Annotated in this window: 47 protein-coding genes (2 of these 47 cut by a window edge); 24 read left to right on the top strand and 23 right to left on the bottom strand. The window is 67.9% G+C overall.

What is annotated here, in order from left to right; translation table 11 throughout:
• From FMP39_RS08615 to opgC, 3 genes are all read right to left on the bottom strand, one after another.
• Window positions 1-545, bottom strand: partial view of an efflux RND transporter periplasmic adaptor subunit gene (locus tag FMP39_RS08615; protein WP_141589479.1) — the 5' end (the start) only. Its footprint begins 565 nt before the window's first position; 545 of the gene's 1,110 nt are visible here — the first part of the coding sequence; it begins with the start codon at window positions 543-545; its stop codon lies beyond the left edge, outside the window.
• Window positions 542-1,750: a TolC family protein gene (locus tag FMP39_RS08620; protein ID WP_228557806.1), complete on the bottom strand. Its 1,209-nt coding sequence runs from the start codon at window positions 1,748-1,750 to the stop codon at window positions 542-544. Before FMP39_RS08620 ends, FMP39_RS08615 begins: the two co-directional genes overlap by 4 nt.
• Window positions 1,751-1,818: 68 nt before the next feature.
• On the bottom strand, window positions 1,819-2,931 hold the full coding sequence (gene opgC / locus FMP39_RS08625; protein WP_228557807.1) for an OpgC domain-containing protein: 1,113 nt from the start codon (window positions 2,929-2,931) through the stop codon (window positions 1,819-1,821).
• A 354-nt stretch (window positions 2,932-3,285) separates the two neighbouring features.
• Here opgC and FMP39_RS08630 point away from each other — a divergent pair, with 354 nt between their 5' ends.
• A complete protein-coding gene (locus FMP39_RS08630) occupies window positions 3,286-4,644 on the top strand; it encodes a hypothetical protein (protein ID WP_228557808.1) in 1,359 nt (452 codons plus the stop codon).
• Window positions 4,645-4,656: 12 nt separating this feature from the next.
• On the opposite strand, the gene FMP39_RS08635 is transcribed toward FMP39_RS08630, so the two are convergent.
• The 4 genes from FMP39_RS08635 to FMP39_RS08650 form a co-directional block, all read right to left on the bottom strand.
• Entirely contained in the window at window positions 4,657-5,871 is a 1,215-nt protein-coding gene (locus FMP39_RS08635; RefSeq protein ID WP_141589482.1) for an MFS transporter, read from the bottom strand.
• A gap of 176 nt (window positions 5,872-6,047) precedes the next feature.
• Window positions 6,048-6,698, bottom strand: coding sequence for a TetR/AcrR family transcriptional regulator (locus FMP39_RS08640; protein WP_141589483.1), 651 nt, complete (start codon window positions 6,696-6,698; stop codon window positions 6,048-6,050).
• A 17-nt stretch (window positions 6,699-6,715) separates the two neighbouring features.
• The gene (locus FMP39_RS08645; protein ID WP_141589484.1) at window positions 6,716-7,708 is read right to left on the bottom strand and encodes an aromatic ring-hydroxylating dioxygenase subunit alpha; all 993 of its coding nucleotides are present in this window, start codon (window positions 7,706-7,708) and stop codon (window positions 6,716-6,718) included.
• Window positions 7,709-7,810: 102 nt separating this feature from the next.
• Window positions 7,811-8,416, bottom strand: coding sequence for a DUF4136 domain-containing protein (locus FMP39_RS08650; protein ID WP_090491373.1), 606 nt, complete (start codon window positions 8,414-8,416; stop codon window positions 7,811-7,813).
• Window positions 8,417-8,661: 245 nt separating this feature from the next.
• On the opposite strand from FMP39_RS08650, the gene FMP39_RS08655 reads away from it, so the two are divergent.
• From FMP39_RS08655 to FMP39_RS08665, 3 genes are all read left to right on the top strand, one after another.
• Complete coding sequence (locus FMP39_RS08655; RefSeq protein ID WP_141589485.1) at window positions 8,662-10,806, top strand: M13 family metallopeptidase; 2,145 nt, start codon at window positions 8,662-8,664, stop codon at window positions 10,804-10,806.
• Between the two features lie 75 nt (window positions 10,807-10,881).
• Window positions 10,882-11,457 (top strand): GNAT family N-acetyltransferase, encoded by a 576-nt coding sequence (locus FMP39_RS08660; RefSeq protein WP_141589486.1) that lies wholly within the window; start codon window positions 10,882-10,884, stop codon window positions 11,455-11,457.
• Between the two features lie 164 nt (window positions 11,458-11,621).
• Entirely contained in the window at window positions 11,622-16,700 is a 5,079-nt protein-coding gene (locus tag FMP39_RS08665) for a tetratricopeptide repeat protein (RefSeq protein ID WP_141589487.1), read from the top strand.
• Between the two features lie 25 nt (window positions 16,701-16,725).
• Here FMP39_RS08665 and FMP39_RS08670 read toward each other — a convergent pair whose 3' ends face one another.
• Window positions 16,726-17,466 carry a molybdopterin-binding protein gene (locus FMP39_RS08670; protein ID WP_141589488.1) on the bottom strand — a complete coding sequence of 247 codons (741 nt, stop codon included), beginning with the start codon at window positions 17,464-17,466 and terminating at the stop codon, window positions 16,726-16,728.
• A 544-nt stretch (window positions 17,467-18,010) separates the two neighbouring features.
• On the opposite strand from FMP39_RS08670, the gene FMP39_RS37850 reads away from it, so the two are divergent.
• Together FMP39_RS37850 and FMP39_RS08685 are read left to right on the top strand one after the other, a co-directional pair.
• On the top strand, window positions 18,011-18,553 hold the full coding sequence (locus FMP39_RS37850; RefSeq protein ID WP_228557809.1) for a thrombospondin type 3 repeat-containing protein: 543 nt from the start codon (window positions 18,011-18,013) through the stop codon (window positions 18,551-18,553).
• Window positions 18,554-19,013: 460 nt separating this feature from the next.
• Window positions 19,014-19,925: a hypothetical protein gene (locus tag FMP39_RS08685; protein ID WP_141589489.1), complete on the top strand. Its 912-nt coding sequence runs from the start codon at window positions 19,014-19,016 to the stop codon at window positions 19,923-19,925.
• A 74-nt stretch (window positions 19,926-19,999) separates the two neighbouring features.
• On the opposite strand, the gene FMP39_RS08690 is transcribed toward FMP39_RS08685, so the two are convergent.
• Entirely contained in the window at window positions 20,000-20,833 is an 834-nt protein-coding gene (locus tag FMP39_RS08690) for a hypothetical protein (RefSeq protein ID WP_228557810.1), read from the bottom strand.
• A 135-nt stretch (window positions 20,834-20,968) separates the two neighbouring features.
• The gene (locus FMP39_RS08695) at window positions 20,969-22,582 is read right to left on the bottom strand and encodes a M20/M25/M40 family metallo-hydrolase (protein ID WP_194858301.1); all 1,614 of its coding nucleotides are present in this window, start codon (window positions 22,580-22,582) and stop codon (window positions 20,969-20,971) included.
• A gap of 783 nt (window positions 22,583-23,365) precedes the next feature.
• On the opposite strand from FMP39_RS08695, the gene FMP39_RS08700 reads away from it, so the two are divergent.
• Window positions 23,366-23,902: an AAA family ATPase gene (locus FMP39_RS08700; protein ID WP_141589491.1), complete on the top strand. Its 537-nt coding sequence runs from the start codon at window positions 23,366-23,368 to the stop codon at window positions 23,900-23,902.
• Window positions 23,903-24,012: 110 nt separating this feature from the next.
• Window positions 24,013-24,429: a hypothetical protein gene (locus FMP39_RS08705; RefSeq protein ID WP_141589492.1), complete on the top strand. Its 417-nt coding sequence runs from the start codon at window positions 24,013-24,015 to the stop codon at window positions 24,427-24,429.
• Between the two features lie 42 nt (window positions 24,430-24,471).
• Here the strand turns inward: FMP39_RS08705 and FMP39_RS08710 are convergent, their stop codons facing one another.
• The 4 genes from FMP39_RS08710 to FMP39_RS08720 form a co-directional block, all read right to left on the bottom strand.
• Window positions 24,472-25,947, bottom strand: coding sequence for a multicopper oxidase family protein (locus FMP39_RS08710; RefSeq protein WP_141589493.1), 1,476 nt, complete (start codon window positions 25,945-25,947; stop codon window positions 24,472-24,474).
• Window positions 25,928-27,436 (bottom strand): TolC family protein, encoded by a 1,509-nt coding sequence (locus tag FMP39_RS08715; protein WP_141589494.1) that lies wholly within the window; start codon window positions 27,434-27,436, stop codon window positions 25,928-25,930. Before FMP39_RS08715 ends, FMP39_RS08710 begins: the two co-directional genes overlap by 20 nt.
• Window positions 27,433-27,843, bottom strand: coding sequence for a heavy metal-binding domain-containing protein (locus tag FMP39_RS38665; protein ID WP_368667059.1), 411 nt, complete (start codon window positions 27,841-27,843; stop codon window positions 27,433-27,435). Before FMP39_RS38665 ends, FMP39_RS08715 begins: the two co-directional genes overlap by 4 nt.
• A 462-nt stretch (window positions 27,844-28,305) precedes the next feature.
• On the bottom strand, window positions 28,306-28,764 hold the full coding sequence (locus tag FMP39_RS08720) for a hypothetical protein (protein WP_228557812.1): 459 nt from the start codon (window positions 28,762-28,764) through the stop codon (window positions 28,306-28,308).
• Between the two features lie 426 nt (window positions 28,765-29,190).
• Between FMP39_RS08720 and FMP39_RS08725 the strand changes: the two genes are divergently transcribed.
• The 5 genes from FMP39_RS08725 (at window position 29,191) to FMP39_RS08745 (ending at window position 33,187) form a co-directional block, all read left to right on the top strand.
• Complete coding sequence (locus FMP39_RS08725) at window positions 29,191-29,373, top strand: SDR family NAD(P)-dependent oxidoreductase (protein ID WP_255508468.1); 183 nt, start codon at window positions 29,191-29,193, stop codon at window positions 29,371-29,373.
• A 206-nt stretch (window positions 29,374-29,579) separates the two neighbouring features.
• On the top strand, window positions 29,580-30,515 hold the full coding sequence (locus tag FMP39_RS08730) for a LysR family transcriptional regulator (protein ID WP_228557813.1): 936 nt from the start codon (window positions 29,580-29,582) through the stop codon (window positions 30,513-30,515).
• 234 nt (window positions 30,516-30,749) lie between these two features.
• Window positions 30,750-31,910: an NAD(P)-dependent alcohol dehydrogenase gene (locus FMP39_RS08735; RefSeq protein WP_368667060.1), complete on the top strand. Its 1,161-nt coding sequence runs from the start codon at window positions 30,750-30,752 to the stop codon at window positions 31,908-31,910.
• Between the two features lie 16 nt (window positions 31,911-31,926).
• Complete coding sequence (locus FMP39_RS08740; protein WP_141589498.1) at window positions 31,927-32,694, top strand: glucose 1-dehydrogenase; 768 nt, start codon at window positions 31,927-31,929, stop codon at window positions 32,692-32,694.
• A gap of 148 nt (window positions 32,695-32,842) precedes the next feature.
• A complete protein-coding gene (locus tag FMP39_RS08745; RefSeq protein ID WP_141589499.1) occupies window positions 32,843-33,187 on the top strand; it encodes a cyclophilin-like fold protein in 345 nt (114 codons plus the stop codon).
• A 9-nt stretch (window positions 33,188-33,196) separates the two neighbouring features.
• On the opposite strand, the gene FMP39_RS08750 is transcribed toward FMP39_RS08745, so the two are convergent.
• On the bottom strand, window positions 33,197-35,659 hold the full coding sequence (locus FMP39_RS08750) for an arylsulfatase (protein ID WP_141589500.1): 2,463 nt from the start codon (window positions 35,657-35,659) through the stop codon (window positions 33,197-33,199).
• Between the two features lie 263 nt (window positions 35,660-35,922).
• Here FMP39_RS08750 and FMP39_RS08755 point away from each other — a divergent pair, with 263 nt between their 5' ends.
• A complete protein-coding gene (locus FMP39_RS08755; protein WP_141589501.1) occupies window positions 35,923-36,147 on the top strand; it encodes a heavy-metal-associated domain-containing protein in 225 nt (74 codons plus the stop codon).
• 199 nt (window positions 36,148-36,346) lie between these two features.
• On the opposite strand, the gene FMP39_RS08760 is transcribed toward FMP39_RS08755, so the two are convergent.
• The 5 genes from FMP39_RS08760 to FMP39_RS08780 form a co-directional block, all read right to left on the bottom strand.
• Window positions 36,347-36,982 (bottom strand): RNA polymerase sigma factor, encoded by a 636-nt coding sequence (locus FMP39_RS08760; protein ID WP_141589502.1) that lies wholly within the window; start codon window positions 36,980-36,982, stop codon window positions 36,347-36,349.
• A gap of 59 nt (window positions 36,983-37,041) precedes the next feature.
• Window positions 37,042-38,364 carry a multicopper oxidase family protein gene (locus FMP39_RS08765; RefSeq protein ID WP_141589503.1) on the bottom strand — a complete coding sequence of 441 codons (1,323 nt, stop codon included), beginning with the start codon at window positions 38,362-38,364 and terminating at the stop codon, window positions 37,042-37,044.
• A gap of 43 nt (window positions 38,365-38,407) precedes the next feature.
• Window positions 38,408-39,868 (bottom strand): TolC family protein, encoded by a 1,461-nt coding sequence (locus FMP39_RS08770; protein ID WP_141589504.1) that lies wholly within the window; start codon window positions 39,866-39,868, stop codon window positions 38,408-38,410.
• A gap of 542 nt (window positions 39,869-40,410) precedes the next feature.
• Window positions 40,411-40,791 carry a cupredoxin domain-containing protein gene (locus FMP39_RS08775; protein ID WP_011553456.1) on the bottom strand — a complete coding sequence of 127 codons (381 nt, stop codon included), beginning with the start codon at window positions 40,789-40,791 and terminating at the stop codon, window positions 40,411-40,413.
• A gap of 187 nt (window positions 40,792-40,978) precedes the next feature.
• Window positions 40,979-43,264, bottom strand: coding sequence for a cation-translocating P-type ATPase (locus FMP39_RS08780; RefSeq protein WP_141589505.1), 2,286 nt, complete (start codon window positions 43,262-43,264; stop codon window positions 40,979-40,981).
• A 353-nt stretch (window positions 43,265-43,617) separates the two neighbouring features.
• On the opposite strand from FMP39_RS08780, the gene FMP39_RS08785 reads away from it, so the two are divergent.
• The 9 genes from FMP39_RS08785 (at window position 43,618) to FMP39_RS08825 (ending at window position 54,453) form a co-directional block, all read left to right on the top strand.
• Window positions 43,618-44,073 (top strand): cupredoxin domain-containing protein, encoded by a 456-nt coding sequence (locus FMP39_RS08785; RefSeq protein WP_141589506.1) that lies wholly within the window; start codon window positions 43,618-43,620, stop codon window positions 44,071-44,073.
• A 211-nt stretch (window positions 44,074-44,284) separates the two neighbouring features.
• Window positions 44,285-45,637: a multicopper oxidase family protein gene (locus FMP39_RS08790; protein ID WP_228557814.1), complete on the top strand. Its 1,353-nt coding sequence runs from the start codon at window positions 44,285-44,287 to the stop codon at window positions 45,635-45,637.
• 207 nt (window positions 45,638-45,844) lie between these two features.
• Window positions 45,845-47,272, top strand: coding sequence for a sensor histidine kinase (locus tag FMP39_RS08795; protein WP_141589508.1), 1,428 nt, complete (start codon window positions 45,845-45,847; stop codon window positions 47,270-47,272).
• Window positions 47,269-48,669, top strand: coding sequence for a sigma-54 dependent transcriptional regulator (locus FMP39_RS08800; RefSeq protein ID WP_141589509.1), 1,401 nt, complete (start codon window positions 47,269-47,271; stop codon window positions 48,667-48,669). Before FMP39_RS08795 ends, FMP39_RS08800 begins: the two co-directional genes overlap by 4 nt.
• Window positions 48,670-48,764: 95 nt before the next feature.
• Complete coding sequence (locus tag FMP39_RS08805) at window positions 48,765-49,793, top strand: PQQ-binding-like beta-propeller repeat protein (RefSeq protein WP_228557815.1); 1,029 nt, start codon at window positions 48,765-48,767, stop codon at window positions 49,791-49,793.
• 183 nt (window positions 49,794-49,976) lie between these two features.
• Window positions 49,977-50,558 carry a DUF305 domain-containing protein gene (locus FMP39_RS08810; protein ID WP_141589543.1) on the top strand — a complete coding sequence of 194 codons (582 nt, stop codon included), beginning with the start codon at window positions 49,977-49,979 and terminating at the stop codon, window positions 50,556-50,558.
• A 338-nt stretch (window positions 50,559-50,896) separates the two neighbouring features.
• Window positions 50,897-53,362, top strand: coding sequence for a heavy metal translocating P-type ATPase (locus FMP39_RS08815; protein ID WP_141589511.1), 2,466 nt, complete (start codon window positions 50,897-50,899; stop codon window positions 53,360-53,362).
• 34 nt (window positions 53,363-53,396) lie between these two features.
• Complete coding sequence (locus tag FMP39_RS08820; RefSeq protein ID WP_141589512.1) at window positions 53,397-53,999, top strand: c-type cytochrome; 603 nt, start codon at window positions 53,397-53,399, stop codon at window positions 53,997-53,999.
• 136 nt (window positions 54,000-54,135) lie between these two features.
• Window positions 54,136-54,453: a hypothetical protein gene (locus tag FMP39_RS08825; protein ID WP_228557816.1), complete on the top strand. Its 318-nt coding sequence runs from the start codon at window positions 54,136-54,138 to the stop codon at window positions 54,451-54,453.
• A gap of 72 nt (window positions 54,454-54,525) precedes the next feature.
• On the opposite strand, the gene tmk is transcribed toward FMP39_RS08825, so the two are convergent.
• Both tmk and FMP39_RS08835 read right to left on the bottom strand, forming a co-directional pair.
• The gene (gene tmk, locus FMP39_RS08830; protein WP_141589514.1) at window positions 54,526-55,191 is read right to left on the bottom strand and encodes a dTMP kinase; all 666 of its coding nucleotides are present in this window, start codon (window positions 55,189-55,191) and stop codon (window positions 54,526-54,528) included.
• A complete protein-coding gene (locus tag FMP39_RS08835; RefSeq protein WP_228557822.1) occupies window positions 55,188-55,526 on the bottom strand; it encodes a hypothetical protein in 339 nt (112 codons plus the stop codon). Before FMP39_RS08835 ends, tmk begins: the two co-directional genes overlap by 4 nt.
• A gap of 177 nt (window positions 55,527-55,703) precedes the next feature.
• Here FMP39_RS08835 and ribB point away from each other — a divergent pair, with 177 nt between their 5' ends.
• A complete protein-coding gene (gene ribB / locus FMP39_RS08840) occupies window positions 55,704-56,855 on the top strand; it encodes a 3,4-dihydroxy-2-butanone-4-phosphate synthase (protein WP_141589516.1) in 1,152 nt (383 codons plus the stop codon).
• Between the two features lie 33 nt (window positions 56,856-56,888).
• Here ribB and thrC read toward each other — a convergent pair whose 3' ends face one another.
• Window positions 56,889-57,671, bottom strand: the 3' portion of a protein-coding gene (gene thrC, locus FMP39_RS08845; protein ID WP_141589517.1) for a threonine synthase. Its footprint extends 558 nt past the window's final position; 783 of the gene's 1,341 nt are visible here — the last part of the coding sequence; the start codon falls outside the window, past its right edge; its stop codon occupies window positions 56,889-56,891.

Consider the following 57,671-nt stretch of genomic DNA (forward strand, 5'->3'; position numbering starts at 1 on the left):
GTGCCGCGCTCCGCCACGCCCCGGGCTTCCCCGGGAGCGATGCCCGCCACGCGCAACACCGCGTGCGCCGCGACCAGGGCGGCGCGGGCCTCGGCCTGTTGCGTCTGGGCGTCGGCCAGGTCGGGCAACTTCGCCAGCCCCTGGGCATGAAGCGCCTCCAGGCGCTCCACCTGCCGCGAATAGGCCTCCAGCCGCAGCGAGGCGGCGCTGGCGGCCCCTGCCGCCTCCACCACCTCCGGCATCAGCACCTCCACCAGCGGGTCTCCCACCTTGACCTGCTGACCCGGCCGCGCGCGCACCTGCTGCACTCGGGCGCGGAACGGCGCGGAGAGCGCGGCGACGGCGTCCGGGCTGGACAGCACCAGCGCGGGGGCCTCCGCCAGGGCCACGCGAGACGCCGCGCGCACGGGCACCCACGCCGAAGCCGCGGAGGCGCGCGCGGGGGGCGGCGCGGGAGGAACCTCCGCGGTGGAGGAACCGGACGTGCACGCCCCGGACAGGACGAGCATCGGCACAGCGACGAAACGACGGACGAAGGGCGTCATGGCAGAGCGGAGAGCAGGAGGTGGAGCCGCGCGGCGGCGAGCGAGGCTTCGCCACGGGCGAGCGCGAGCCGGATGTTGGCGGCGGCCCGGGCGCGGCGGGCGCGAAGGACGTCAGGCAGCGTGCTCTGGCCCGCGCGCAGCAACACGTCGGCCAGCCGCGCGGCCTCTTCGGCCTTGGGCGCCAGGGACTTCTCGACGACGGAAAGCTGCGCCGCGGTCTGCTCGCGCTCACGGAACGCCAGGGCCAGCTCCGCGGCGGCGCGCAGCGCGGCTTCCTGGGCCTCGCCCTCCAGACGTTCAGCGGCGGCGAGGAGCGCGCCACGCTCGCGCTGACCCGTGTCGAACATCGGCGGCGTCACGCCCACCATCAGCAGGCCACTGAGCCCGCCGTAGTACTCACGCACGCCCTGCGCGCCCACCGTCACCTGCCAGCCCCGCGCGGCCCGGACCTCCGCCGCGCGGGCCCGCTCCGCCACACCCAGCAGGCGCCGGGCCTCCGCCTCTGGAAGCTCGGAGGCGCGCGCCAGCCACCGCGCTTCTTCGGAAGGCGGCGGCAATGCCACTTCCGGCAGTGCCTCCGCGACCACCAGGTGCGCATCGGGCTGACGGCCCACCAGTGCCGCCAACGACAGCCGCGCGTGGGTCACCTCCGCCTCGCGCGCCAGGAGCGCCAACTGGGCCTCGGCCTCGAACCCTTCCGCTTCGGCCAGCTCCAACCGGGTGGCGCCGCCCAGCGCCAGCGCGTCCGCGACGGAGGTGCGCAGCGCACCCGCCAACGTCGCTTCCTGCTCGGCCGACGCAGCGGCCTGCTGGGCCGACCAGAGCGTCAGCCAGGCCCGCGCCACCTCCAGCCGGCGGTTCAGCAGCGCGGCCACGGCCTCCCGCTCCAGCGCCCGGGTCTCCGCGCTCGCCGCGTCGCGCTGAGCCCCCGCCAGATTCGACAGGAAGAGCGGTTGCTCCACCGACACCGTCAGCTCGAAGCCTGGACCCTCGGGCTGGGCGCGCCGCCCCGGCACCACGCTGAGCGTGGGGTTGGCGGCGAGCCACGGCAGCCGCGCGTCCCACACACGCCGCGTTTCCACGGCGCGCGCCAGGCTCGCGGGCAGCGCGGCTTTCGCGGCCAGCGACTGGGACTCGGCGAAGGTGAGTGGAGGGGACTCTCGCGCCGGAGCCGCGGCGAGGAGTGTGACGAGAAGGACCCACATGCCGCGCACCCTAGGGAGGGCGCGCTCATGCCGTTTGAGGGCATCCTGAGAGAATTCTCAGAGAAGCCCTATGGGGTCCGACTGCTGCGCAGCGCGGCCGCCTGTCTGCACGCCACCAGCAGCATCACGGTGAACGTGGCCACCAGCACGACGACCTCTTCCCAGTCGGCCAGCGGGTCCTCGTTCTCATTGAGCAGCGCCAGGCTGAGCAGGCACAGCACCAGGTGCACGGAGAACACGGGCAGGGACGCACGGCCCAGCGCCTCCAGCACGCGGGGGCGCAGCCAGCGGAACACCTTGGGACTCAGCCAGCTCGCCAGCAGCGCCACGGCCAGGAAGTTCACCAGCCGCACGGGCGCCAGGGTCCACTTGTCGATGAGGGCGCCATACAGGTCCAGGTCGATGCTGAAGATGCCCACCTGGTAGCGCATCAGCAGCAACGCCACGCTCACCACCAGCGCCCCGCTGAGCAGCACGGGCGAAACGACCTCGCGCTTCTCCGGCGCCGTGGCACGGCCCACACCCAGCCACACGCCCAGCACCCACAGGAACTGCCAGGCGAATACGTCGAAGGCCCCCGACAGCTCGATGCGCAGCGGTGGCCACGGCAGCACCGGGATGAACACCAGCACATCGTAAAGGGCGCGCTTCAAGCCCAACTGCGCCGACAACCACACCAACCCGCTCAGACACAGGATGCGCGTCCACCCCCCCTTGCGCGCACCCAGCAGGATGAAGGGCGTCAGCAACAGCAGCACGACGTAGAGCGGGAGGATGTCGAGCAGCGGTGGACAGTAGAGCAGGAACAAGCTGCTCCACAGCGCGGTGATGGGGTCCTCGTGGAAGAAGCCCAGCAGGTTGTGGATGGCGGGACGGTGCGTCGCCATGCCCAACGTCCCGATGACCGCGAACGCGAAGGCCAGCAACGCCACGTGGTAGCCGTAGACCTTGAGCGCCCGCTGCCAGAGGCTGCGCCACAGCACGTTCGGATCCGCCGCTTCAATCTTGTTGGCGTACACCACGCCCACGAGAAACGCGGACAGGAAGACGAAGCCCTCGGCCGCGGAGACGAATCCGAATGGCTGGTTGCTGATCGTGTTCAGGCGCGTCGGCAGGTGCGTCAGCGTCATCAACACGAGCAGGATTCCGCGCAGGCTGTCGAGCTCGGGTCTGCGATTCATGTGGACGAAGGTCGGCTTGAAGGGTTCTCGGGTCAGGTGGGCCGTTGAGGATGCCCTCAATGGAGGATTCCACACTGTCCATAACCCATTCCGACAGATCGGTCCCATCGCCCACACGTAGGGTTCCACCCTCCCAGGAATCTCCACGGCCCCATCGACGTCACCACACACCCAGTCTGTGTCACAGCGAGCACAGCGCACACACACGCTCCGTAACTGACTAGGCTGCGAGCGCCTCGGGCCCACCTGGATGCGCCGCCAGTGGCAGCGCATCCAGATCAGGCCCCGCGGCTGCACTGCGGGCCGGTCATGGCCCTCTCACTGCCCGGTCTCGCCGGGTACAGGAGAACCTGGATGCTCACATCGAAGAATCCCCAGCGCTTTCTGCACGCGGCACTCCTCTGCGCCCTGTCCTGGAGCGGCCAGGCGATGGCCTCCGGCGCGGAGGAGCGTGCCCCCACCGACGCGAAGGCGCGGATCCATCCCCAGAACGCGAAGGCCCTGTTGCGCGCGGAGCGCCTCCTCGCGTCCGAGCCCCACTTCCTCCCTCCGCCCCTGCCTGACTGTCCCGGGATGATCGACCACGGCGTCGTCCGGCTCGGTGTCGCGCCCGCGGGGCACCTGAACCTCCCCTGCCCCACCAACACGGTCTCCAGCGGCACCTTCGGCACCCGCACGATTGGCTTGCGCTACCTGCCCACCAACGGCGAGGCCGCCGCGCCCGGGAGCGCGTGTGAGGGCTGGGGCGTCGCGAGCGCCGACCTGGGCATCTCCGGCTACAGCTCCGCGGACTGCGGCGCGTCCTCCAACCTCACGGTGGAGATCAACGCGCCATCGCCCATCTCCACCATGTCGGTGGTGCGCGTGGGGAACACGTTCCGGGTGACGCACATCTACACGCCGTCGCCGGTGACGAACCATCTGTACCAGGTGGATGTCCTCATCGAGAACATCGGCACGGCCTTCATCTCCGACCTGCGCTACACGCGCGGCATCGACTACGACATCCTGCCCAACACCTTCTCCGAATACGTCACCGTCGCGGGCACCGCGGGCAACCCCTGGGTGGTGAGCGCGGTTGACAACAACTTCGTGTCACTGGACCCGCTGGCCATCAACTACTCGCTCATGGGCGGCACGGGTGACTTCACCAACGTGGGCCCTGGTGACCTGGGCGCGCAGCTCGACTTCCGGCTGGGCTCGCTCGCCGTCGGACAGGTCCGCTCCTTCCGGACGTTCTACGGCGCCGCGGGCAACCAGGCTGACGCGCTCAATGCCCTGTCGGCCGTGGGCGCGAGCACGTACTCGCTGGCCAAGGGAAACTGGAACGGCACCGGAGATCCGCTGAGCCCCACCGGCGCACCTGCGGGGACGTTCGGCGCGACCACCGGCCAGCCGAACACCTTCATGTATGGCTTCCGCCCGCCGGAGTCGCCGACGAGCTGCACGGTGGAGTGCCCCGGCTTCCTGTCCCACGGCGTCTACACCGTGGACCACTCGGGCGACCTGGACCGCTGCGTCGTCAACGGCCAATACGCGAACAACACCGTGGCCGTCACCTACCTGTTCGGCGAACGCGTCGAGTTCACCTGCAGCGACTACGGCAGCCCGCACGGCAATCCGTGCAACGTCGGTCCCGGCGCCGACACCTGCAACCTGGCGGCCTTCCAGAGCCTGTGCAGCAGCCCGACGTTCGCGCAGTACTGCCTGTAAGCGGCCGCGCGCTCAGACCTTCAAGCCCGACTGCGGCGGCGCGTCCGGTACGCGCCGCCGCAGGAGCGAAGCCCCCACCAACAGCGCGACGCCCGCCGCCACCGCCCCACTGGTGAAGGGCGCACCAGGCCCCAGCCGTGAGTAGAGGAAGCCGCTCCACACCGGCCCCACCACGCGCGCGAGCCCACCCGCCGACTGCACCACGCCCAGCACCCCGCCGCGCAGCTCGCGCCCCGCGAACCCGGAGGCCAGGCTGGCCATCAGCGGCTGCAACAGGCCCGTCCCCGAGCCCACCAGCACCATGGCCAGCACCAGCATGGCACCGTGGCCCGCGGCGGCGATGCACGTGAGCCCGGCCCCCATGCACGCGGCGCCCACCAGCACCAATGTCGTGTCCCGGACCCGGCGCGTCAGCCAGCCGATGACGAAGGCCTGAAGCACGAAGGTAACCAGGCCCATCAACGCGAAGAGCCGCCCGATCTCCTGTTCGCCCCAGCCGAAGCGCGCCTGGGCCAGCAGCCCCAGTGACACCTGGAGGTTCGTCATCCCGATGAACACCAGGAACGTCAACGCCAGCACCGCGCCCAGCCCGGGCCGGGCCAGGACGTCGGACAGCCGCACCCGGGGACGGTCTGGCGCTTCGTGCCGCTCCGCCTGCGGGCGGTGTGTCTCCGGAAAGAAGAAGAGCACGCCGAGCATCGCCGCCGCCGCCATCACCGCGCCCGCCAGCGGTGGCGCCCAGGCGCCATGCACATGGAGGAGGCTGCCAATGACGGGCCCCAGCACCATGCCCAGGCCAATGCCCGCGCCGACGAGCCCCATGCCCGCGGCCCGCCCACTCTCGTCCGTGACGTCCGCCACCGCCGCCTGACACGCCGCCAGGTTGCCCGCGGTGGCTCCCGCGAGCAGCCGCGACGCGAACAACCACGGCAGCCATTGGACGTGGGTGGAGTACGCGAACAGGGCCATGGAGATCGCGTTGCCCAGCAGGCTCAGCAGGATGACGGGGCGGCGCCCCACCCGGTCCGACAGCCGCCCCAGCACCGGCGAGGCGACGAGCTGCGCGAAGGAGAACAACGCCAGCAGCACACCCGCCGTCGTGGCCGTCCCGCCCATGGACTCCACGTAGAACGGCAGCAACGGGATGATGAGGCCGAAGCCCACCAGGTCCAGGAACACCGTGACGAAGACGAGCGCCCGTACCCGTCGCTGCACGTTCCGGGGCACGGCAGAAGTCCATGATGGCGGGGGCATGCGCCAGATGATTGACGGCCCCGCCCGCCAGGGGAACAGGTTTCGCATCCGGCGAATGGCCAGACTCAGCCGTTGCAGCCCCTACATCCCAGGCCCCCCCTCTGTACGCCGGGGGTCCTGCGCGAACCGGGCCTGCGCCTGCTTCCAGCTCAGCGCCGCTTCGCGGGAGGTGGGCCCACGGGCCTGGGGACCAGCAGGTCCTCGAAGAGGGAGAACACCTGCTCCGCCCCGCGTTGGAGCGCCGGTACTCCGCTGTGCGCCCACTGTTCGAGCAGCCACCCATCCGTGGCCTGTCCGATGCCCATGAGGGACGTCAGCAGCAGGGACTCCGGCACATCGCCGCGCACCGCGCCCAGCGCGCGCCCGTCCGCCAGGACGCGCTGGAACCACGACACCAGCGGCCCTTCGAAGCGCTGCCACGCCTCCTGGAGCTTCGGATGGGTGCGCGCCTGCGACATGCTCCGGAGAAGCCGGGCCGAGCGCTCGTCGTTCACGATGTGCGTCGTCAGCGCGAAGTACCGCTCACGCAGGGTGCGCCAGAAGCCGTCCGCGTCCGCGGGCCGCTGCCAGGCACCGAATCGCTGCGCCAGCGTGTCCAACGTGAGGGCCAGCACGGCGGCATAAAGGTCGTCCTTGCCCTCGAAGTAGTAGTACGCGACCCCCTTCGAGAAGCCCGCGCGCTCCAGGATGCGGTTGTAGGAGGCCCCATCGAAGCCGTGCTCCGCGAACTCCTCCGCGGCCACGGCGAGGAGTGTCTGTCTGCGCTCGGGGTCGAGCCTGCTGGCGCGGGGACGGGGCATTGGACGAAGCGCTTCTATCAGGACGCGCCAGGAGTGTCGCCGAGCGCCGCGCGATGCAGCTGATGCCACGCGACGATGGCGCGGTCCGCCCGGATGAGCGTGCCGTGGGTCAGCGCACCGGAGCGAGGCAGGCTGGAGCGGACCATCCGGTAGTCGTCCGGCTGGATGAAGCGGAACTCGAACGCAATCGCCAGCCGGGCAGCGAGCCACCGGAGCCCTGGCAGCCGGACGTATTGCTGGTGGAAGCGCGCCGCGATCCACGTGTGCTCGGTATCCACGGGCGTGCAGACGACGGCGGCGACCAGCCGGGGCGTGAAGCGCAGGTGGAGGACGCCCGGGTAGCCCACGTCGACGGCGAAACGAAACCCCGTCCCAGGCGGACGTGTCTCCTTGCGCAGCCAGCCGATGGTGCGAATGGCCCCCGCGTCCACGTGAACCTCATAGGGGTCCAACCGCGTGTAGCCCGGCGGGACATAGCGCCGGTGCGCGAAGGGAAAGTGATGGAGGTCCATCATCCCCTCCATGACCCGGGTGAAGCGTGCGTTCCAGACCTCCTCCACCGCGGCGCTGCTCGAATCAGGCTCCGGCGCGTCCGCGAGCCAGGGCAGCGCGGGAAGGGACGCGGGCGCCCTGCCCCCCAGCCATGCCCAGATGAACCCATGCGCCTCGCGCACCGGATGCATGCGCAGCGCGAGGCCTCGCGCGGGCTTCGCGTCATGCCCTTCACAGGGCATGGCCAGACAGGCGCCGCCACCGCCGTAACGGAAGCCGTGGTAGGGGCATTCGAGCGCCCCCTGCCGCACGCGTCCGAGCCCGAGGTCCGCGCCCCGGTGGGGACAGGCCGCATCCGCGCAGTGGGCCTCGCCCGCGGCGTCCCGCCAGAGCACGAGCCGCCGCCCCAGGCGCTGGATTCCCAAGGGCCGTCCCGTCCCGAGCGCCGGTGACCGCGCCACCGCGTACCAATGCGCCGCCCACTGCTCGGCGAGCTTCGAGCCTGTCGCCTCGTTCATCGAACACCCCGCCTAGACCGATGGTTGGACCACTGGTCTAATACTGGCGACCGACATGGGGGCTCGCAACCGAAAACGCGTGGGCGTGGCTACCCGGCCGGCTCAGGACGCTTCCGGGCGGGGCGGGAAGCGCGACAGCAGCTTGTGCACGGCGTCGTTGATCTTCTTCTGGAGTGCATCGGGCGACAGGTTGCGGTGGAGCTCCGCCTGGGCCGTGCCGCGCCAGACCAGCCGCTGCTCCCGGGCATCCACGCCATCGAGGATGAGCGTGCCCACGTCGTATTCGCGGACATAGGTGCGCGGGCCCCCCATGCCGTACGGATAGCCGTAGGGCCCGTAGAAGGAACTCCAAGGGCTCCAGTATGGACCCCAGGGGTAGCCATAGAAGGAGTCCACCGTGTCGACAGACACCTTGGTGTCGATGGCGCCCTGCCACCCCACGAGAAAGTCCGGGTCCTCGCTCATGTCCACCCTCTGGTAGCCACGAGCCTTCAGCTCCTGGTCCACCGCCATGCGCACGCGCACGTCGATGATGTCGTTGTAGACGCGGGCGTCCTTGCCCTGGGGCTGCGGCAGCCAGGCGTACCGGCGGAAGTCTTCGATGCGCTCGACGGCCGTGGGGTCATAGTTGGTGTTGACGCGGATGCCCGAGCAGGCCGCCAGCGCCAGCCCCAACAGCACGGGGGTGATTCGGAACAACAGCCGCATGGGAGCCTCCTGGATGTCGGGGCGCGGACACATCGCGGCCCCGGCTCCCTGCAAACCTAGGCGTCCGTCACACGCCCCTCGGGTACGGCCCGGCCGTTCGGCGGCTGTGGCGGAGCCGGTCCGGGCGAAAGGTCCGCCCGCTCGGGATGAAACCGCCGAATCCGTTGTTCGGTCCGCGCCTTCGCACGCCAGACCGTCTATATCCCCGGTTTTCGGCTCGCAGCCCTCTGTTTCAGGAGCAATCCTTGACACATCCCCATCGACGTTTCCCCGGCGCCAGGCATGTGCTGGTCTCCGCGTGCACCACTGCGCTGCTCACCTCCTGCGCGTCTTCCACCTCCGCGGAGAAAGCAGAACCGCCCGCGCCTGTCGCCACGGCGCCCGCCGAGGCGCCTGCGTCCAAGCCGAAGCCCACGTATGGGACCTTCGGCTTCGACACCCCGGGCATGGACCGCGACATCGTGCCGGGCAACGACTTCTACGGCTTCGCCAACGGCACCTGGGTGAAGCGGACAGAGATTCCGCCGGACCGCTCCAGCTACAACATGTTCACCACGCTGGCGGAGCAGGCGGACCAGCGCAACCGCGAGCTCATCGAGGCGCAGCGCCAGGCCCCCGAGGGCAGCGAAGCCCGGAAGGTGGGCGACATCTTCGCCAGCTTCATGGATGAGGCGGCCATCGAGGCCAAGGGCGTGGCGCCGCTCAAGCCGGAGCTGGAGCGCATCGCCGCCATCGGGCAGCGCAAGCAACTGGCCACGGTGCTGGGCGCCACCCTCCGCGCGGACGTGGACGCGCTCAACATGGGCGACGTCACCACGGACCGGCTCTTCGGCCTCTGGGTGGCCGAGGACCTGAACGAGCCGTCGCGTTACGCCCCCTACCTGCTGCAAGGCGGCCTGTGGCTGCCCGACCGGGACTACTACCTGGTCGACAACCCGCGCTTCACGGAGCTGCGCAAGAGCTACCAGGCGCACATCGCGGCCATGCTGAAGCTGGCTGGCTTCGATGACGTGGAGACCCGCGCGGGCCGCGTCTTCGCCCTGGAGCGGAAGATGGCCCAGGCGCACGTGTCGCAGGTCGACACGCGGGACATCTCCAAGGCGAACAACCCCTGGCCGCGCGCGGAGTTCGGGAAGCGCGCGCCCGGCCTCGCCTGGAAGGAGTTCTTCGACGCCGCGGGCCTGGGCACGCAGGAGCAGGTCATCGTCTGGCAGCCGAGCGCGCTGACGGCCCTGTCGAAGCTCGCCCAGAGCGAGCCCCTGCAGGCGTGGAAGGACTACCTGGCCTTCCACGCGGTGGCCCGCGCGGCCCCGTACCTGCCCAAGGCCTTCGTTGACGAGAGCTTCGCTTTCAACGGCAAGACGCTGAGCGGAACGCCCGCCCAGAAGGAGCGCTGGAAGCGTGGCGTGGACGCCACCAACCTCTCCATGGGCGAGGCGGTGGGCAAGCTCTACGTCGAGAAGTACTTCCCGCCGGAGGTGAAGGCGGAAGCGGAGGCCATGGTCCGCAACATCCTCACCGCGTTCGAGAAACGCATCGACGCGCTGACGTGGATGTCGCCCGAGACGCGGACCCGCGCCAAGGAGAAGGTGGGCACGCTCCAGGCAAGCATCGGTCACCCGGAGAAGTGGCGTGACTACTCGGGGCTCGACATCGTGGCCGGTGACGCCTACGGCAACGCCGAGCGCGCCGTCCGCTTCGAGTACCAGCGCAACGTCGCCAAGCTGGGCCAGCCCGTGGACCGGAAGGAGTGGTACATGGTCCCGCAGCTGGTGAACGCGCTGAACTCACCGCAGCAGAACTCCATCATCTTCCCGGCCGCCATCCTGCAGCCGCCCTTCTTCGACGCGAACGCGGACCCGGCCGTCAACTACGGCGGCATCGGCGCGGTCATCGGTCACGAGATCGTCCACAGCTTCGACGACGTGGGCGCCAAGTTCGACGCGCGCGGCAAGCTGGAGAACTGGTGGACGAAGGAGGACGAAGCGAAGTTCCAGGCTGCGGGGAAGGCCCTGGCGGCCCAGTACAACGAATACCGCCCGCTGCCGGACCTGTCTGTGAATGGCGAGCTGACGCTGGGTGAGAACATCGCGGACATGGCGGGGGTGGCGGTGTCCTATGACGCCTACCAGCTCTCCCTGGGCGGCAAGCCCGCGCCTGTCATCGACGGCTACACCGGTGACCAGCGCTTCTTCCTCGGCTTCGGTCAGGTGTGGCGCGCCAAGTACCGCGAGCCGTACCTGCGCCGCATCATCATGACGGACGGCCACGCGCCGGGCCCGTACCGCACCGCCACCGTGCGCAACCTCGATGCCTGGTATGGCGCGTTCGATGTCCAGCCCGGGCAGACGCTGTTCCTGTCTCCCGAGCAGCGCGTCCGCATCTGGTAGACGTCAGCAGAGCCGCATGACGCGGTCGTTCCCGCCAGTCGGATTCATTCGCGGCCGGCTGGCGGTTCGAATTCAATGCCAAACACAAAGGCGTCTGAAATGTCTCACCTGGCAAGCAATGGCCCCGTGATCGAAACACAGCGTCTCATCCTCCGGCCTCCCCGGACCGAGGACCTGGATGGCTTCGCGGCGCTGTCAGCCGACCCGGAGTCGGCGCGTTTCATCGGAGGGGTCCAGCCGCGCACGATGGCGTGGCGCAACCTGTGTGTGCTGGCGGGCTCGTGGTCGCTCCAGGGCTTCGCGATGTTCTCCGTGCTGGAGAAGTCCACGGGCGCGTGGGTGGGTCGAGCGGGCCCGTGGCAGCCGGAGGGCTGGCCGGGAACGGAGATTGGCTGGGGCCTGCTCCGCGAGTACTGGGGCCGGGGCTACGCCACGGAGGCGACGGCGGCGACCATGGACTGGGCCTTCGACCACCTCGGCTGGACCGACGTCATCCACTGCATCGCGCCGGAGAACACCCCGTCCCAGCAGGTCGCGCTCAGGCTGGGGTCGCGCGTGCTGGGAGAGGCACACCTGCCACCGCCGCTCGACACGATCCGCGTCGACCGCTGGGGGCAGAGCCGCGACGAGTGGCGCGCTCGGCGGAGGTAGGCGCCGCGTTGCTCCAAAGCAGGGTTTGCCTGTCTGTCCCCTGGGGTGGCTGGCACCCAAATCGTCAGGAAAGACGGGAAGTTGAGGGACCGCCCAAGCGCATGTTACGACCGGCGATGGCCAGTCTCTCCTCCCCCGTATTGGCCATTCGGAGCCGGCTTTCCATGAGCGAGCGCAACGACGTCCCGAGGACCACTGTTCCTGTGGCCCCCCTGCCTGTGTCTGGCGCGCCCGCGAGCCCGAATGCTCCGGTCACGGAGACGCAGGCCCAGGCCGCGACCACCGCTCCCTCGACTGCCGCCAACACCCGCGCCGAAGATGAAGCGCGCGAGCGCATCGCATCCCTGGAGCGCGAGGCCAAGGCCCTCAGCACCGCGGAGCCCCACACGGCGGCGCTGCTCTTCCACGAGGTGGGGCTGCTCTGGGAGGAGCCGCTCAAGAATCCGCGCAACGCCGCGGTGGCGTTCCAGAACGCGTACAAGCTGGCGCCGCGCTACCTCGTCAACATCCGCGCCGCCCGCCGGCTCTTCGCGGACGTGGGCAACTGGCAGATGGTGCTCCAGTTGATGGACGCGGAGCTGGCGGCCACCGACGACGCGCGCCATCAGGCCGCGCTGCTCTTCGAGAAGGGCATCATCCTCCAGGAGCGCCTGTCGCGGGACGAGGAGTCCGCCGCGTGCCTGAAGCAGTGCCTGGAGCGCCGGCCCACAGATGTCGTCGTCCTCACCCAGCTCGAGTCCGTCTACGCCGCGCGCAACGACGCACTTGCGCTGGTGGAGGTGTACCGGCTGATCGCCGCCACCGTGCAGCAGCCTTCGCTGCGCGCGCACTACCTCACCGCCGCGGGCCTGCTGCTGGAAGAGCGGCTGAAGCAGAAGGAAGGCGCCGCGGCCCTGTTCCGCGAGGCCTTCGCGCTGGACCGGTCGGACCTCCAGCTCCTGGCGGCCATGAAGCGGCTGGCCGAGCGCGAAGGCCGCGTGGATGAGCTGCTCGCCGCGCTGGGTGCGGAGGCGGCCGCGCTGGGCGCGCAGGCGGCGCCCGCGTACCTGCAGATTGCCAAGGTCTACGAGCGCAACGACCGCAAGGACGACGCGCTGGCCGCGCTGCTCGCCGCGCGGCAGGTGTCCCCCAACGAGCCGCTGGTGCTGAGCGAGCTGGCCGGCATCTACGAGACGCAAGGCCGCTTCGAGGAGCTGTCGGACGTGCTGCTGGCGCGCGTGGGCTCGCTCAACGACGAGAGCGAGCTGGTGGCCACCAACCTCCGGCTGGCGGCGCTGTACGAGGAGGTCCTCAAGCGCGAGTCGGACGCGGCGGCGCGGTATCAGGCCATTGTCGCCCGCATTCCCGGCCACGCGGCCGCGCTGGCGGGCCTGGGCAAGCTGTACTACCGCATGCAGGACTGGGAGCGGCTGGTCGCCGTCTTCGACGCGGAGGTCGCCGCCGCCGAGGATGCGAAGCAGAAGGCCGCGCGCATGTACAAGGCGGCCGAAATCCTGGAGGAGCGGCTGGGACGGCAGGAGGACGCCATCTCCCGCTACAACGCCTGCCTCCAGTTGCAGCCGGGCTACCTCCCCGCGCAGAAGGCCCTCACGCGCCTCTACGAGCGCCAGGGCCGCTTCGCGGAGCTGGTGGCGATGTACGAGCAGGACCTGCTCCAGACGAGCGACCGGGATCAGCTCATCACCACGTTGAACAAGATGGCGGTGGTGTACGAGGACCGCCTGGGTGACCTGGACCACGCCATCGAGTGCATGAAGCGCATCCTCGACCTTGCGTCGGACCACCTGCCCACCATCCGCAACCTCGCGCGGCTCTACGAGCGGGCCAGCCGCTTCCGCGAGCTGCTGGAGACGCACGACCTGGAGGCGTCGCTCGCGGGTGACACCAAGCAGGTGCTGTCGCTGCTGCACCGCAACGCGGAGATTCTCGACGAGAACCTCAAGGACCGCGCGGGCGCCATCTCCGCGTATGAGCGCGTGCTGGCGCTGTCCCCGTCCTACCTCCCCGCGCTCAAGGCGCTGGGCCGGCTGTACGCGCAGGATGGCCGATGGGAGAAGCTGGTGGACATGTACCGGGCGGAGTCGGAGAGCTCCGCCTCCACCGAGCAGGCCGCCGCGCTCATCTACAAGATTGGCGAGCTGTACGAGCAGCGGCTGAACCAGGACAACGAGGCCATCGCTTCGTACAACGAGGCGCTGATGCTGGCGCCCAGCTACTTCCCGGCGCTGCGCGCGCTGGCCCGCATCTACCGCGCGCAGGCCGCGTGGGAGAGCCTGGTGGAGGTGCTGCGCGCCGAAGCCGCCAACCGCACCGACCCGCTGGAGCGCGCCAACGCCCTCTACCAGGCGGCGGCCATCTGGGAGGAGCAGCTGCTTCGGCCCGAGCTGGCCATCGACACGTATCAAGAGGTGCTGCGCCTGACGCCGGCCCATGCCGCCACGCTTCGCGCGCTGGAGCGGCTGTACCTGGCGCAGGACAACGTGAAGGAGCTGGTCGGCATCCTGGACCGCGAGACGCAGGTGGGCAGCACGCCCGCGGCGAAGGTGACGGCGTACCTGAAGCTGGCGCGGCTGTACCTGGACCGCTTCCAGGAGCCCTCCCGCGCGGCCCAGTGCTGCGAGGCCGTGCTGGCGTTGGACGCCGGCAACCTCACCGCCCTCACGCTGCTGGAGCGCATCCGCGCCTCGGACCGGCCACGCCGCGCCGAGCTGCGCCAGCGCATCGCCGACCGGGTGAATGACCCGCGGCTGGCCATGGCCCTGCGGCTGTCCGCCGCGGTGGACCTGGACAAGAGCCCCGCCGAGGGCACGCTGGAGGCCTACAAGCGCGCGTTCGAGGCCGACCCGGGCGATGCGCGGCTGGCCTTCGTGCTGGAGCGCGGCCTGCGGCAGGCGGGTGACGCCGCGGGGCTGGCGCGCCTGTACACCATGCGGCTGGCATCCGCGCAGGACGCCGACGAGGCCCTGGAGATGCTGCTGCGCACCGCAGAGCTGGCGGACACGCGCTTCAACGACTTGGAGCGGGCGGCGGCGCTGTACCGGCAGGCCCTGGAGCTCCAGCCGCAGTGCCTGCCCGCGATGCAGGGAGCTCGCCGCGTGGCCTTGAAGCGGGGCGACTTCGCGGGAGCCCGCGCCGCCCTGGAGGCCGAGGCCCGGGTGTCGCGCGATCCGCGTGGCGCCATCGAGGCGCTCATCGGCGCGGCGAAGCTGGCCGTGGGCCGGCTGAATGACGCGGACGGCGCCACGGCGCTGTACCGGCAGGCGCTAGAGATGGATCCGCTGCACGCGGGCGCTCAGGCGGGCTTGGAGGAACTGCTGGCGCAGCGCGGTGGCTCCGCGGACCTGGCGGCCCTGCAGGAGCGGCGCGCCGAAGCGAAGCTTGCGCAACGGGACGGACTGGCGGCGGCCACGGCGTTCGTCAGCGCGGCGCGGCTGCACCACACCGCGCTGAATGACCGCGCGCGGGCGCTGGCCCTGCTGGAGAAGGCCCTGTCCGCGCAGCCGGGGCACCCGGAGGCGCTGGAGCTGCGTGGCGCGCTGCTGCTGGAGGCGCAGCAGTACCCCGAGGCCGCGGCCATGCTGAGCCAGCGCGTGCAGCTCGGCGGCGACCCGCGCGTCCTGGCGCAGTTCCACATGACGCTGGGGAACCTGTACGCGTCGCACCTCAATGACCCGAGCCGGGCCGCGGCGCACTACCAGACGGTGCTGGCCACCCTGCCCCGTCACCTGGAGGCGCTGGAGCGCCTGGCCGGACTCCACACGCAGGCGCGCAACTGGGCGGGCGCGGTGGACTGCCTGCACAAGCTGCTCCAGCAGGAGCTGCCGCCGGAGCCGCGGGCCCGCTTCACGCTGGAGCTGGCGCGCACGTATGACGAAGGGCTGGGCGACGCGGGCGCGGCCACCCCGCTCTACCGCCGCGCGCTGGAGCTGTCCCCGGGCAACCCCGCCCTGGTGGACCGGTTGGTGGTCCTCTACGAGCGCGCTCGGAACCTGCCGGAGCTGGCGCAGTTGCTGGAGGCCCAGGCCGCGGGCCAGTTGGCCGTGGAGCCCAAGCGCGCCGCGACGCTGCGGATGCGGGCCGCGGACCTGTACGCAGGCCCGCTGTCCGAGCCTGCTCGCGCCACCGCGCTGTACCGGCAGGTGGTGGACGGAGATGGCACGAACCTCCAGGCCCGCGCGGTGCTCGCGGAGCTGTACGCGAGGGACTCGTCATCGGTGCCGATGGCCATCGAGGAGCACCGGCAGATTCTCCGGCAGGACCCGACGCGGGTGGACAGCCTGCACGCGCTGTTCAAGCTCTGGGAGGGCCTGAAGCAGCTCGACAAGGCGTTCTGCGCGGCGGCGGCGCTGCACTTCCTGCGCTCCGCCAATGAGGTGGAGCTGGCCTTCTACATGGAGGCCCGCACGCGGCTGGCGCAGGAGGCGCGCGAGGCGCTGACGCAGACGGATGTGGACTCGGTGCTGATGCACCCGGGGGCCCGGGGCCCGCTGCTCGAGGTGCTGCGCGCGATGGGCGAGCACCTGGAGAAGGTGTACCCGCCCAACTTCGAAATCGTGGGCGTCAATCCGAAGGCGGACCGGCTCAAGCCGGACTCGGCCGTGTACAAGGCCATCCGCGCCGTGGCGCAGGTGTTCGGCGTGGAGACCTTCGAGGCCTACCAGGCGCGGCGCGGGCTGACGGTGCTGGAGACCACGGAGCCCATGTCGGTGTGCATTGGCCAGGACGTGGTGCGGCGCTTCAACGCGCGCGAGCAGAAGTTCCTCCTGGGCCGCGCGGCGCTGGGGCTGCTCAACAAGACCGCGGTGCTGGAGAAGCTGTCCCAGGGCGAGACGGCGGACCTCTTCGGCAGCGCTGTCCGCCTGCACGCGCCGCAGTTCAGCGCGCTGGGCCGGCGCAACGACGAGTCGGTGAAGCAGCTCAAGCGGGCCTTCCCGCGCAAGGCGCTCAAGGCGCTGGAGCTGCCGGCGATGTCGCTGGGCGACGCACAGAAGGTGGACCTGGCGCCCTGGCTGGAGGCCCTCGACTACTCGGCGGACCGCGCGGGCCTGCTGATGTGCGGCGATGTGGCGGTGGGCCTGGGCATGGTGCTGCGCGAGGACCCGAACTTCGCGGGTGCCCGGCTGGATACGCCCGAGCCCATGATCCAGGCCGTGCGCGAGGGTGAGCGCCTGCGCACGATTCTGGCCTGGACCTTCACGGACGACTTCTTCCGGCTGCGCCAGCGGCTGGGACTGGGGCTGTAGGCGCTTTCGGAAGGCGGCGGGAGCCCTACTCCCGCCGCACCACCGCGCCTTCCGGCAGGCCCGTGAGGATGCGCGTCAGGGCGTCATCCACGGGCCCGCGCTGGGCGGACTCCACCGTCACCTTCACGCGGTAGTCCTTGTCCGTGTCGAACTCCGGGTAGGAGCCGATGGCCACGTGCGGCATGTCGAGCGCCACCCGGTCCAGCACGGCGGCGATGTCGCTTTCACCCAGCCGAAGGTAGAGGCAGCTCACGGCCACGGGCGACCCGCTCAGCCGCGCGAGCACCGTCTCCAACTGCATCCGGAACAACTGCGGCACACCGGGCAGCAGGAAGATGTCATCCACCGTGAGCACGGGGAACCACATGTCTGCCTGGGGAAGCAGCACGGCGCCCTCCGGGGCATCGGCGAGCCGCAGTCCTTCCGCCGTCACCGGCCGCTCCTCGGTGGCACGGGACATGATGAGGTCCAGCATCTCCGGTAGCCGAACCACGTTCCGTCCCATGGCCAGGGCCACCGCGCGCACGGTGACGTCGTCATGGGTGGGGCCGATGCCGCCGCTGGTGAAGACGTACCGCGCCTTGCGCCGGGCCCGGGCCACTGCGTCCACGATGGCGTCCACGTCGTCGAGGACCGTCTCCACCGAGTGCAGCGGGATGCCCACCTCACGCAGGCGCTTGATGAGGTGCGGCCCGTTCAGGTCATGGACCTTCGCCGTCAAGACCTCGTTGCCGATGATGACTGCCGCTGCGCCGGTCCGCTCCATAAGGGGTGGGATTCTAGTCGAATCTTAGTGAGGAGGGTGCCACGTCTATACGCGCGCCATGCCATAAGCTTGCGGAGCCGAGAATCTACGCAACTCGGCGCTCGTACTGAGGTAGGCAGGTAAACAGGCATCATTCGAACTGCTATGGGAGTAGGTGCCGCCGCTCGCCCCATCGCAGTACATCCAAGGCAGGGGGGGCCAGCCGGACAGGCCAGCTCGAGCCTTCGCAGCGGCCCCATTCAACCAGCTGATGCAGTGCCAATGGCATGTCGCAGCGAGCCCGAGGATAGCACTCATGGTGCATCGAGACAGCCCGAGGGGCACGCGACACTCGAATCGCCCGTTCGTCGCCCACCCCCAATCGCGTCACTTCCTCCAATCCTGGCAGCGTGGGTTCGCACGCCATGCCTTGCTCAGCGCACTGACACCAATACTCATCAGTGGCGCCGCGTGTATCGGAAGCGGTGACGCGGTGGCCCATCCGGACAGCGGTTCGACCGCCCAATCACGCCCCCCACCGCTCGCCCGCCCCCCAGTTCGCTTCGTGCCAGAGGACGAAGCCCCCATCGACATCGAAAAGCTGAATCGACTCGACACGGACGGTGATGGCGTTCCCGATGGAGAGGATAATTGTCCTAACGTTCCCAACAGCACCCAAGGCGATGAGGACGGAGATGGCTTTGGCGACGACTGTGAGCCCCAACCGCTCCGCGTGGATACCGCCACAGTCCTGAGTGTCGCCCCCTCACCCGCTCGACTGAATCAACCGCTCACCCTGACAATGGTCGTCAGCAATTCGGGCTCGGAGGACGCCCTCTTCATTGCGGCAGCGATTGCACTCCCTCGCTCGCTCGACTTCGTCGAGATAGCCGCCAGCCAGGGCTCTTGCACTCACAGCAAGCAGAGCAGCATCCTCTGCAAGCTCGGCACGCTCTCTCCGGAACAGAGCATCACAGTGACCGTCAAGTGCGTCCCACGCCAGTCGGGAAAGCTGACCATCAGGGGATTCGCCCAGACCGAAGCCCTGGACCGCGATGCCGATAGCAGCAACGACACCTCCTCCACCATTCTGACCATTTTACCCTGAGTCCCTCGTTGACAAAGCGATGTACTCACTTCTCACCTGTCGCATGTTGCGCAGCTTGAAGGGCGCGCCCTTGGCGGAGCAATAGGCCCACCTGCGCCGCCTCCTCTCAGCCCTGGTCGTGACGCGCCGCAAGATCGACTGCAACGGCATTAACATTTACCTCGCCAACGACGTTCCCCAGGCAGACGCCGACAACTTCACCAACGAGACCAAGGACCGCTCGGCCACCGCCTTCAAGGATTCTCCTCCAGCACCAAGACGTTGTGCTTCCCAGCACTCGCAAATGCAGCTGCATAGAATCGATTGCAAGTGCGCTCACATACCACATTCGGATTCGAGCTGAATGCTCCACCAATTGGCTCAGCGAGTGCGCCTCCGCCCCTCTCTCGGCAGACAGGACCACGCTTGGCGGCTACTCTCGGGTTTCGGAGAATCACAGAGCAACCGACCATGAGGGGACATGAAGCGGATTTGGAACGTCTATTTAGCACTCATCATGGCCGCATATACAGGCGGCTGCTCGGAGTCGGTACCACGGGCGGAGCACGAAGCGCTCAAAGCGAAGTTGCAGAGGGTCGAGCGGGAACTGGACGAACTCAAGAACGGCCCCGACCGGCTCCTCAGGCAGGCGAATAGCTTTCTCATTGACGGGAAATACGCGGAGGCTCGCGATGCTGCTCGAAATCTCGTGGACCGGCATGCGGCTTCAGCGCAGGCGGCCGAAGCCAAGGCGTTGCTAGCTGTGGCCGATCAGAAGTACGCCGAGGCCGAGGAGAAGAAGCAACGCGACGCACAGGAAGCAGAAGACCAACGCGCCCGCGATGCTCGCGATGCAGCAGAAAAGCAACAGCGCGAGGCCAACGCAGCCCGTAGGCGTGAGGAAAAGCAGATTGCGGATGCCGTGCGGGCACTTCGCAAAAGCGACGACGACGTAAGAGGCATCACGTTCTTTGAACACAAAGACTCAGCTCGTCATCTTTTCTCCAGAAGCGAGATTCACGCATACTTCGCCGTCGCGAAGGACTCGGCCCCCTCCCTTCGCATGCGCATCCAATACAAATCAGACGATTGGCTCTTCATTGAGAGATACATCATCAAGGCTGATGACCGAACGTTCCGGATTGATCCAAATTTCGGAGCCATTGAGCGCGACCACGGCAGCGGCACTATTTGGGAGTGGTACGACGTGCCGGTTCGTGACTCTGAGCGCGAGATTCTCAACACCCTCGCGCACGCGAAGAAAGTCACACTTCGACACGAAGGAAAGCAGTATTACAAGGACAGGATTATCTCACCAGCAGAGCGTAAGCGCATTGCAGAAGTGCTGACCGCATATGAAGCAATCCTCGCGTCGAAAACAACCCCGAGGTGAGAGTCGGACTCCCGCCGAACACGGCCCCGGTCAATCCACTCCGATAGCAGCCCCTCCACCGCGTGCGACGGCACTCACTGAACGCGCTTGAGGTACGCGCCCGGTGCGCACGGCCGCAGCCGCCTGAGCGCAGCCTCGGCGCCCTGGCGTGTCGGCAGGAAGCTGGCCACCACCCACTTGTCCCGGGTGAGCCGCGCGAAGTCGTTGGTGTCCACCATGAGCAGCGTCGAGCCCTTGCAGTCCGCTTCCAGCTGCGCCTCGGCCGCGCGGGCCGCCGGCGCCGAGTCCTCCGTACGGAGGATGACGGCCCAGGCTTCGGCAGGCCGCTCCACCACCTTCTTCCGTCCCACGTCCCAGCGCAGCTCGGAGAGGGCCCAGCTGTCCGCCACGTCTCCCACGCCGATGTCGAGTGTGCGTGAGAAGAGGAGCCGGCCGTCCTGGACCTCCACGCTGGAGGAGGTGGGGCCCTGCCCCTCGGCCCCCTCCCAGGCCCGCGTCACGCCCTTCGCGTCCGCGAGGAACAGGGCATGCTGGCGGTGCACATGTTCGTAGCCGGCCGCGTGGGTGATGAGAAGCGCCGTCGGCCCTCCTCGGAGGTCCACGGCCCGGAGACGGAGGGCCCAGGAGGTCGACTCATCACCGCCGGTCCAACTCCATCCAGGCGCCGTGGCTTTCGCCACGTCGCACGTGAGCGCATCATACGGCTCGGACAGTGTCGCCGTGCGCTTCGCGTCGCCGCGACGAACGCGCAGCGCGCGCTGGCCCTCCTTGCAAGGCATCGCCACGGCCTCGATGCGCGGGTCGCTTCCCGCTGAACCCAGCACCTGCTCCTGGGCGCTCTCTGGCGCGGCTCCGGTGAATAGCACGGCGGTGGCGAGGACGAAGACGGCGCCCGAGCGTCGGCGCATGAGATTGGGACTATGGGGCATCGACGTCCGAGCCTCGGCGAAAAGCACGTCACAGAGTCTGCACGGACTCCTCTCTTTGCAGAAGGGGGGCCGACCAGGGAGTGGTCGTCGCACCATCAGTGCTCCTCCGCACGGTCATGGCACCCGTTGACGAGCCTCCTCCACCGGCGTTGAAGCGAACCTCCGGAAGAAGCTGTTGTCGTGCCAACGCGGGCGCTCGGGGGTGTTTGCCACGGTGAGGGTGAGGTCCGAAAGCAACCGAACGAACTTCGCCGCTGCCTCCCGGTCCATCGGCTGGCGCAGGTCATCGGAGGGTGCGTGGTAGTGCCGGGTGTGCCAGGCCTTCATCGTGCGCTCTTCGGGAGAGCCCGGCGCATGGCCGAACTTGAAGAACAGGGCGGGCACGCCCTTCCGGATGAAGGCGTACTGGTCGCTGCGGATGAACAGCATGCGGTTGGGCTCGGGGTCAGGGACCAGCGTCACCCCATGGGCCGTGGCCACCTGCTGGAGCGGCGCCTTCAGGGAGGACTCCTCCTGCCCCAGGGCCAAGAGGTGGCGGAGTGGGAACAGCGGAAGGAACATGTCCATGTTGAAGTTGGCGACGATGGAGGACAGAGGCACCGTCGGCCTCGCCGCGAAGTATCGGGCCCCCAAGAGCCCCTTTTCCTCTCCCGTCACCAGCAGGAAGAGCACGGAGCGCTTCGGCTTCAGTGCCTGGAGGGTCCGTGCCATCTCCAGCACCGCGGCCACTCCCGTCGCATTGTCCATGGCGCCGTTGTAGATGGCGTCGCCCTTCACCGGCACCCCGACGCCGATGTGGTCCAGGTGGGCGGTGAGCACGACGTATTCCTTCGCCAACGTGGCATCACTGCCGGGCAGCACGCCCACGACGTTGGCGGACTTCACCGGAGATTCCTTCCACTCGGCCCGCGCCTCGAGCCGGGTGGGCAGCTCGAAGCGTGGCAGCGGCCGGTTCGCATCCGCCATCGCCAGCACCTCCTTGAAGGAGTGCCGCGCGCCGGCGAAAAGCTTCTCAGCGTGGCGGGAGTTGAAGATGACACCCACCTTCAGGCCCTGATTCTCGACCAGTGACGGGTCGGCGAAGGACATGGCCGGCTCCAACCGCGACGTGGCGATACGCGCCCAGGGCAGCTCCTCGTTTTTCGGATTCCACAACACCACGACCCCCACCACGCCTGCCTTCCGGAGCACCTTGATCCGCTCCTCGAGCGAGCTGTGGTGGGCCCGGAGCGCACCGGGGATGTGGTCGGGCCCGCCGTAGAGGATGACGACCACCTTCCCTTGGAGGTCCAGCCCCGCGAAGTCGTCATGTCCCGCCTCGGGAATCGAAAGGCCGTGCCCCACGAACACCAACGGTGCATCCACCTGCCCCGATTCCCCCAGGTAGGAGGCAATGATGGCATCGCGGCCGATGACCAGCGGCATGCGCCGGCCCCCCCGCACGAGGGCCAGCCGCGAGCTCGCATCCACCAGTCGCCGCGAGACCAGCTCCACCGCCTGAGCGTAGTCATCCCCCGCGCCCGGCTTGATTCCCATCGCGGAGAGCTGCTCCGCCACGTAGGTCGCGGCCTTCCTATAGCCCTCGCTGCCCGTCTCCCGCCCCTCCAGCGCGTCGTCCGCGAGCACGCGAACGTGCCCCCACCAGCGCTCGGCTTCTGGAGACGCGGTGGCGGAAGCCATCGCGGGAAGGAGGACGAGCAGCACCAATGGCAACGGGTGGCGGAACATAGGAGCACTCCATGGCAATGGCCTGCATCGACTACGCCTGACGGGCGTCGCGATTGCCTCGGCCCGGGAGCTTCATCGGCAGGCGCACTCCCAGACGATGCATCATCGGCCAACTCCTCACGGGCGATCCCACTCTCCGCCGAAGCAATAGGAGTCGCGGAGAGAACAGACACGTCAAAGCAGAGGGCTGACACGTCATTTCCCAGGCGAAGCCGGCCTCCTGGCCAGGGGCGAGTGAGAAATTCCCTCAGGTTGTGGTGCTCGCACCTCCCCTGCACTTCCGGCGAGTGGGCACGCGGGCCGAAGCCCGGGACGCCCATATCCCACTCAGTATTCCTGAGTGGGTCCCACAACGCCGCAGAGGCCCCCTATGTCATCCACCACCCTTCCCCTCAATCTCTGTCAGAAGGCCTTCCTCCCACGGCTCCAATCCCATCACGACCGAAGCACAATTCTGGGACGAAGTCGGGTACCAGCACCTGGGGGCCTATCAAATCCTCTTCGGTGTCCAATCGCTGGTTTCCGAAGGCTCCCGGTCCGCACTCCAGAAGATGTTCAAGGGGTGGCTGGGCTCCCTCTCGCGAATGCCCACCCAGAGCGTGAGTCGCGCCGCGGCTGCGCGCTGACGAGCCCCACAGCGAAACTGCGCCGGGGAGGAGCCGTCACATCGGCGGCTTCCTCCCCGGAGGTGGAGCGCACCTGTCGAAGCAAGCGGCCTGATTGCGACCGACCTGGTGTCTCGACAATCTGGTGCGGTACATACCCGCCAATTCGAAGGAGACCATGACCGTTCATCTTCATGTCATCACAGGCGGCCCCGGTTCCGGAAAAAGCAGTCTCATCGAGGCGCTGGCGGCGGAAGGACTCGCGCACATACCCGAAGCGGGCCGTGCCATCATTCAGCATCAGGTCGCAATCGGCGGCCATGCCCTCCCTTGGGCTGATCGGGCGGCCTTCGCCGAGCTGATGCTTGGATGGGAGATGCGAACCCACAAGGAGGCCTGCGAACGACACCGTCCTGTCATCCTGGATCGCGGCGTTCCCGACGTCATCGGATACCTTCGGGTATGTGGTCTTCCAGTGCCGCCACATCTCTGGAAGGCCGCGGAGCTGTTTCGCTACAATCGACGTGTCTTCATCGCGCCGCATTGGCCCGAAATCTTCGCGCAGGATGCCGAGCGCAAACAGACCCCCGACGAAGCGAAGGCGACCTATCGTTCGATGGTAGAGGTCTACACGAGCCTTGGCTACGAACTGCTCCCCCTTCCCCAGGCATCGCTCCCGGAGCGGGTGCGATTCGTGCGCTCGAATATCGAGTAGGCCACGCGTGCTGTCTCAACCTGGGGGCGGCAAGAAACAGGTTGACGCACAATTTCCCCCCGAGAATACTCGGAGTAACAATCAGGCATCTCTACGATAAGGACGACACCATGGGACTCGCCGAGCGTCGGCGCATCGCCGCCATCAAAGACTCACACACCGCTCGATTTCAGTCGGAACTCAACGCGGCGATTGGATTCGAACTGCCGTTTGAGATCGACACGGCGAGCTTCCCTGAGGACAAGACGATCCTCGACTGCTACGACAGCTACTACGAGTCATATGGCCCGGGCCTCGTCGTCAATGTGATGAAGGAAATCTGCAAGGATGACATGGGCCGTGAGGCCGTCAGAGCCAAGTTCAACAGGATTGTTTTCCTGAATGTCGCCAAGAGTGCCGACGACCCGGGCACGAAGAGCATTGAAATCAAAGACCAAACCCTCTTCGTGCGCGAGAGCTTCTACGGCTACTCAGACCAGCTTTATGGCGACTCTGAACTTCAGTCGGACCTCGAGGCGATGCTCTAGCCGCACCCGGGCGCACGGGAGGTCTCGAGCGTTGGGCTCGAGTCAGGCCGGTGCGCCGGGATCGACCAGGGCCGGGGCATTCACGTCGATACCGTCCCGGCGCAGCTCGTCCGAGGTGGCCGCCACCGCCAGCGTGCCGGGCGGGTTGTCGTACCAACCAGGGTCCGCGTAGCTCTCCAACCGTTCGCGAACCTTGAGCACGGTGAACATGCCTCCCGCCGTGATGTAATCGTGCTTGCCCTGGGCCCCCAGCATGGGAATGGAGTTGGGCGGAACGGGCATCCCCATCTCGCCCATCTCCGCCATCCCCGTCTGGCCCATCGTCATGTAGCCCGGTAGCAGCGTGCGGACCCTCGCGTCCAGGCTCCCCGACTTCACGCCAATCATGTTGGGGAACTCATGGCCCATCTGATTCATCATGTGGTGCGTCATGTGACAGTGCATGGCCCAGTCCCCGGGCGCGTCCGCGACGAACTCGATGACGCGTGTGCTGCCCACGGGGACGAGCACCGTTCCCTCCGGCTGCTGCGCTGACTCGGGGACGCGCCCGCCATCCGTCTCGGTGATACGGAAGTGGAAGCCGTGCAGGTGGATGGGGTGATGGTTCTGCGGGCTCAGGTTGCCCAGCCGGATGCGCACCCGCTCGCCCTGACGCACCACGAGCGGCTCCGTGCCCGGGAACGCCTTCGCGTTCATGGTGAGCACGTTGAAGTCCGTCATCTCATTCGGATTGGGCCGCTCCGTGCCGGCATCGATGCGCCATTCATGCAGGAGGATGACGAAGTCCCTGTCGACGCGGGGCCCCACGGGTCGGCGCGGGTGGATGATGAACATGCCCGTCATCCCGAGACCAATCTGCGTCATCTCGTCATGGTGCGAGTGGTACATGTTCGTACTCGCCTGGCGCAGGGTGAACTCGTACCGAAACGTCTCGCCCGGAGCGATGGACTTCTGGCTGAGGCCGCCCACGCCATCCATACCGCTGGGGAGCAAGAGTCCGTGCCAGTGAACAGTGGTGGCCGCGGGGAGCCGGTTCGTGACGTAGATGCGCACCCGGTCCCCCTCCACCGCTTCGATGGTGGGCCCGTGGACTCGACCGTTGTAGCCCCAGCAGAAGGCCTTCAGTCCCGGGGCAAACTCATGCTCCACCTCCTCGGCCACCAGGTGGAAGACCTTCACGGTGTCCACGACCTTCCATGGCAGCTTGGAGCCATTGGGCACCACCACGGGCCGGTAGTCCCGGTCGGGCATTCCGGGGCGCAGCCAGTCCTGCCGCGCATACCGCTGGCCGGGGGCAGCCGCGGAGCCCTCGCGAGGCGCGCGTGCTCCTGGGACGGATGACTGGGCGCGCGCCGCGGAGCCACTCAGCAGCAGCGAGCCTCCCGTGAGCGTGGCTCCCGCCGTGACAAGCATGCTCCGCCGCGTCAGCGTTCCCTCGGCTTCAATCGCCGGAGCGTTTCCAGGGGCGTCATCCTCACGGCCCGGTGCGCGCTCGGTTTCAGTCGTGCGGGTGCTCATGGGGGCTCTCCGTGCCATGGGTGACGTCCTGTCCGTGCCCGGAGGGTGTCCCGGGTTGTGCTGGCTGCGCGGGTGGGCCGGGCGGCCCGGGTGGTACGTCTTGGGAAGGCTGCGAGGGCGATGGCGTGGGTGCCGCGCTGCCCTCCCGCAGCCGGCCACCCACGAGTTGCTCGAGGTCGGCCCGCGCCATCCAGTAGTCGCGGACGGCCTCGATGTAGCCCTGATACGCCTCCACCTGTTCGCGCTTGGCGGAGAGCAGTTGAAAGAGACCTATCTGCATGGCGTTGTACTGGAGCTGCGACTGCTCGACGACCTTCTCACGCAGGGGCAACACCACTCGCCGGTAACGGTCGGCCACCAGGCGAAGCGCCAGCAGGCGGGCGCGGGCGGCGCGCACTTCCGAGCGGGTGTTGACGGACAGCTCCATCAGCCGCCGCTCACCCTGGCGGTGCTGCGCTTCCAGCCGGGCGATGAGGGCCTGGCGCTGGTCGAAGATGGGCAACTCCAGAGACAGGGTCGGGCCAAAGAGCCTGGGGCCGTCCGCGTCCCGGTGCTCGTGAACGCCCACGTCCACGCGCCCGAAGAAGCGAGTACTCCGCGCGAGCTCCAGCGCATTCCAGAGCAGCATGACCTGCTTTCGGGCCGCGTCGATGTCCAGCCGTTGACGGATGGCGAGCGACTCCAGGTGCGCCAGCGAGACCTCCTGGTCAGGCAACGGCGGGAGCTTCTCGGAGAGAGTCCATTGCGTACGTGGCCCCCACAGCCCCATGAGGCGGTTGAGGTGCTCTCGGGCCTCCACCAAGGCGAGCTCACTCTCCGCCAGCTCGAGCCGGGCTCCCTCGGCGGCGGCCTGTTCACTCGCAAGCTCCAGCTCGGTGATGTTGCCCGCTGCGCGTAGCCCGGCGGAGAGGTCCGCCGCCGCCACGGCCGCCTGAAGCGCCATGCGGCGCAGCTCCATGAGCTGTTGGAGGGCCTGCACCTCGCTGAAGGCCTTGCGCACCTTGGCCGCTGTGGCCAGCGCTTCGTGCGCCACCCGTAGCGTGTCCGCCATGAACTGCTCCCGGGCGACGCGCTTGCGCAGGGGCAGCGTGAAGAGATCCACGAAGTTCTGCACCAGCGAGACCTCGTGCTCTGACGCGCCACGCCCGGAAATGGGAAAGCCGATGCTCCCGTCCAAAGTCGGGTTCGAGAGCAGCCCGGCCTGAACCATGTCGGCCTGCGAGACGCCCAGGTCCTCGTAGGTGGCCTGGAGCGCCGGATTGTTGAGCAGGGCCACCTCCACCGAATGGTCCGAGGTGAGGTCCTCCTTCAGGAGCGCGTCGAGATGACGCGCGACCTCGGCGTCCTCTGGGGTGCCCTGGTTCCAGCGCGTCTTGCGGCCCAGTCGCTCCTCGACGAGCGCCGCAACCTCCGCGTGGCCTCGCTCCTTCTGGATGGACGCGCAACCTCCTGCGAGCAACGCCGCGCCCACGAGCAAAGACCGCCTCACGGATGCCCTCCGTGCCCGGGAGCGTGGTCATGGTCGGCCGGTGCAGCGCCGGGCGCCCCTGCGTCCCCTGCCTTCGTGTCTCCAGGCTTCTCCGGAACCAGCTCCATACCGCACTTCGGGCACCTTCCTGGCTTGCTGGACTGCACTTCGGGGTGCATTGGGCACGTGTAGACGACAACGCCTCCATCCGAGGATGCACCGTGATGGGAGTGCCCCATCTCTCCTTGCGACATGTCAGGCGCAGGCACTTCCGGAGTGGAGGCCGCGAACGCGGTCAACTGGGGCGCAGGCGGGGCCTCGGGCGCATCTGGATTCGATGGGTCCATGGAGGCGGGCAGCCTCTTCGGCTCGGAGACACAGGCAACGAAGGAAACGATGCTCGCCAGCAGCCATCGGTTTCGGCACATGGGGACCTCGAACGAGGTTCCGTACCACCCGCATCCGCTCGGCAAAAGCCACCGATGAAGCACTGACGCTCCGGGACATTGGAACTGTCAGGAATACGCAGCTTGGTCCCAGAACACGAAGCACGATGCTCAAAAACCAAGGTTGCCTCGTCTGGAGTTGCCCCCGCCACGGCCTTGAGGCCGGACGTGACACGAGAACGGGGCCGGAAACCGCTGAGCGCTCAGCGGTCTCCAGCCCCGTTGCTTTCAGCACCCAGCCTGCGCGCGCTCGCGAAGGAGGGAGCGAACCTCCATCAGCAACCGCCCGAGCTGGTTCTTCCCGGTGCCCGTGGAGCCGCAGCCTTCGCGAGGACAGCCCGGCGCATGACGTCGTCCTTCACCGGCTCCCAGTCGCGGCGCAACGGATGCTTGCGGCTACGGCCCAGGCGGGCGGCGATCATCGGGCTGCGGGGAACCCAGGCTTTACTGGTAGTCGGCCCACTGTCTGTCATTCGGCGACGAGTTGGTCGAGCGCGTGAACGTCGCGGTCTTCCCCACCGCGTCCGCATAGCCGATGGTCCGGTCCAGCGTGCAGAGAAGCGCGTCGTTGCCGTCCACCTTGAGGCCTTCGCAGGTCATCAGGTCGCCGAGCTTCAACGAGCGTCCACTGACACTCCAGGTGCCGGTGCGTTTGAACATGCGGGAGAGAGGAATCTCGGCGGTGTAGCCATTTGAACGCACGGTCCCCGCGCCCTCGGCGTAGTAGAGGATGAAACTCTTGTCTTGCTTCAGAAAGGCGGTCGCGGCGAACAGGTTGATGCCATCCCGCTGGGCGGGGAACGCAACCGCGCCACCCGGGGCGCCAGCGTATTTCTCATAGGCGAACTGTGCGTAGTACTCGCTCGCGGGCCTGCCATTCACCGTCGTTTCCGTGACAGGCACCTCCTCTCCATCTCCATCTCCATCTCCATCTCCATTTCCATTCGGATTGGACGGCTCCGAGCCACCTCCACAAGCAACGAGAAGGGCCCCGAGGGAGAGTCCAGCAAGCGCGCACGGCCAACGAATGAACGACGTATTCACAGGATGAATCCTTTGATTCGTGGATTTGCTTTCGCGAGCTGCGGCCCTGAACTCGCGGCCCCAACAGCGCGAAAATGCCGACGAGCACCCGCGAGCGCCATCAGCCCCCGTGAGACCGCGCATACGGCGAGTTAATTCACGCGAAACTCACCACTCAGAAGATTTCACACTTTGAGAATGTGACAAGGAGAGGCGACTACCGCACGCGCTCGATGCGGTGCTTGCGCCCCTTGATACGCCCCTCGCTCAATCGCGGAAGGGCCAGTCGCAATCAACCTCCGAGGCGTGTTCCTGGGGATGAAGCGTGTCGTGCCGGTCATGCTCCGCCAGGGCGGTGGCGCGATCGTCAACACGTCGTCGAGCGCCGGCATCATCGGCATCGCGGGTCAGGCGGCCTATGCCGCCACCAAGTTCGGCGTCATCGGGCTGACGAAGAGCGCGGCGCTCGACTATGCCACAGCGCCTTGATGGCGCGCCGCTCGTCCATCGCGCAGTAGCCCTCGGCGACCTTCTCAAGCGGCAAGGCCATCGGCGTCGGCTCGGTCACCGCCTGCACGCCTCGGTAGGGCCATGCATATCGGCACGAACTCCGTGAAGACGCTGGTTACGGATGGGCTGTTAAGCTGGAGTTGACAACCACTGCTCGGCTGGAAATCTAAATTGCGGACCCAATCGTGACTACGTCCGTGTTCCCCCACCTCCAAGCCTTCCTTGCCGTCGCTCGGACGCGGAGCTTCAGCGCCGCTGCTCGTGACCTGGGTATCTCACGCTCCGCAGTGAGTCAGAGCGTGCGCTTGCTCGAAGGGAAGCTCCGGGTCCCCCTCGTCGCACGCACGACGCGCAGCGTGTCCCTCACCGAGGCAGGGAGGCGCCTCGTCGAGTCCGCAGGCCCGGCCGTCGCACAGGTTCAAGCGGCGCTCACGGAGGTCACTGCAAAACCAGGTGAGGTGGTAGGCCGCGTACGATTGACGGTGCCCCGCTCCGCGTTCCATTTCGTGATTGAGCCCGTCTTACCGAAATTCCGAGAGCGGCATCCACGTATTGAGGTCGAGGTCGTCTTCGAGGACCGAATGGTCGACCTCATCAGCGAGGGGTTCGACGCGGGCGTTCGTCTGAATGAGAATGTGGAGCGCGACATGGTGAGCGTCCGTCTCACCGACGCCTTTCGGTTCATCGTCGTTGGCTCGCCCGCATATCTAAATAGGCACGGAGCTCCAGAACGCCCCGAGGACCTCCTCCGTCACGAATGCCTGACCTTTCGCTCAGCCACGACGGGCTCGCTTTATGCGTGGGAGCTCGAACGCGGTCGCCGGACGTGGCGCGTACCTGTGCGTGGGAGCCTCATCGTCAACGACGGTCTCATTTGTACCTTGTGGGCTGAGCAAGGGATGGGCCTCGCGTATGCCATGGAACCTCTGGTCAGCGAGCAACTCCGCCAAGGAAGTCTGCGGCGCGTGCTCGAACCGTACGCCCCGGTCGTTCCTGGCTTCTTTCTCTACTATCCCAGCCGCACACAGAGCTCCCCTCCACTTCGGCTCTTCGTCGAGACGGTTCGCGAGCTGACACGGAAGCCGCTCGTGGCAACAAGACAGCCCGGCCCCCAGGGGTGAACGGTTGCTCGACACCGAGCGCGTTGGCGACGACTGGGGATTGTTAAGCGCTGCTAACCAGCCCATGCGGTACTCGACGCCTAGTTCGGCGGCGAGCACGAGCGAATATTGGTGTGGTTGCGGCGACAAATGAGCCGTTCACGCGGTGGAACCCCACCCCCATCCTTCTGAACGGAGAAACCGATGAGTGCCTCAAAGCAAACTGGTGAACCCCACTCCCCCGAGAGGAGGAAGGTGCTCCTTGGCCTGGCGACCGCGCCGCTCGCGGCATGCGCGGCGGTAGGTGCGGGAGCTCGCACGGACGCCAGCCCGGCAGCCGTCGGTCCAACCGGGGCCGCCACGGTGAAGGGGCCATTTCCAGCAGAGGGCATGGCCGCTTATTCCCCGAGTGCCCCTCTCAAGCCGATGCAATTCCAACGGCGCTCCCTGGGGCCGAAGGATGTCGCGATTCAGGTGCACTACTGCGGCATTTGCCATTCTGACATTCACACCGCCCGCGGCGACTGGGGCCAGATCCAGTACCCACAAATCGTCGGCCATGAGCTCGCGGGCGAAGTCGTGGCTGTCGGCTCGAGCGTCAGCAAGTTCCGAGTCGGCTCGCGAGTCGGCGTGGGAACCATGGTCAACTCCTGCCGCCATTGCTCGGAGTGCGAGGCAGGTCGCGAGAACTACTGCCTCAACGGCAACACGCAGACGTACGGCTCAAAGGACCGAGACGGGTCCATCACTCAAGGCGGCTATTCGACATTCGTCGTCGTGGACGAAGACTTCGTCATCAACATCCCCGACGTCATCGACCTTGCGGAGGCGGGGCCGCTCCTGTGTGCAGGTATCACCGTGTACTCCCCTCTTCGCCACTGGAGCGTCTCCTCCGGCAAGAAGGTCGCCATTATCGGACTGGGCGGCCTCGGTCACATGGCCGTGAAGTTCGCGAAAGTGATGGGCGCGGAGGTCACCGTCTTCACAACCTCGCCGGAAAAAATCGACGACGCGAAGCGCTTCGGGGCAACCAACGTCGTTGTCAACAAGGACGGCGCCGACTTTTCTGAGTTCAAACACGCGTTCGACTTCGCGCTCGATACGGTTCCATACCGACACGATCTGAATCGCTTCGTTCCGCTACTGAAGCGGGACGCGACCTATTGCAGGGTCGGTGTGGGAAAGACCGTGAACACCGTTGACGTCGGCCAGATGAGCCTCGTCCTGTATCGCAATGCCATCGCCGGCTCAAACACGGGTGGCATCCGTGAAACGCAGGACATGATCGACTTCTGCGCACTCAACAACATCAGGCCCGAGATTGAAAAAATCCCCATGACGGGCATCAACGAAGCGTGGCCCAAAGTCGTCGAGAAGAAGGCTCGCTATCGCTTCGTCATCGAAACCAACAGGTAGAAACAGAGGAACAAACATGAATCCCACATACGACTTCAAAGGCCAGGTAGCACTCGTCACCGGCGCGAGCTCTGGAATGGGCCTCGCCACTGCGAAAGCCTTCGCGGCAGCCGGGGCCTCAGTGGTACTTGCAGATGTCAATACGGCGGCCCTCAAGTCGGCTGTCGACGCGCTGACGTCGGCCGGTCATGCCGCGATCGGGGTCACCTGCGACGTATCCGACGAGGACCAGGTCGCCGCCATGGTCAAGCGGGCCATTGATGCCTATGGCCGGTTGGACATGGCGTTCAACAATGCTGGCATCCAGGCGCCTCCCACGGATGCCGCGGATGAGCGCGGTGACCTGTTCGACAGAGTCAACGGAGTCAACCTTCGGGGGGTCTGGACCTGCATGAAGCACGAGCTCAAGCAGATGCGCCAGCAAGGCAGCGGAGCTATCGTGAACTGCTCGTCGCTCGGAGGCCTTGTCGGCCTGCCTGGTCGAGCGGCCTATCATGCGTCGAAGCACGGGGTCATCGGCCTTACGAGAAGCGCTGCGCTCGAATACGCGCCCCGAGGCATCCGGATCAACGCCATCTGTCCGGGAACCATTTCGACCCCCATGGTCACGGACATGCTGGCCAAGGGTGAACTGGAGCTCGAAGGGGCCATCGCGAATCAGCCAATCGGGCGCTTGGGCGAGCCCGAGGAGATTGCAGCCTCAGTGCTCTGGCTTTGCAGCCCCGGCGCAAGCTTCGTCATTGGCGTGGCACTTCCGGTCGACGGCGGATATACGGCGCGCTGAGTCCGCAGGAGACACCGGATTGCATCGACCAGCAATGAGAATACTCAGACTCGCGCTCTTCTCTCTGCTCGTTGGCTGCGTTTGCGCGAACCAGGTACCACCGCGGACTGACGACTCAAACGCATCTCCAAACCCGTCGTCTACCCGCATGCACATCAGGGTTGGCTCGGCGGTTTTTGCCGCCACACTTTACGACAACGAAACACTGACGGGCTTCAAGTCGATGCTGCCGCTTACATTGAAAATGACCGACTTGAATTCAAACGAGAAATATCACCACCTTCCAAGCCATCTACCCATCGACGCATCGAAACCAGGGACTGTCCAGACTGGCGATCTCATGCTGTACGGGTCCAACTCTGTGGTGCTATTTTATAAAACGTTTTCCACGCCCTACAGCTACACGCCAATGGGCAAGGTGGACGACGCATCGGGGCTCGCTGCGGCATTGGGCGCGGGCAACGTGACGGTCACCTTCGAGCTACGAAGGTGAGCGTGCTCCTCACTGCCGGGCCATCGCCTGGGTGACCTGAGCCTCCGTGTGGCGTGCGGGCTCCAACGCCGCCTCCGGATGCAGGTCCACGGTGACTTCGACGACCTTGCCCGTAAAGGCCGCGAGCGGCTCATACTCGTCGGTCACGGGCGCTCCCTTGTCGCAGCCGACGTCGAACGTCTCGTCGAGGCTGTACATGAACGCCATCGTCTGCGGAATCCTGCCCTCGGCGACCCACTTGCCGTCCACCGCGAGGCGGCCCATGCCTCCGGCGCCGTAGATGACGGGCTTGCCCGTGTCGGTTCGATGCTCGGGCTGGATTTCGAACTCGAAGCGGAGCGTGTGGCGGCCCGGACCGAGCTTCTGCGGTGCACGGATGTATGTGTAATCGACGGCGGCGAAGTTGTAGCAGAACGTGGGGACGCCGCCTTTCAGGTAGAGGGACCACCCGGCGGTGTCGCCGCCCATCACGACGATGGGACCCTCGGCGCCCTGCTCGGGGATTTCAATCTCGGCGGTCATGACCCAGGAGCGGTTCTTCGTGTCGGGCGCCGCGGCCTCGGGAATCCGTACCGCCCCCAGCCCGAATGAGAACCGCGTCCGTTTCTTGGCCAGCTCGGCCCGGCCCAGCAGGCGCTCCTGGAACCGGTCATCGAGCGGGAGCACGTTGTAGCGGCCGGCCTCGGCCCACCACAGGCCGACCAGATGAATCATCCGCTTCACGGCCGGGTCATCTTGCTTCAGCAGATCCCGCTGCGCCATGAGGTCGTGGCACTCGGTCGGGTCCTTCTCGAGGTCGTAGACCTCCCAGTGGTCCTCGTCGAAGGACCAGGCCGCATGGTTCTCCCACGGCTTGCGGCCGTGGTAGGTGACGGCCTTCCACTTCCCGTTGACGATGGCGCGGTTGCCCAGCATCTCGAAGTATTGCGTCGGGTGATGCGTGGGCGCGTCCGCGTCGTCGAACGAGTAATTCATCGGCACGCCTTCCATCGGCGCCTGGGAGACGGAGTTGACGACGGCGGGCGCCTCAATCCTGGCGGCCTTCAGGATGGTGGGGACGATGTCGATGACGTGGTGGAACTGCGTCCTGATTTCACCTCGGGCCTGGATGCCCTTGGGCCAGTGCACCACGAGGGGATTCCGCGTCCCACCGAAGTGCGTGTACTGCTTGCAGAGCTTGAACGGTGCATTCATCGCCAGTGCCCACCCCACCGGGAAGTGGTTATAGGAGCCCGGCTGCCCGAGCCTGTCGATGCGCTGGAGGTTCCCCTCCAGCGTCTCGACCTTCTCGGGGCGCTCCGTGCCGAACGCGCCCTCGTTGAAGAGGCCCGAGTTCGTGCCCTCGCCGGAGCAACCGTTGTCGCCGATGAACACGAAGAGCAACGTGTTGTCGAGCTGGCCCGACCGCTCCAGGTACTCGACGACGCGCCCAATCTGCGCGTCCGCGTGCGACAGGAAGGCGGCGTAGACCTCGGCCATCCGCGCGAAGAGCCGCTTCTGGTCGTCCGACAAATCATCCCACCTGGGCACGCCTTCGAGCATGGGCGCGAGCGCGGCGTTGGCCGGAATGACGCCCAGTTGCTTCTGCCGCGCCAGCACCTGCTCGCGATAGCGGTCCCACCCCATGTCGAACTTGCCACGGTACTTCTCAATCCACTCGGGCCAGACGTGGTGGGGGGCGTGGCAGGCGCCGAACGCGAGGTAGGCGAGCCACGGCTTCTCGGGCGTCAACGACGCATGGTTCGAGATGAAATCGACCGTCTTGTCGGCGAGGTCCTCCGACAGGTGGTAGCCCTCCTGCGGCAGACGCGGTGGGTCGATGGCCTCGCGCCCCGCGTAGAGCTTCGGGTACCACTGGTTGTTGTCACCGCCCATGAAGCCGTAGAAGCGGTCGAACCCGAAGAGCGGCCCGTCGGGCCACCGGTCGAACGGACCGGAGGGGCCGGACTCCTCCGACGGCGTGTTGTGCCACTTGCCGAGCGCGAACGACGCGTAGCCGTGCTGGTGGAGCATCGCGCCAATGGCGGCCTTGTCCGGCTTCTGGCGCGCGTCGTAGCCAGGGAAGCCGGTTGCGAGTTCGGTGATGTTGGCCATGCCAACCGAGTGGTGGTTGCGTCCCGTCAAGAGGCACGCGCGCGTCGGCGAGCAGAGGGCCGTCGTGTGGAAGTTGGTGTACCGGAGACCGTTACCGGCGAGCCGCGTGATGTTCGGCGTCTCGACCAGGCCGCCGAACGTGTCACACGCCCCGTAACCGACGTCGTCGAGGATGATGTACAGGATGTTCGGCGCCCCCTTCGGCGCCTCGGGAGGCACGGGGAAGGCCGGCTCGGACTCCTCCCATGTCCTGCCAATGCGGCCGGGGAAGCGCTCCCCTTCGTGGTACGTCTTCATTCCACCGGAGACCGCCGCCGACTGCCCGTCGCCGCCCTGCTGCCCCTCGGACGTCTTCCCCTTGCCACTCTTCCGCGCCATGTCGGGCCTCCCCCTCTCCCCAGGCAAGGTTGAGAGCACAGGACTCCTCTGCAACCGGACCGTCTGTCGCAGGCAACAGGCGCTCGGGGCGCCCAGGCAGGCGCGGGCGCGCTGGCCTGGAGCCCTAGGGGGTTTCACACCGGTTGTCGGCAGTGCGCTCGGCGCCGCGCGGGTGATGCGCCGCGCGACTGTAAGGACCCGCGACGGTCCGCGTCTCCCTCTTCGAGCCGGCGATGAACGCCGCTTGATGATGGAGCCACCCGATGAACCCGAATGATGAAACCCTCCTGAAGATCGAGGGAATGTCCTGCCGGTCCTGCGTCAGCCACATCAACACCGCGTTGCGGAAAGTCGAAGGCGTGCAGGACGTCAACGTGCGGTTCGAGCACCGCCAGGTCCTCGTGAAACACGACGCCGCGACCGCGAACGTCAACATCCTCATCGAGGCGCTCCGCGACGCCGGGTACGAGTCCGCCCCCACCGCATGAGCTGCCCCCGTGTGCGGACGGGCCTCCTTGCCCGTCCGCACCACCAGCCCCTCCCCACACCCAGTCCCTCATGTAAGCCGCCGTCGCGGCAATGACAGCCAGCCTGCGCGTGATGCCCAGAAGGACTCGGGCTCCGCGCGGCCTGGCTGCGCTCATCCATTGGAACAGCCGGGCATGTCGCTTGGGAGCCGCGGTCAGGTCATGCCTTCGCGCTCCCGCAGCCCCCGGCCTTCTTCTCGGTGCCCTGCGTCGCGCACGTGCAGTCCAGACAGCCGTGCGAGGCGCACGTGCCGCACGAAACCTCCAACTGTTTCTTGAGCGCCTTGCGAGCACGGTGCAGTCGCACCGCCGCGTTGTTGGACGTGATGCCCGCCTCCAGGGCGAAAGCCGGGACGCTGACGCCCTCCACCTCCACACGCCGCAGCGCCTCGGCATACTCGGGCTTGAGGGTGCCGGCCAGCCGGCCCACGCACTGGCAAACAGCCTGCGCCAGTTCCGCTTCCGGTGCATGGCCCTCCTCGAGCTCGCTGGCCAGCGAAGCCAGCGCGCGCTCCGTCGTGCCACGACGCCGGTAATGGTCGATGACCGCGTTGCGCAGCACGCTGTAGAACCAGGCCATCAGCGACTCATCTTCGCGGAGCGCCTTCGCCTTGCCCATGCCACGGACGAACGCATCCTGAAGGATGTCTTCCGCCACCGCGCGGCTCCCAACCCGACGCTCGAGGAAGCGCAAGAACTCCCGGTGGTTCTCCACCAGACTGGAAATGACGTCGGCGGACAGGGGCCGCACCACGCCATCGGTCTCCGCACCCGCTCCCTGATTCATGTCACTCATGCCGTTCAGGTACAGGGACGGAGGACCTGGTGCAAGCCGTCCTCCGCCCCCCTTCGCCATCAACCAAAGCGCACGTCCGGATTGATGCCGTCCGCGTCCATGCGCACCGGGTCGGCCTTTTCCGCCACCGTCCCCTTCGGGTGCACGTACCAGCCGCTCCCATCCTCGGTGTCCGGGTTCTCGCGGACCTTGAGGAGCGTGAACATGCCGCCCATGTCGATGGGGCCGAAGGGCCCCTTGCCGCCCTTCATGGGAATGCTGTTGGCCGGCATTGGCATGCCCATCTCTTCCATGCCACCCATGCCATCCTGCCCCATCGTCATGTACCCCGGCACCAAGGCCTGCACCCGCCGGTCGATGGCCCGTGCGTCAGCACCCAGCGTCACCGGGGCCGCGTGTCCCATCTGGTTCATCACATGGTGGGTCATGTGGCAGTGCATGGCCCAGTCCCCCGGTTCGTCCGCGACGAACTCGATGACCCGGGTGCTCCCCACCGGCACCAGGATTGAAGTTTCCGGGTAGCGGGCGGACTCGGGGACGAAGCCCCCATCCGTCCCCGTCATTTCGAAGGACAGGCCGTGCAGGTGAATGGGGTGGTGGTCCATGGCGGACAGATTCCCCAGGCGGATGCGCACGCGCTCCCCGCGCCCGATGACGAGCGGCTCGGTGGCCGGGAAGGCCTTGGAGTTGAACGTGAGGACATTGAAGTCGCTCATCGCGTTGGGGTCCGGCCGGCGCATGCCTGGCAGCACCTTCCACTCGTGCGTCATCAGCGCGAAGTCGCGGACCACTCTCGGGCCGCGCGGACGCTTCGGATGGACGATGAACATGCCCATCATCCCCAGCGCCATCTGGGTCATCTCGTCGTAGTGCGGGTGATACATGTACGTGCCCGGCTGGTTCAGCGTGAACTCGTAGGCGAAGGTTTCTCCGGGGGCGATGGGGCGCTGGTTCAGCCCGGACACGCCATCCATGCCATTGGGAATGATGAGCCCGTGCCAGTGCACGGTGGTCGGCTCGGGCAGCCGGTTGGTGACGTAGATGCGAAGGCGGTCTCCCTCCACCGCCTCGATGGTGGGCCCTGGCGTCGAGCCGTTGTAGCCCCACGCTTCCACCTCCAGCCCAGGGGCGAAGGTGTGCTTCACGGGCATGGCCACCAGGTGGCCCACCTTCACGCCCCCCACCTTCCTCCAGGGCAGCGTGGAGCCGTTGGGCGTGGTGACGGCCACCTGCCCGCCCGGAGCGACGATGCTCGGCGTCCTGGCGCGTGCGCTGACGGGCGCGGAAGGCACGGCGTGGGACTGTCCTTGCGCGAAGGCCTGGCTTGCGACCAGCGTGCCCCCAGCGAGTGCGCCGAGCTGAATGAACTGCCTGCGGTCCATGGTGGTGTGTCCTCTCAATGTCGAAGTGCGGTGAATGCGAAGGTCAGTGCGCGTCCGCCGCGGCGGCCGGACCGGAGCTCGCGCTCATCGACGAAACGCGGATGGAGCCCAGCTCCAAGCCTTGGTGACGGCCCGCCAGGAGTTGCTCCAGCGCCGAGCGGGCGCGGTGGTAGTCGAGCAGCGTCTCCACGTAGGTGCTGGCCGTGTCCGTCACGGCGGCCTGGGCACGCAGCACCTCGAAGACGCCCACCTGCATGGCGTTGTACTGAAGCAACGTCTCGTCGAGCACCTGGCGCCGGGCCGGCAGGAGCACGTCACGGACGTGCCGCGCCCGTCGCTCCGTGGACTCCACTCGGCCGCGGGCCTGGCGCAGCGAGGCGCGGATGGCGGTGGCCGTGGCCTCGTAACGGGCCTTCAGGGACTCGCGCGAAGAAAGGGCCGCCATGCGCACGCCCTGCTTGCGGTCGAACAGCGGCAGCCCCACCGTGAGGTGCGCCCCCATCTCCCACCGGTCCTCGTCCTTCTCGCCGTGGAAGCCGCCGGACAGGTGGGGCAGAAACCCCTCCGTCCGCGCGAGCCTGTGGCGCCGGTCGGCGGCCTCCATCCGGCCGCGCAGCTCGGCCAGGTCGAGGCTCGCCTCGATGGCGCGCGCCTCCAGCCCCTCCCCCGAATCCAGGTCGTTGACTGGGTCGGCCAGCGGCGAATCCACCGTCCACTGCGTGCGGGGACCGAAGAGGCCCAGCAACACGTTGAGGGCCTCGCGCGAGTCCAGCAGTGCGTTCTCGGCTTCGGCCACGGCCAGGCGCGCGGACTCCACCGCGGACCGCTCGGTGGCCACCTCCAGCGCGCGGACGTTGCCCGCCTTCTCCAGCTCCACCGCCGTGCCGTAGCCCGCCTGTGCGACCTGCAGCGCCCGGTTGCGCAGCTCCAGTTGCTGGTGCCGGGCCTGGACCTCGTAGAAGCCCAGGCGCGTGCGGTAGGCCAGGTGCAGCACCTCGCCCGCCGTGAGTGCGCGCTCGGCCGCGCGCTCGGCCTGGGCCACCCCGCGACGCTGCGGCAGGAGGATGAGCTCGGACAGGTCGTACTCGAGCCCGATGTCCCCTTGCAGAGGCTCCCCGCCACGGGTGGGCTTTCGCACCTCCAGCTCCACCTCTGGATTGGGAGGAAGGCTCATCTGCACCAGGTTGCCAGTGGCGACGCCCAGCGCGTGCATCGCGGCGCGCAGGTCGCGGTTGTTCAGCAGGGCGATGCGGACGGCCGTGTCGGCGGTGAGCGGCTGGGCCAGCAGCGCCCGCACGGCCGCGTCCGCGTCCTCTCCCCGGAGGGCCTCGCTGGTGAGCCCGGCCATCGGGTCCCCAGGCGTCCAACGAGCGCTGAGCGTCGTGTGCACGTCACGCGCATCATTCGCCAGGGGAACGGTGACGCATCCCCCCAATGTGAGCATGGATGCCACGAGCGTACCTGCGGCGGGCCGCTTCCAGCGTGACGATGACCAGGTCTTCATGGTGCCTCTCTCTCCGTCGCGGGCGGCTAGTGCTGGTGATGGTCGTGGCTGGGGGCGGGACTGCCGGCATCCGGGGCGCTCTCGGAGTGCCCCCCGTGTCCATCGTGAGCGCTCCCCTGCTTCGCGCCATGCCCCGTGTGCCCACCGTGGCCAGAGTGCCCACCATGGCCAGAGTGCCCAGAGCTATGCCCCGTCGCGTTGCCTTGCCGGGCGGTGCCACCATGACCGCCTGTGTGCCCTTGATGGCCCGCGTGGTCGTTCCCCTGGACTCCGTCGTCGGAGGCAATCCCAGACGGCGCGCGCAGCGGATCGGCATCTGTCAGCACAGCGACCAGATTCGGACGGGGGGCCTCCGGCGCACGCAGGGAAGTGGGCGACGCGGAATCCTCGTCGAGCGCGCTCCAGGGAGCGGCGGCGCAGGCGGTGAGCGGAGACAACAAGGAGAGGACGAGGAGCTTCTTCATGATGGGATTCCTTTCGGAGCAGGTGACCGGCTTCGGCCCCTTGGACGCGGCAGGGGCCGGCGACTTACATGTCCGGGCTCAGACCTCTGCGATGAGGCGGCCGCGCAGCATGCTCATGCCGCAGGTGAAGTCGTACGCGCCGGGCGTGAGCGCGGGCAGGTCGATTGTCACCACGCGTCCGGTGGGCAGCGTGCGCGAAACGCCGAGGTCGCCGAGCACGATCTGCTCCGAGCACGCGGAGCGGTCCGTGCGCAGGACGTTGAGCTTCACCGGCACGCCCGCGCGCACCACGATGCGGTCGGGGCGGTAGCCGCCGTCCACCATCAGGTCCACTTCCTGCGCGCCGCCGACCTCGCTCCGGGCCCGGGTGCGCTGGCGCGGGCCGAAGAAGAACAGGACGGTGGCCGCCGCGGCCAGCACGCTGCCAGAGACGACTCCCACTTCGATTGAATCCAACATGACGCTCTCTCCCTGGACGCAGGTTCCACGCGGCGGGCCAGGGAGCAGGTCGCTCCCTCATGTCCACCGCGTTCACCCCTGTTGACGGGTCAGGCGCCGGGCTCTTACAGGTGCCGTGAATGCACGAACGCCACGGTCCCGAATGGAGGACCGTGGCGCCGTGGGGACTTCGTGAGGAAGGTCTGGCTCAGGCCGCCTGGGGCGCTGGCAGGCGCAGGCGCCGCAGACGCAGGCTGTTGAGCAGCACCGACACACTCGACAGGGACATGGCCACGCTCGCCAGCATCGGTGACAACAGCCAGCCTGTCAGGCCGTAGAGCAGCCCCGCCGCTACCGGGATGCCAAGCACGTTGTAGAGGAAGGCCCAGAACAGGTTCTGTCGGATGACCCGCATCGTGGTGCGAGCCAAGCCGAGTGCCGCCGGCAGTCCTCGCAAATCGGAGCGCAGCAGCGCGACGCCCGCGGCATCCCGGGCCACGTCCGTCCCCGTCCCCATGGCAACGCCGAGGTCCGCCTCCGCCAGGGCCGGCGCGTCGTTGATGCCATCCCCCACCATGGCCACGCGCCGTCCCTCCGCCTGGAGCGCACGCACCACATGCGCCTTGCCGGACGGCAGTACACCGGCGAAGACCCGGTCGATGCCGAGCGCGCGCGCCACCCGCGCGGCCGGTCCCTCATGGTCGCCCGTGAGCATCACCACGTGCAGCCCCATGCTCCGCAGGGATTGGACCACCGTGGCGGCCTCCTCCCGCTCAGGATCCGCGATGCCGATGGCGCCTACCCAGCGCCCGTCCACCGCGATGAGCACGGGCGTCTGCCCGTCCGCCGTGAGCACTCGCTCGGCGTCCTCGCTCCCGGACACGCCCTGTCCGTCCAGCATCCGACGACTGCCCACGAGCACCCTGCGCCCGCCAACCTGGGCCTCCACGCCATGTCCCGGCGTGGCGGTGAACGACTCCGGCGTGCCGACCTTCAGACCCCGGTTGGCGGCCTCGGACATGACGGCACGGGCCAGCGGATGCTCGCTCGCGGACTCGGCGGCGGCGGCGAGGGTCAGCACTTCCTCCTCCGTCATGCCGCTCGCGGTGAGGACGCGGACCACCGCCGGGCGCCCCTGGGTCAGCGTGCCCGTCTTGTCGAGCACCACGGTGTCGATACGGCTCGCGCCTTCCAACGAAGCGGCGCTCTTCACCAGCACTCCGAGCTGCGCCCCCCGCCCCATCCCCACCATGAGCGCCGCGGGCGTGGCCAGTCCCAGGGCGCACGGGCAAGCGATGACCAGCACTGCCACCGCGTTGAGCAGGGCCATCGTCAGGCGCGTCTCCTCGGGGGCCAGGACGAACCAGGCCGCGAACGTGGCGATGGCGATGAGCAGCACCACCGGAGTGAAGACGCCGCTCACCACGTCCGCGAGGCGCGCGATGGGCGCCTTGGTGCCCTGGGCCCGCTCCACCACCTGGACAATCTGCTGGAGCGCGGTGTCACTCCCCACCTTGGCCGCGCGGAAGACCAGGCGGCCCGTGCCGTTCATCGTCCCGGCGAAGACCTCCGCGCCCGCCGCCTTCTCCACCGGCAGGCTCTCCCCCGTGAGCATGGATTCGTCCACCGAGGAGGCCCCGTCCACGACGGAGCCATCGACGGGGATGGACTGCCCCGGACGCACCACCACATGGTCCCCCACCCGCACCTCGGCGAGTGGAACCTCTCGCTCGACGCCATTCTCCAGCACGGTGGCGATGGAAGGGGCCAACGCCTGAAGCCGCCGGATGGCATCCCCTGCCCGGGTGCGTGCTCGCGATTCCAGGAAGCGCCCGAGCAGCACGAAGGCAATCACCGCGGCCGCCGCCTCGAAGTAGATGGGAGGTGCGGCTCCGTGCCCCTCATGACCTCCGTGGTCCCCGGCGACGATCAATGTCGGCCACACGGTGGCCACCACCGAGAAGATGAAAGCCGCGCCGGTCCCGAGCGCCACCAGGACGTTCATGTCGGCCGACCTGTGCCGCAACGCGGCCCACGCCGCCCGGAAGATGGGACCACCGCTGTACGCCATGACTGGCAGCGTCAGGCCGAGCTGCACCCAGGTGGAACCGGTGAAGTCGAGCGCTCCGTGGGACATGGCCAGCACGACCACCGGCAAGCCGAAGAGCACGGCCACGGCGAGCCGGCGCCGCAGCCCTCGCTCCTCCGCGGCGTCCGTCTCTTCAGCGGTGGAAGCCTGCGGCACCTCGGCGCGATAGCCAGCGTCGGCCACCGCATCGGCCAGTGCGCTGACGGACGTGGTCCGAGCGTCGAAGAGGACACTGGCCCGGCGGGTGGCGAAGTTGACGCTGCACTCCTGGACCCCCTCCACCTCGCTCAGAGTGCGTTCCACGCGGCGCGCGCACGCGGCGCACGTCATACCCGACACGGCGAGGTCCATCCGCTCCAGGGCGCCCGCGGGAGACCGGGACGAGGCTGCTTCAACGGCATTCATGGGGCTTCCTCCTGCCCGCGAGCTAGCGGGTCACCCCACTGACGCACCTCCCCCAAAAGGCTTACACCCGCGAAGAGGTCCAGCCGCGGTGGCCAGCGCCTCGTGCGCCACCCGCAGCGTCCCGGCCATGCACGGCACTTCACGGCTCCGTGGAACGACGCCGCTTCACGCTCCACCTGTGACCGTGACGGTTACAGCGAAACCCATCCGGGTACTCCGAACAGGTGCCGCGCCACGGCAACCCCGCATGAACAGGCGCGTTCAGTCCTCGGCACGCGTTGTGCTCCGGCGGACCGAACTCACAGGATGCCGGACATCCCCGAGGGCATCCTCACTCTGGGAGCAACCAAGCGATGAAGAAGAGCCTGATGGGACTCCTTGCTGCACTCCCCCTGATTGCCGCGGCCCCCGCGGTCGCGTGTGACGAGCACGCCAAGCACGGCGAGCACGCCAAGCACGGCGAGCATTCCGCGCACGAATGCACGGCCAAGAAGGCCGCTGCGCCCACACAGAAGCCCGCCTCGGCCCCGGCTACCAGGAATGGCGTCCAGACCGTGGACCTCACGGTGACCCCCAAGGGCTTCGAGCCCTCGAACGTGAAGGTGAAGGCGGGGCAGCCCGTCCGCCTCGTGGTCACGCGCAAGACGGCCAAGACGTGCGCCACGGAAATCGTCATGGCCGACCTGGGCATCAACAAGCCGCTCCCCATGGACACGCCGGTGACCGTGGAGTTCACCCCCAGCGAGTCGGGCACGCTGCGCTACGCCTGCGCGATGGACCACATCAGCGGGCTCGTCACCATCCAGTAGACCGCCGTTCCGGGCAGGCTGCGCGCCGAGGCCGCGCGCCTGGGGGGCCGGGCCACGCCACCACGGCGGCCTGGCCCCCTCCTCGCCCGCAGCTTCCATCCATTCGTGAAGAGGCTTCATGCATCGCAATCGCTGGTTCCTCGCGGCAGCTGTCGTTGCCGTCCTCGCAACGCTCGCGGCACTCGGCCTTGGCCAGGAGGATGACGCCGCCATGGCGACGCTCCGGCAGCCGCGCGCGGCACCGCCCTACCCTGAAGACATCCCGTCCACGGGCCACGTGCGCGAGTTCGACCTCGTCGCGGCCCCGACAGCCCTCCCGCTCCTGGATGGCCGGAGTCTGGAGGTCTGGGCCTACAACGGCCAGGTCCCCGGCCCCACCCTTCGCGCCAACCATGGCGACACGGTCCGCGTGCGATTCACCAACAAGCTGCCGCAGCCGACGACCATTCACTGGCACGGCATCCGGCTTCCGAACGGAATGGACGGCGTGCCCGGGGTGACCCAGCCTCCCATCCCACCAGGGGGAACCTTCGTCTATGAGTTCAAAGTGAAGGACGCAGGAACCTACTGGTTTCACCCGCACCTGCGCGGGAGCGAGCAAGTCGAGCGAGGGCTGTTCGGCGTGCTCATCGTGGAGGAACAGAAGCCCGGCCCTTTCTCACGCGAGCTCGTCTGGGTGCTCGACGACTGGCGACTCGACGCGGGTGGCCAGATTGACGGCCGATTCAACACGCGCCACGACCTCGCGCACGACGGCCGCTGGGGGCAGATCTCCACGGTGAACGGGACTGTCCAGCCAGAAGTCCCGCTGCAGCCCGGCGAGCGAGTGCGGCTGCGGATGGTCAACGTTGCAAATGGGCGCGTGTTCGCGCCCTCCTTCGAAGGGCTGGGCGCATCGGTCATCGCGATCGACGGGCTGGCCACGGACCGGCCGCTGCCGGCCTCCCGCTTGGAGCTCGCTCCAGGGAACCGCGTCGACCTGGACTTCACCGTTCCCGAGGCGCTGAGCAACCCGCGCATGGAGGTGATGGACCACTTCACACGCAGGCCGTTCCCTCTCGCAACGCTGGTGGTCTCTGGAGAGGTCGTGCGGCCGCCCGAAGTGGCAGCAGTTGCTCCGCCCCCGAGCCCTGACCTCTCTCCAGCGCGTGCACTGCAACCCGCGGAGACCTTCCGGCTGAATGCGAGGCGGGGAGGCCCCTTCGGCATCGAGTGGACCATCAATGACGAGGCGTTCCACCACGAGGGGGAGCATGCCTCCGCGCACCACAAGGTCTACCGACTCCCTGCCCATCAATGGGCCACGCTGCGTTTCGTCAACGAGTCCTCCCGCCTGCACCCCATGCACGTGCATGGGCAGTTCTTCCGCGTGGTGGCGCGCAATGGCGCATCGGTGGACGAGGGACACTGGCGCGACACCGTGCTGATTCGTCCAAGGGAGACGGTGGATGTGGCGATGTTCCCGCAGGACGTGGGGGCCTGGATGCTCCACTGCCACATCCAAGAACACGCCGAGGCCGGGATGATGACGCTCGTGGACGTCCATGCGGAGGGTTCCCACTAAGCGAGCCACGCCATTCCAAAAGGGCCGCGCTCGCCAGACCTGAAGCCGAGCCCCCGGCCCATTACAGTGTGACCAGCCTGGTCACACCCGGCCCTTTTCTCGCAACGATGAGGGAACGCCGCCCAGGAATGAGTTCAGCCACTTGCAGCGCGCACCACATTGGCCTGCCTGTTGCTAAACCCCTACCTTCGTTCGCCAGGGGATGTCGTGTCCGGAACCGCTCGCAGGCTCTTATCCGCCTTCTCGCTCCTCGTCCTGGCCTTCGGCGCGGCAGCCTATGCCGCGCTCGAGGGCATGGCGGAGATCCACGAGGCCCTGCACAGCGTGCGGCGGCAGGAGACGGCCGTGCGCACCACGCTGTCGCTCGCGACCTCGGTCAGAGACCTCTACGCACACCAGGCTCACACCGTCATCCTCGGCAACGCCAGCCACCTGCCGCTCTACGACAGCGCCTATCACCGTGCCATGGAGCGGCTCGAAGCGGTCCAAGCCCAGGCCACCACCTCCGAGGAACGCGCCCAGGTGGAGACCATGCGCCGCACCACGACGGAGCTGGACCGGCTTTTCCGCGAGGCGCTCGTGCCAGCCGTGCTGCGCGAGGACCATGCCACCGCGGCCCGTGAACACGCCAGGGCCCTGGAGCTGGTCGACGTCATCCAGGAGAGCGCGGACACTTTGGCCTCACACTACGAGCGAGCCATTGGCAACTTCGAGGAGCACGCGAGCACGGTCCAGCACGCCAGCTTCCAGTGGACGGTCGCCATCCTGGCCGCTGCCGCCCTGCTCGCGGCGGGCGTAGGTCTCTACATCGGCCGCTCGGTGGCCCGCCCGGTCTCGCTGCTGGAGGCCGGCGCGGCCCGTATCGCCGCGGGCGACCTCATGACTCGTATCGCGCTGGACCGCCCGGATGAGTTCGGAAGGCTGGCGCAGCAGTTCAACCGGATGACCGCCGCGCTACGTGAGCATCAGGAGCGCCTGGTTCAAAGCGAGCGGCTGGCGGGCATCGGCCGCCTGGCGGCGGGCGTGGCGCATGAAATCAACAATCCCCTGGGGGTCATCCTCGGCTACGTGCGCCTGCTTCAGCGCAAGGCGGAGGGGGCGCTCGCGGACGACCTGCGCATCATCGAAGAGGAGACGCTGCGCTGCCGTGACATCGTGGAGGGGATGCTCGACCTGTCGCGGCCACTCCAGGTCCCGGGCGAGACGCTGGAGCTGCGAGAGCTGGTGGAGGAAGTCGTCTCCCGGCAGCGGGAGTCCGCCCAGCTCTCCGCGGCATCCTTGACGGTGGAAGGCGAAGCCCGGGTGGCAGGCCATCCGCAGCGGCTGCGGCAGGTGGTCACGAACCTGGTCAAGAACGCCATGGAGGCCGCCGGTCCCTCGGGACAGGTGACCGTGGCCATCCACGCCCACGATGACGAGGTGGCGCTTTCTTTCCGCGACAGCGGGCCCGGCCTCTCTCCCGAGGCACAGAAGCGGATGTTCGAGCCCTTCTTCACCACCAAACCCCATGGCACCGGGCTGGGGTTGGCGGTGTCGCAGGCCATCGCCCAGGCCCATGGTGGCCGCATCCAGCCGCGCAACCTGCCTGGACGTGGTGCGGAATTCACCTTGCATCTCCCCCGGAGTACGCCGTGACGGACAGACCGAGTGTTCTCGTTGTCGACGACAAGGAGAACATGCGCCACCTCATCACCCGCATTCTCGGTGACGCGTATCACGTGAGGACGGCTGAAGACGGAGGCCGTGCACTCTCCCTCATCCAGACGCAGCCGTTCGACGTGGTGGTGACGGACATCCGAATGCCGGGAGCGGACGGCTTCGAGGTGCTCAAGGCAGTCAAGCAGCACGCGCCCACCACCGAGGTCATCCTGATGACGGCGTACGCCTCCGTCCCCAAGGCGGTAGAGGCCATCAAGGAGGGCGCCTATGATTACCTGCCCAAGCCCTTCGACCCGGACGAGGCATCCCTGGTGGTCGCCCGCGCCATCGAGCGCAAGCGGCTCAAGGAGCAGGCCGCCTCACTGCGGCGCGAGCTGGAGGGCATCTACAGCTTCCAGAACATCATTGGCAGGAGCGCGCCCATGCGTGCGCTCTACAGCCTGCTGGAGCGCGCCTCCGAGCTGGACATCACGGTTCTCATCACCGGGGAGACGGGGACGGGCAAGGAGCTGGTGGCGCGGGCCATCCACCACCACGGCCCACGCAAGGACCGGCCCTTCATCGCGGTCAACTGCGGCGCGCTGCCCTCCGAACTCATCGAGAGCGAGCTGTTCGGTCACGCCCGGGGTGCCTTCACCGGCGCGGTAGAGACCAAGGCCGGTCTCTTCGAGGCAGCCTCCGGGGGGACCATCTTCCTGGACGAGATTGGGGAGTTGCCCCTGTCCGTCCAGGTGAAGCTCAACCGCACGCTCCAGGACAAGGAGGTGCGCCGTGTCGGAGACGCGGTTGCGCGCCGCATCGACGCACGCGTCATCACCGCCACCCACCGCGACCTCAAGGCCGAAGTGACTGCGGGCCGCTTCCGCGAAGACCTCTACTACCGGCTCAATGTCTTCCCGGTGCATCTGCCGTCCCTGCGGGAGCGGCGCGAGGACATCCCCCTGCTGGCCATGCACTTCGTACAGAAGGCGGCGAAGACCTACCGGCAGCCGGTGGATGGCCTGGAGCCGGACGCGTTGCGTGCGCTCACCGGGTACAACTGGCCGGGCAACGTGCGCCAGTTGGAGAATGCCATCGAACGCGCGGTGGCCATCACCACTGGCTCCCGGGTGGGCCCTGACGCACTCCCCTCTGAAGTCACGGGCGGACAACAGGGAGCACTGCCCGCAGACCATCTGGTGAAGATGCCCTTCCGGGAGGCGGTGGACCTGGCGCGGGACCGTGCCTCGCGCGACTACCTCATCGCCCTGCTGCGGGAATTCGGGGGCAATGTGACGCGGGCTGCTGAACGCGCGGGCATGGAGCGCGAGAGCCTCCACCGGCTCCTCAAACGCTTTGGCCTGCGTTCCGATGACTTCAAGGAGTCACCCTAAGCAACACATGCAATCAAGCTGCATTCACCACCAAACACAGCTTCTGTAGATGCCGCCGACACGATTCCGCCGAGAGGACCGTCGATATGGAACGCATGAAGCCGACACTGTGGATGATGCCCTTCCTGACTGCGCTGGCGATGAGTGGCTGCGCCGCCAAGGACTCAAACTCGTTCCCCGTCCTCGAAAAGGACGCCGTGTTCGTCGTGAATGGTGGCAGCAACTCCCTCAGCGTCATTGACGTGGAGCGGCAGGAGGTCACCAGCACCCTTCGATTGAAGGACATGACCTATCCCCACCACATCAGCCTCAGCCCGGACCGGAGCCTGCTCGTGGTGGCGGTCCCCGGCATGGACCTGAGCGGCGGGCACGGCGGCGGGCACGGCGGTCACACCATGCCTGGCAAGCTCCTCCTGCTCGACGCGAAGACAGGTAAGACGCGGGCCACGCGGCAGTTCGACGTGATGACCCACAACGGCGCCTTCTCGCCGGACGGCACCGAGGTGTGGACGGCCCTGATGGCAAAGCCGGGCGCGGTGGTCGTGCTCGACAGCCAGACGCTCGAGCCCAAGCAAACAATCGACGTGGGCGACATGCCCGCGGAGGTGACGTTCTCTCAGGACGGGCGCTACGCCTTCGTCGCCAATGGCGACTCCAACAACGTCTCCGTCATCAACGCGGCCACCAAGGCGGTGGTGAAGACGGTGACCGTCGGGGCCAACCCGGTCGGCGCCTGGCCGGGAAACGACGGCCTCATGTACGTGGACAACGAGGACGGCAAGAGCCTCACCGGCATTGATGCCAACACCCTCGATGTGGCGCGCACCTATCCGCTGGGCTTCACGCCGGCCATGGCCGCCACGGCCCCCAATGGGGACCTCTGGGTGACGGACACCGACAACGGCAAGGTCATCTTCTTCGCCGCTGGTACGACGACACGTCAGGGGGAACTGGCCACTGGCGCCGGAGCCCATGGCATCGCGTTCTCCGCCGATGGCGCCACCGCATTCATCACCAACCAGACCGCGGGGACGCTCAGCATCGTCGACGTCGCCTCGCGCACCGTTCGAAAGACGCTCACCGTGGGCACCCAGCCCAACGGACTTGTCTTCCGCGAGAACTGACCCGTCTCGAGGCACGAGGTGATTGCCGTGGCTCCCCGCTGAGGTGGCTTGTAACTCCGCCGCTCACAGGTGCCACGGACCACCTCCATGCACAGCATCCAGCGCGGCGGACGCCTCTGGCAATCCGGCACACCGCGGATGCCAGGCGTCCGACCTGGAGGCTGTGAACGTATGAAATCCTCAATGCTATGCAGCGCCCTGGCGGTCGTCTTCCTCGCAGCGGTAGCGGGGTGTGGAGATGACGAGTCGCACGAGGGCATGTCCATGGACAGTGACGTTGCCCCCGAGCGGCTCGTCGTGGACGGCAACTATTCCGACGAGCGGTTTATCGACATGATGGCCGCGCACCACCAGATGGCCACCGAGATGGCCATGGTCGAGGAGCAACGCGGCACGCGTCAGGAGCTCCGGGCGCTGGCCACGAAGATGATTCAGGACCAGCGTCGAGAAATCGAGGAGCTGAAGGCCCTCAAGCAGGCCCACTTCGGCTCCTCGGATGTGCCGACGATGATGAGCGAGTCCGAGATGCAAAACAGCGGCATGCTGATGACCGCCGAGCTCGCGCGACAGCCGGACGTCGACGAGGCGTTCATCGATTCGATGATGCCGCACCACTCGGGTGCCGTTCAGATGGCGAGCGTCGCGCTGCGGCGGACCAGCAACGCAGAGATTCGCGCTCTTGCCCGCGGAATCATCGACGCACAGACGAAGGAGATCGGTCAGCTGATTGAGTGGCGCAAGTCTTGGTACGGCGGTCAACCGTAGCGGACATCGGCGCACTCACGACTGGAGGCGGCGAGCCACCGCCGCCACCGCCACGAGCCCGCCGCCGTCATCGCACCAATTGGGTGTGACCTACCTCACCCGAGTGTAACAGCGCGGGTTACACCCGACGGAGGCACACCCGAGTCAATCTCGGAACTTGCCCGTTGGCACGGCTGGCCTCGGGGTTGCTTGGTACCCGAGCTGACAAGCCGCACGGGTTCGCCCTGAGAACATTCCTGGCAGGCAGCCATGGGCCCGCTTCGGGCGACAGGCCGCTTCGCTTGGAACTGTAAGAAGGAACAGGGTGCTTCGTGATCCCGGCAAAAGGAATCGCGACGATGACGACTCATCTCCCCCCAGAAGCTCACACCGGGCACCACCCTCCGCACCTGCCAGAGGGCAAGGCGAAGGACCCCGTCTGCGGCATGTTCGTGGATCCCCAGGCACCGAAGGGCGGCAGCCACGTGCACGAGGGGCACACGTACTTCTTCTGCAACCCGAAGTGCCGCGAGAAGTTCACGGCGGAGCCGCGGAAGTACCTCGCGCCCGAGCCCCAGCCGCAGGAGCCTGCCCCCGCGGGCACCCAGTACATCTGCCCGATGGACCCGGAGGTGCGGCAGGACCATCCCGGCACCTGCCCCAAGTGCGGCATGGCCCTCAAGCCCGAACAGCCGGTCCTCCAGACGCGCACCGAGTACGTCTGCCCGATGCACCCGGAGATCGTGCGGCCCGAGCCGGGGGCGTGCCCCATCTGCGGCATGGCCCTGGAGCCACGGACCGTCACCCTTGAGGACGGGCCCGACCCGGAGTACCTCGACATGCGGCGGCGCTTCTGGGTGAGCGTCGTCCTCTCACTCCCTGTGTTCGTCCTGGGCATGTCCGAGATGATTCCGGGCCAGCCCATCCAGCGCCTCATCCCAGGGCCGCTCATGGCCTGGGTGCAGTTCGCCCTGGCGACGCCCGTGGTGCTGTGGGGGGGCTGGCCCTTCTTCCAGCGGGGCTGGGCGTCGGTGCGCAACCGGCACCTCAACATGTTCACGCTGATTGCCCTTGGGACGGGCGCCGCCTACGGCTTCAGCGTCTTCGCCACCTTCTTCCCCGGCCTCCTGCCTCACGCCTTCACGGGCCACGGTGGCCACGTGCCCTTGTACTTCGAGGCCGCGGCGGTCATCACCACGCTGGTGCTGCTGGGGCAGGTGCTGGAGCTCCGGGCCCGCCATGCCACCTCGGGAGCCTTGAAGGCGCTGCTCGGGCTGGCTCCGAAGACGGCGCGGCTGCTGCGCGAGGACGGGCGCGAAGAGGACGTAGCGCTGGACGGGGTCCACGTGGGTGACCGCCTCCGCGTCCGACCGGGCGAGAAGGTGCCCGTGGATGGCGTGGTCCTGGAGGGCGAGAGCGCCGTGGACGAGTCCATGGTGACGGGTGAGCCGATTCCCTCCGAGAAGACACCTGGCAGCCGGGTGACAGGAGGGACGGTCAACGGCACCGGCGGCTTCGTGATGCGGGCCGAGCGCGTCGGCCGCGACACGCTCCTCTCTCAAATCGTACAGCGGGTGGCCGAGGCCCAACGCAGCCGGGCCCCCATCCAGCGTCTGGCCGACACCGTCTCCGGGTGGTTCGTGCCCGCGGTGGTGGTCATCGCCGTCCTCACGGCGTTCATCTGGAGCATGTGGGGACCAGAGCCCCGGCTCGCCCACGCGCTGGTCAACGCCGTGGCCGTCCTCATCATCGCGTGCCCGTGTGCCCTGGGCCTGGCCACTCCCATCTCCATCGTGGTGGGCATGGGGCGTGGCGCGCAGGCCGGCGTCCTCATCCGGGACGCGGCGGCGCTCGAGGAACTGGCGAAGGTGGACACCCTCGTCGTCGACAAGACGGGCACCCTCACCGAGGGCAGGCCGAGCCTCACCACGGTGGTGACCGCCCCCGGTTTCGACGAGGCGCGGCTGCTTCACCTGGCCGGCAGCATCGAGCGCGGGAGCGAGCACCCGCTCGCGTCCGCAATCGTGAAGGGCGCAGAGGCACGAGGTGCCGTCCTCACTGAGACGCACGGCTTCAAGTCCGTGACGGGCCAGGGCGTGACGGGGCGTGTGGATGGTGCGCAGGTGGCGCTCGGCAATGCCCGGCTGCTCGAGGGACTCGGCATCGAGGCAGGGGCGTTCCTGGAGAGGGCGGAGGCCCTGAGGCGAGAAGGGCAGACGGTGATGTTCGTCGCCGTGGACGGCAAGCCGGCCGGGCTGCTGGGCGTGGCCGACCCGGTGAAGGCCAGCACCCCCGAAGCCGTTCAGCAGCTCCGTGCCGACGGCCTGCGCCTCGTGATGCTCACGGGTGACAGCCGGACAACGGCGGAGGCGGTGGCCCGGCGCCTGGGCATCGACGAAGTCCACGCGGAGGTGCGCCCCGAGGAGAAGAACGCGATGGTGAAGCGCCTCCAGGCCGAAGGGCACGTGGTAGCCATGGCCGGAGACGGAGTGAACGACGCGCCCGCGCTCGCCCAGGCCAACGTGGGCATCGCCATGGGCACGGGCACTGACATCGCCATGGAGAGCGCCGCCGTCACGCTGGTGAAGGGTGACCTCCGCGGCATCGTCCGCGCACGGCACCTGAGCCGGGGCACCGTGCGAAACATCCGCCAGAACCTCTTCTTCGCGTTCATCTACAACGTGCTCGGCGTCCCCATCGCGGCGGGGGTCCTCTACCCGTTCTTCGGACTGCTGCTGAGCCCCATGATTGCCAGCGCGGCGATGAGCATCTCGTCCGTCTCCGTCATCGCCAATGCCCTGCGGCTGAAGCGGCTGGACCTCTGACCGCCCCCCGCCGGATTCAAGAGGAGAATACACCGTGACCTTGCGCCGTACCGTGGTGGGAGGACTGGCCGTACTGGGCGCCCTGACGCTCGTCCTGGGCGTGGGCTGCGGGGTGTATGCGCTGACGGTGGCGCGCCGCGGCTTCTCGGCCCGGGAGGCCCCCTCGGCGCTCGAAGCGAACGTGGCGCGTGCGGCACGGAGCTTCAGCATGCCCGCGGGCGCCCGGGAGCTGAAGAATCCGCTCGCGCCCCTCTCACCGCAGGCCCTCGCCGAGGCGCGAGCCCATTGGGGTGACCACTGCGCCATCTGCCACGCGGCGGATGGCAGTGGGCAGACACCCATCGGCCAGGGGCTCTACCCGCGCGCCCCCAACATGCGCGCCACTCCGACCCAGGACCTGAGCGATGGCGAGCTGTACTGGATCATCCAGAACGGCATCCGCCTGACCGGCATGCCCGCCTGGGGACAACTCCACGAGGGGGCGGGCAACAACGATAGCTGGGCCCTCGTCGAACTCATCCGCAGACTGCCGCGTCTCGGCACAGAAGAGCTCGATGAAATCAAAGCCGCCCTGCCCCAGTCCCGGCATGAGCTTGAAGAGCAGCGCATCGAGGACGCGTTCCTCGAAGGACAGTAGCCGTCACATGCGAAAGGAGCGCAACGCCATGAGACCCCAACCCGTTCGTCCCCGCCTCACGAGCCTCGCCGTAGTGGCTCTCGCCCTGTTGACTCCGGCTCTGGCCCTTGCCCACGGCAAGGACGGGGTCCACGTCATGGGCACGGTGAAGGAAGTGAAGCAGGCCGCGCTCGTGCTGGAGACGAGCGACAAGAAGCAGCAGGAGGTGATGACGGATCCCGGCACCCGCTACGAGAGGAGCGGCGTGGCGGTCACCGCATCCGACCTCAAGCCCGGCGAGCGCGCCGTCGTGCACGGGATGAAGATGAACAACGGCCAGGTGCATGCGCAGTTGGTGAAGTTCGGCAAGCCGCCCGCCAAGGGCACAGGGAAGGCACAGGGCGGCACAGGGGAAACCGAGCCGGATCCCACTCCACCAACGCAGGGGAAGCATCACGAGCACTCGGGACACTGAGCGCTTCCGTCGCTGACGAGGACGGCATCCAAGACAAGGCGCCGCCGGGCGGGGAATACCGGCCCAGACAGTTCAGCGCTTGCGGGCCAGCAGCTTGCGAATCTCAACCAACGACGCGGTCGTCACGGCCTCGATGCCCTGCTCGCCGTCGATGTGGACGATGCGCTCGTGCTTCTCCCGGCGGCGGATGGCGGCCACGTACTGCTTCGCAATCCGCCGCTGAGCCTCGTCCGCCTCGAACAGCTCCGCCGCCCCGCCGCGTGCCTTGCGGCGCCGTGCCGCCACCTCCGGCGCCACGCCGACGAACAGCGTCAGGTCCGGCGACACCGCGCACGCATTCACCGCCTCCACCCATTCCATGGGCAGCGACGCGCCCTGGTAGGCCAGGGACGACAGGACGTAGCGGTCACACAGGACAATCTGGCCCGCCGCCAGCGCCGGGAGCACCCGGGCCGTGAGGTGGTCCGTCCGGTCCGCGGCGAACAGCAACGCCAGCGTCTCCGGCGCCAGCGGACCCGCCCCACCGGGCAGTCCCAACCGGCCCGTGAGCGCCTGGCGAATCATCATCCCCACGGGGCCGTCAGACGGCTCCCGTGTGGTCAGCACCGAGTGCCCCTCCGCGCGCAGGGCCGCGGCAAGCCGCTCCACCTGCGTCGTGGTACCCGCCCCATCCAGTCCCTCCAGGACGATGAAACGCCCTGGACGGCGCGCGGTGGCCTTCTTCCTGGCGGCGCTCACCGGGGAAGCAGCGCCGAGGGGTCGTCCAGCCGCAGCTCGCTGCGAAGGGCCAGCATCGACTCGTATTGCTTCAGCTCATCCACCAGGACCTTCCGGCCCGAGCGGTAGCTGATGAAGGCGTAGATGAGCAGCGACACGGACACCAGGGCCGCCGCCCACGCCAGCAGCGGCGTGCGAAGAGAATCGTAGAAGAGCTTGCCCGACGCCCCACCCACCAGGAGGGCAATGACGGTGGACACCCCCGCTCGGGCGAAGCGTGTCGTGCTCTCACGGGTGGAAAGACTGGCCTGGAGCTGGTCGAGCCGAGCCCGGAGTTCCTGGGTATTGGAAGTCATCACGGCGCCAAGCACCCTACATCACTGCGCCCGTCACGTCGAGTCGGCGTCTACCCACCAACCGGCCGTAGGCCCTCCAACGGCCCCCTGCCAACCTCATCCGCGCCATCATCCCCACATGCGCCCGGCTACCGGTTGGCTTGCGAGCCACCGTCGCCCACGCTACATGCGCGACTCATGCAGCCCTCCGCCCGGACCGAAACCTCCATGAGTCACGCCAGCGAGATCTCCTCCATCGACGACGCCATCCGTGACATCCAGGAGGGCAAGTTCGTCATCGTCGCCGATGACGAGGACCGCGAGAATGAGGGCGACCTCATCATGGCCGCGGAGAAGGTGACGCCCGAGCACCTGGCCTTCATGGTGCGCCACACCAGCGGCATCGTCTGCATGCCCATGCTGGCGGAGCGGCTGGACGAGCTCCGCCTCCCACAGATGGTGTCGGACAACACCGAATCCCATCGCACAGCCTTCACCGTCTCCGTGGACTACCGCCACGGCACCCACACGGGCGTATCCGCGGCGGACCGCGCGAAGACCATCCGCGCCCTGGTGGACCCCTCCAGCAAGGCCGATGACTTCCTGCGCCCCGGGCACATCTTCCCGCTCCGCTACCGCGAGGGCGGCGTCCTCCGCCGGGCCGGCCACACCGAGGCCACCGTTGACCTGTCCCGCCTCGCCGGCCTGTCCGCCTCCGGCATCCTCTGCGAGCTGGTGAAGGACGACGGCACCATGATGCGGATGCCGGACCTCAAGGTCTTCGCCCGCGAGCACAAGCTGTCGCTCATCACCATCGCGGACCTCATCGAGTACCGCCGCCGGAAGGACCGGCTGGTGCGCCGCGAGCCCGGCCAGCAGACCGTCACCACCCGCTACGGTGAGTTCACCGCCCTCACCTATTCGTGGCTGCCCGACGGCGTGAAGTCCCTGGTCCTGGTGAAGGGCGACCCGGCGTCGCGGCCCAGCACCCTGGTGCGCCTGCACGCGGCCTGTGCCCTGGGTGACGTGTTCGGCTCCCCGTCGTGCAACTGCAACGTGCTGCTGGATCAGGCGCTGGCGCGCATCGCCCGTGAAGGCTCCGGCGTGCTGGTGTACCTGCCAGGCATGCACGGGGACGACTTCGGCATCCACCACAAGCGCAACAACGACGGCAGCAGCGGCCCCACGCGTGGCCCGCAGGAGTCGCGTGACCTGGGCATGGGCTGCCAGATTCTCACGGACCTGGGCATCCACACGCTCCAGGTGATGACCAACTCGGACGTCACCTACCGCGGGCTCGCGGGCTTCGGTCTCACCATCGAGAAGCGCGTCCCGCTCCAGCCGGACTGACGCGCCCCTCGCCGGGCGGACCGGGCCCGGGGTTCAGCCCAGGTCCGCCAGTGCGCCCTTCACCGCGTCCAGCGTCGCCGGCAGCTCCACGGGCGGGTTGGCGAACTGGCTCGTCACCTCCGCCAGCGCGCCGCGGTGGTAGCCCACCTTGAAGTCGGCGAACTTCAGGCCGTGCGCGGTGGACACCACCGCCACGCGCGAGCCCCGGGCAATCACGCCCTGCGCCACCAGCTTCTCCAGCGCCGCCAGCGCCACGCCCGTGTGCGGACAGGTGAAGGTCCCCTCGCGGTCCGCCCGCGCGGCGGCGTTGGCCAGCTCGGACTCGCTGGCGTCCTCCACCACGCCGTCGAACGCCTTGAGCACCTTCACCGCGCGCTTGAATGACACCGGGTTGCCAATCTGGATGGCCGACGCCAGCGTGGGCTCGGCCTGCAGGGGCACCAGCTCCTGGAAGCCACCCCGGAACGAGCGCGCCAATGGATTGGCCTTCTGGGCCTGCGCCACGGCGATGCGCGGCCGGCGGCTGATGAGGCCCAGCGACAGCATCAGCTCGAAGCCCTTGCCCAAGGCGCTGGCATTGCCCAGGTTGCCGCCGGGAATCACCACCCAGTCCGGCGGCTCCCAGCCCAGGTCCTGGCAGAGCTCCACGGCGACCATCTTCTGGCCTTCGATGCGCAGCGAGTTCATCGAGTTGGCCAGGTACAGCCCCGTGTCCGCCGTCACCGCCTGCACCAGCTTCATGCAGCCGTCGAAGTCCGTGTCCAGCGACAGCACCCGCGCCCCATTGGCAATGGGCTGCACGAGCTGCGCGAGCGA

It is taken from the genome of Myxococcus sp. AB056 (genome assembly GCF_006547365.1).
GTDB lineage: Bacteria > Myxococcota > Myxococcia > Myxococcales > Myxococcaceae > Myxococcus > Myxococcus virescens.

Excerpts from the sequence above, each read along its gene's own strand:
- FMP39_RS08620 (WP_228557806.1), bottom strand. The coding sequence starts at position 1,750 with ATGTGGGTCCTTCTCGTCACACTCCTCGCCGCGGCTCCGGCGCGAGAG.
- opgC (WP_228557807.1), bottom strand. The coding sequence starts at position 2,931 with ATGAATCGCAGACCCGAGCTCGACAGCCTGCGCGGAATCCTGCTCGTG.
- FMP39_RS08630 (WP_228557808.1), top strand. The coding sequence starts at position 3,286 with ATGCTCACATCGAAGAATCCCCAGCGCTTTCTGCACGCGGCACTCCTC.
- FMP39_RS08640 (WP_141589483.1), bottom strand. The coding sequence starts at position 6,698 with ATGCCCCGTCCCCGCGCCAGCAGGCTCGACCCCGAGCGCAGACAGACA.
- FMP39_RS08645 (WP_141589484.1), bottom strand. The coding sequence starts at position 7,708 with ATGAACGAGGCGACAGGCTCGAAGCTCGCCGAGCAGTGGGCGGCGCAT.
- FMP39_RS08650 (WP_090491373.1), bottom strand. The coding sequence starts at position 8,416 with ATGCGGCTGTTGTTCCGAATCACCCCCGTGCTGTTGGGGCTGGCGCTG.
- FMP39_RS08660 (WP_141589486.1), top strand. The coding sequence starts at position 10,882 with ATGCCAAACACAAAGGCGTCTGAAATGTCTCACCTGGCAAGCAATGGC.
- FMP39_RS08665 (WP_141589487.1), top strand. The coding sequence starts at position 11,622 with ATGAGCGAGCGCAACGACGTCCCGAGGACCACTGTTCCTGTGGCCCCC.
- FMP39_RS08670 (WP_141589488.1), bottom strand. The coding sequence starts at position 17,466 with ATGGAGCGGACCGGCGCAGCGGCAGTCATCATCGGCAACGAGGTCTTG.
- FMP39_RS08685 (WP_141589489.1), top strand. The coding sequence starts at position 19,014 with ATGAAGCGGATTTGGAACGTCTATTTAGCACTCATCATGGCCGCATAT.
- FMP39_RS08690 (WP_228557810.1), bottom strand. The coding sequence starts at position 20,833 with ATGCGCCGACGCTCGGGCGCCGTCTTCGTCCTCGCCACCGCCGTGCTA.
- FMP39_RS08695 (WP_194858301.1), bottom strand. The coding sequence starts at position 22,582 with ATGTTCCGCCACCCGTTGCCATTGGTGCTGCTCGTCCTCCTTCCCGCG.
- FMP39_RS08700 (WP_141589491.1), top strand. The coding sequence starts at position 23,366 with ATGACCGTTCATCTTCATGTCATCACAGGCGGCCCCGGTTCCGGAAAA.
- FMP39_RS08705 (WP_141589492.1), top strand. The coding sequence starts at position 24,013 with ATGGGACTCGCCGAGCGTCGGCGCATCGCCGCCATCAAAGACTCACAC.
- FMP39_RS08710 (WP_141589493.1), bottom strand. The coding sequence starts at position 25,947 with ATGAGCACCCGCACGACTGAAACCGAGCGCGCACCGGGCCGTGAGGAT.
- FMP39_RS38665 (WP_368667059.1), bottom strand. The coding sequence starts at position 27,843 with ATGTGCCGAAACCGATGGCTGCTGGCGAGCATCGTTTCCTTCGTTGCC.
- FMP39_RS08740 (WP_141589498.1), top strand. The coding sequence starts at position 31,927 with ATGAATCCCACATACGACTTCAAAGGCCAGGTAGCACTCGTCACCGGC.
- FMP39_RS08745 (WP_141589499.1), top strand. The coding sequence starts at position 32,843 with ATGCACATCAGGGTTGGCTCGGCGGTTTTTGCCGCCACACTTTACGAC.
- FMP39_RS08750 (WP_141589500.1), bottom strand. The coding sequence starts at position 35,659 with ATGGCGCGGAAGAGTGGCAAGGGGAAGACGTCCGAGGGGCAGCAGGGC.
- FMP39_RS08755 (WP_141589501.1), top strand. The coding sequence starts at position 35,923 with ATGAACCCGAATGATGAAACCCTCCTGAAGATCGAGGGAATGTCCTGC.
- FMP39_RS08760 (WP_141589502.1), bottom strand. The coding sequence starts at position 36,982 with ATGAGTGACATGAATCAGGGAGCGGGTGCGGAGACCGATGGCGTGGTG.
- FMP39_RS08765 (WP_141589503.1), bottom strand. The coding sequence starts at position 38,364 with ATGGACCGCAGGCAGTTCATTCAGCTCGGCGCACTCGCTGGGGGCACG.
- FMP39_RS08770 (WP_141589504.1), bottom strand. The coding sequence starts at position 39,868 with ATGAAGACCTGGTCATCGTCACGCTGGAAGCGGCCCGCCGCAGGTACG.
- FMP39_RS08775 (WP_011553456.1), bottom strand. The coding sequence starts at position 40,791 with ATGTTGGATTCAATCGAAGTGGGAGTCGTCTCTGGCAGCGTGCTGGCC.
- FMP39_RS08780 (WP_141589505.1), bottom strand. The coding sequence starts at position 43,264 with ATGAATGCCGTTGAAGCAGCCTCGTCCCGGTCTCCCGCGGGCGCCCTG.
- FMP39_RS08785 (WP_141589506.1), top strand. The coding sequence starts at position 43,618 with ATGAAGAAGAGCCTGATGGGACTCCTTGCTGCACTCCCCCTGATTGCC.
- FMP39_RS08790 (WP_228557814.1), top strand. The coding sequence starts at position 44,285 with ATGGCGACGCTCCGGCAGCCGCGCGCGGCACCGCCCTACCCTGAAGAC.
- FMP39_RS08805 (WP_228557815.1), top strand. The coding sequence starts at position 48,765 with ATGAAGCCGACACTGTGGATGATGCCCTTCCTGACTGCGCTGGCGATG.
- FMP39_RS08810 (WP_141589543.1), top strand. The coding sequence starts at position 49,977 with ATGCTATGCAGCGCCCTGGCGGTCGTCTTCCTCGCAGCGGTAGCGGGG.
- FMP39_RS08815 (WP_141589511.1), top strand. The coding sequence starts at position 50,897 with ATGACGACTCATCTCCCCCCAGAAGCTCACACCGGGCACCACCCTCCG.
- FMP39_RS08825 (WP_228557816.1), top strand. The coding sequence starts at position 54,136 with ATGGGCACGGTGAAGGAAGTGAAGCAGGCCGCGCTCGTGCTGGAGACG.
- FMP39_RS08835 (WP_228557822.1), bottom strand. The coding sequence starts at position 55,526 with ATGACTTCCAATACCCAGGAACTCCGGGCTCGGCTCGACCAGCTCCAG.
- ribB (WP_141589516.1), top strand. The coding sequence starts at position 55,704 with ATGCAGCCCTCCGCCCGGACCGAAACCTCCATGAGTCACGCCAGCGAG.